The organism is Leptolyngbya sp. GGD (assembly GCF_026735145.1).
GTDB lineage: Bacteria > Cyanobacteriota > Cyanobacteriia > Leptolyngbyales > Leptolyngbyaceae > Leptolyngbya > Leptolyngbya boryana.
This window is the reverse complement of record NZ_JAPQKE010000013.1, coordinates 56,870-114,540: the sequence shown is the minus strand read 5'-3', so window position 1 is coordinate 114,540 and position 57,671 is coordinate 56,870. Positions and strand designations below refer to the sequence as shown.

The following is a 57,671-nucleotide window of genomic DNA, read 5'->3' as shown; positions in this document are numbered from 1 at the left end:
TGATATCTTTGTCAATGGGGACAGTTTAGTTATCTCCGGTGGCGCTTCATTGACTTCAGCGACCTTAGCTAGTGGCGCAAGTGGTCAAGTCACAATCCACAATCATCAAACCACGATAACGGGCGGCAATCCCTTCGGGTTATCTAGCTCTATTAGCTCATTTACGTTTGCAACCGGAAACGCTAAGACCTTAACCCTGAATACAAACCGGCTAAAAATTCTCAATGGAGGAACCGTTGCATCAGCAACATTCTTTACAGGGAATGGTGGTGATCTCAAGATCAATGCGACGGAATCCATAGAGATCAGTGGCTACAGCCAAATCAATAACAGCAGCATCTCTTCTGCTCTACTCTTAGATCCGCGTGTACCACAGCTATTTGATCTACCTGTCCTCTTAGCAGCTAAGGCAGGAAATGTGAGCATTTCCACACCCAAGCTGATTCTGGCAGACCGTGGAACAGTGAGTGTAACGAATCAAGGAAGTGGTGACGGTGGCATGTTGAGCATCAAAGCCGATACGATTCAACTCAACCATCAAGCCAGCATTCAGGCAGAAACAGCGTCAGGCAATGGTGGGAATATTGCTTTAGACGTTAGCAAACTGTTACTGCTACGGAGCAATAGTGCGATCACGGCAACTTCGGATGGAAATGGTAACGGTGGGAATATTACGCTCAATTCACCCGTGATCGTGGGATTAGAAAATAGTGATATTGTCGCCAATGCAGCGCAAGGTAAAGGCGGAAATATCCAAATTACGACTCAAGGCATTATTGGATTGCAGTACCGCGATCTCCAAACACCAGAAAACGACATCACGGCTAGTTCCGGCATCGGCGTGAATGGCAATGTTGAAGTCAACAATGTGGGAGTCGATCCGAACTCTGGCTTAGTCCAGCTCTCTACCACGCTCATCGATTCTAACCAACAAGTCGCAGCAGGTTGTTCTAGCACTCAAGGCAGTAGTTTTGTGATCACAGGACGAGGTGGGATTCCTCAAGATCCGACTCGGAACGTAAGCCACGATCGTGCTTGGAACGATATGCGTGATCTTTCGGCTTTTCACAAAACCGCGATCGCGCCAGTTCCAACTCAGACTGCCATGCTCGTAGAAGCAACAACTTGGTATCGCCATCCCCAAACCGGGAAGGTCGAATTAGTTGCAGCCCAACCGGCAAAGACTTCTTCAACAGTGACTTGTGCTGCAAAATATTGAATCAAGCGCGATCTCAGATGAGCTCATAGCCTAAAACGAGCAGCGCATTGCCCGTTTAGAATTCCCTACACTCAGCGATCGCACTCGGAGCCATAGAGGACTTTTCCTGATTCATCTGGAGAAAATCTTACGCACCATTCCCCATCCGCCAGCCAGATACGCAACGGATGGTGAACAAACTTACCGTAGATGAAGGCGAGAACCACGATAACCAGGGATGAAATCACGACCCCTTGAACCACTTTCAACGGGCGGGCTGTCCATTGATTTTCCATTGGCGCAAATCTTGAGGGACGGGCTTAGGATTCCCAGACGTGGAGTTCGTCGAGTGAGGACTTCTAATCTCTAATCAAGTGCATGTTAGAACCACGCTATAAGACTTCCAGCTATTAAAATCAGCTTCTAACACACAAAGAGACATGGTATCAAATCGGTATTCATAACTTTTTACTGGGATTTCTTCCCTTAAGAAGCTGTGAATACGCTTTGATATCGCGTTCCATCCTATTCAGTTGTGTTTCGGTTTTAGGGGTAATTTGGGGTAATGTTTTTCCCTGACCTTTGAAACCTATGGCTCAGGCGAGATTTGAACTTGCGACCTTGGGCTTATGAGTCCTCAAAAGAAGCTAATAAATATAAGGCTTTCAGCATTTATTAAATTTTATTACCCTCAATTTACCCCCGACTACTTTATTCATAGGGTTAAATTTTAAAGAGAAAAAACGTCATTCCGTCATCTCGAATTGGCAACCCATAATTGCATCAGTATTTTTAGCCATTGACAGTGCATGTCAAATGAACATCAATTGTCAGTTGATTCAGAGATTTGCTAACTTCTGATTTTCTGGATCGCAGCCAACACGGCAGTTTCGCGGAAGACCCTTGAGGCACTGAGTCATCTGTTGTTTCTGAAGCCTTGGCTGTGGACCAAGAGTATCGTGGATTATTGCTTACAAAAGAAGATTGGCAGCAATTGCGACACTCTTCTTCACAAGACCAAAGTGACCGTGAATAGGCATTTCTTACTTAATTGTAGGTAAGAGATTGGGTGCTTGCGTTACGACACTTTAGGTATGAGAGAATTGCACTTTTCTGCAATCTAAACTGTTGATTCATCCGAGAGAATTAGCACAAAGCGGTAGCGAGATCATAAGCGATCGCGCTTATCGTTAAATGTAATCTTCTAAAACAACTTGTGAATCAAGCCGTTTTAGATCTCTCAACTTGTAAACTCATCGTGTTTGAGATTGTTTGTGTTTTGGCTTTAGTCGGCTTGAGCGTCTCCTATTTCAGGATGCGTCATGCTTGGCTATGGTGGTCGCAGCGACAATTTCTGAGATCGCATGAAGAAGCTGAAATCATTCGAGATCGCTTATTACAGCAGTCATTCACGATGCGACGAGGCCTAGAGAGTGCACTGATTGATACTCATGATTCATCGCTCAAAGCTTGTCTAGAGCAATTTAATCTGTTTCATCAATCGCTGAATGCACTTAGCGATCGCTTGTCTCCGCCTTATCTTGAGGACAATCTGACCTTAGCGATTGAACATTTGCTGAATTCCTGGAAATCTGAACAGGCTCATTTGACAATTGATTTTAAGCATCCGTCTGTTTGGGAGCATGCTCCTCATCCCAGTGATGCATTGATTCTAGATGCGTTAGATGAAGTATTACGAATCGTGAGTACTCACTTATTGACACCCATAACAATCTTTGTCAGTCTCAATTATGTCCGGAGTCAAATTAATCTCGACATCCATATCCCTGATGCAGAGGATTTGAACATTCATTCGGATCTAAAGCGTCTTTCTCAAGTGGTGCGTTTCCTGACTGGAGGATACTGTTCTTTCTCCTATCAACAGCAGGCGCTCACTTGGCATTATCGACAGCATCGCTCTGATGCAATCGCAAAACCGACCTGCAAGGACTGAGTTATGCCCCACCCTCGAATTCTGGTCGTTGATGACCATCCCCTTGTGTTAGATGCAACTGTCAATTCACTACGACGAAGTTATCCAGAGTCAGATGTGATTGTGGCGCAAGCAATTCACGAAGCGCTAGAAAAAACTGCGAGTCTCAAACCTGATTTAGTCATTGTTGATTTGTCAATGCCGATAGGCGTTGGAGAAAAGCCACAACCGGAGACTGGATTACAGTTGCTCAAAGCACTCATGCAGCAAAATCGTACACTCAATATTGTGGTTCAAAGTGCTGATCCAAAGCCTCTGATTCGCTTGAAATCGATGATTAATGAGCATGAAGGAGGATTTACGATCGCAGATAAGCACCTCTCAACAGATGCAATGTTGCGACAAGTCGAATTAGCGCTGCAAGGGATATCTGTGACTCCACGAGAAATGCGGATCGGATTAGAAATGAAGGCAGATTGGTTAACGCTGTTGCAACTTGCCTTTGTAGAAGGCTTGACCGATAGTGCAATTTCAGAACGCATGAATGTTGCAGAACGGACTGTGCGGCACTATTGGACGAAAATTCAAGATGCCTTAGAAGTCTATCCAGAAAAAGGTAAAAACATTCGGATTCAAACTGAGATGCGTGCAAGAGAAGCGGGGTTACTCGATTGATGGCATTTTCACTGCGACAATGGCTGTTGAGTGAACTGAAAGCTTGGAAGTCGGCGCTGATCCCTGGCATTTTGGTAATTGCGGTGATCCTGATCATGAGAGCTTTCGGATGGTTACAGCCTCTAGAATGGATGGCACTCGATGGATTGATGCGACATCGTCCCCCTGAACCGATGGATGAACGAGTCGTGATCATTGCGATAGATGACGAAGATATCGCGCAGTTGAAAACCTATCCTATTCCTGATCGAGAACTCGCTGCCACGATCTCAAAGTTACAAAGCTATCAGCCGAATGTGATCGCGCTCGATCTCTATCGAGACTTGCCCATTGAACCGGGGCATCAAGAGTTACTCCAAGCCTTTCAAACCCATCGCAATCTATTTGCGATCGAACAATTGCCATTTGGCAATAGCTCTGCGATTTTGCCGCCAAAAGGAGTGCCTGAGGAGCAAGTTGGCTTTGCGAGTATGCCGTTAGATGACGATGGACATTCACGGCGACATCTGATTGGAGCAACTGATCCGAGATATGCAAACAGTCCTGAAGCAGCTAATCACTATAAATTCTCGATCGCGACTCAGCTGGCAATCTATTTTCTCAAAACTAAAGGGTATAAAGACGAAGCAGGAGTGTCTGATCCAGAAACGCTCCGCTTGGGAACTGTTGAATTACCGAGAGTGCATCCCAACACTGGCGCATACATTGGACTCGACTCTGGTGGCACGCAGGTCTTAATCAACTATCGTAGTGGCATAACTCCGTTTCGGGTGCTCTCCCTGCGCCAAGTGCGACAAAATCAGTTTCAACCCGATTGGATTCGGGACAAGGTGATTTTGATTGGAGTCAATGCCAGTGGAGTGAAGGATTTTGTTAACGTGGCTGCGATTCCATTTCAGAACTCAGCTTTGTATCCCGGCGTGAAAGTTCACGCACATTCAGTCAGTCAAATCTTAGCAGCAGTTTTAGATGGACGACCCTTGTTACACGCTTGGAATGACTGGGCAGAGTCTCTCTGGATCATCGGTTGGGGAATCTTTGGGATTGGAATTGGGCGAAAACTGCAAGCGCCCTGGCAGATTGTACTGGCAGTTGTGATGTTTGGCTGTCTCCTGATTGGCATGAGCTATCTATTGCTGTTCATCGGGGTATGGATTCCTTTAGTTCCAGTCCTGATCGTGTTTTTCTTCAATGGAGCCGGACTGGCGGCCGGATTGCTATACCGCACGAAGCAAGAATTAGAAACGCAAGATGCGATTCGGCAAGCGGCTTTAGAACAGGTCTTTAATTCGATTCACAACCGCCCGCTTCAGCAGTTAAGTTTTATGATGAGACGGCTAAAAGATCAGCCGATGCCCACAGATGAATTGATTCAGAACTTAGAGCAGATTGATAAAGAGTTGCGATCGCTGCGGCACGATATTGGGCGAATTGCTCAAAGACAAGGTGATCAAATTCGAGTTGGGGATGAGTTACTCGATTTGCACCTGCCCCTGAATGAGCTATTACAGATTGTCTGTAGCACGACATTGCAGCGCTTTGAAGAGTTTCCAACGTTTAAGAATTTGAAGGTGCGCTTGATTGATATTCCATCCAGTGCAACACAGATGATTCAAGATCAAGGACTCTCGATCGCTCAAAAAGATTGGCTCTGTCGATTTCTAGAAGAAGCCATTTGTAATGTTGGTAAACATGGCATCAATGTGACGAGAATTGAAGTGTTTTGCGGTAAAGAGTATAAATACCAAGTGATTCGAGTTGCAGATAATGGGATCAATCAGCCCAAACCGAGGCAATTGAAATCCCGCGATCGCAATCGTATTAGTGGTACGCAGACAGCGAAAAAGTTAGAAAGACAACTCCGAGGCGTATTTAGACGGGCACAGAATCAGCCTCAAGGCATGATTTGTGAATTGAGGTGGAAAGCGAAGCGCGAATGAATCTGTGAAGTCAGCTTGACAGATTTCGGCATTCAATTTGACTTTTATTGACCTGTCTCCTGCGTATCAATTCTCATATAGTTAGGGTGAATCATTCGCAAGGTGTAAATTATGACAAGCTTAAAATCACGTCATCACATTTTAGGGTTAGCAGTGTGTTTTTCCCTGTTTACTGCAACGGCAGCATGGGCGAGATTTAATCCAAAACCAACCACACCTGTTGGTCCGATGACGACAGGTGGAGTGCGTGGCTGTGCGACTGAAACGCCGCTTGCGTTTACTGCTCTAGCACCCGTGAGTACCATCACTGAACTCACTGCAAATCAAGCGCTCGTGGCATGGTATTCTCCCGATCGTGCGGCTTATCAAATTACTCTAAACCTGTATGAAGTGGTTGCACCGGGAACGGCTCCGACTCCCTGGAAACTGGTCAAACAGGTGGACAAGTTTGAGAACAAGGAAGGCGTGAAGTTTTATCGATTGCCTGCGGAATTATTACAAGAAGGGAAGGTCTATGCTTGGCAAGCTGTGCTCGAATGTGTTCCGGGCTATCCTTCTGCAGATATTGTTGTCGAATCTCAGTTTCAGGTCGTTTCTACACCGATTGATTTACAGAAGCAACTGAATAAAGCCATGGATGCTCGTTCTAGAGCAAAACTCTATGCTGCTGCGGGTTTATGGTACAGTGCTCTCACTGAGGCAGAGCCATCTAGAGCAATTCAGTTAGAGCTACTTCAGGATTTAATCATGTATGAGCAAACTCAAAATGCTCCTTCTCCCTGGCTGGAGCTAGGACGCAAACATAGTGAATCACTGACCAAGATTGTAGAAACATTGAGTCAGTGATCAAGCCTATAGCCAATTCCCGACAAGAATTAGAGCTGACCAATATCCAGGATGCACCGATTTATCGATTAAATCAATCTGTGCCTTCTGGATTGCTTTCGCTTTACTCACCCCTGGCTTTCTAAGATTGTGATAGAACTGTTGAACAATGGCGGCGGCTTGTTCGTCATTGATAAACCAGAGGGATGCTAATGCACTTTTCACTCCTGCTTGAATCGCAACACCTGCGAGTCCTAAAATCGCGCGATCGTCTCCGGTTCCAGTTTGGCAGGCAGTGAGCATGAGTAGCTCGATCGGGGTACGAGTGTCTGAACGTTCTCGTAAGATCTGCTCAAAATCGACGATCGTCAACCGTTGCCCATCTCCTGTGACGAGAAAAGTATCTTTGGGATCAGCTCCAAACTGTCCGTGGGTGGTGAAGTGGATAATGGGATAGGGATAAGCTTTGATTAGATTTCTGAGGTTATCTTTGCGGAGGTCAAATCGTTGACTTCCGGGAAGTTCGGCTAGAACTGATTTCAACTCAGAATCCGCAGAGTCTAATTTTCGATAAATTTGCTTTGTGTCTTGGAGCGTGACGGATTCTGTTACTCCTAATGCTAGAGCCCGAAGATTGGAACGATCGAAAGGTGTGACATCAATTGAACTGAGACTCGGCGCAGTGACGACCATGTATTTCTGAATTAAATATTGCTGTCCATCATGTAAGGCAGCCATTGGAATACTTCTTAAGAGTCCATCCTGAACAAACAGCAGTGTATCAATATTGTCTTTGAGGTAAGAAGCAACAGGTTGAATCAAATCTTGATACAGCGACTTAGCTAGCGTTTGATCGAATCCTTCTTTGGCGCTAACTCGTTCTAATCCTTGTCGAAATTTAGTGATCTTGTCTCTCATGTCTTCTTCTTCCATGGAAACAGAAATGGTGTGCTGTTCCTGAGCTGGCAGACTGAGAACAACAATCAGTTGCTTCGGCAGAAGAATGTGATGGAAAATCGCGGTTTTCCGGTTTTGTGTTGAATTTGCGACGACTTGTTGAATCAGATCGATTCTGCCTGCTTCGGTTGTGACGTTATTGGGAGAGCGTCTGATTTCTGCAATCACACAGTCGTTTCCGAAGTAGTTTTGTAGTTCTGCTAGTCTGAGCGATTCGATCGTAGTCAAAACTCGTGCAATATTTTCTCTCGATTGTACAGGTTGAGAAGGTTCCGTTTTTTGCTGTTTCAGTTGGCTGCTGGTTGATTCAGGTCTGACTCTTAAGGCAATCAGTTCTCGGTAGACAGGCTCTACGGTTTTGCGAAAGTCAAATTGTAAATCTGCATTGGTGCTAAGAATGTCACTGCGAATTTCTTCTAGAGTTTGGACTGCTCTTTCATAGGCTGCGATCGCAGCTTTCGTATTTTTGATTTCTCTTGCAAGCAGCCGTCCAATCTGCCATTCCCAGAGATATAAACTATCTTTTGCATCCTGTATTTTTGCTGCTGCAAAGACAGCTTCTCGAGTCCATTTGAGTGCGTCTTCAAATTTCTCCTGCTTTTCGTAGAGCATTCCAAGTTCGCCTAACGCGAAGGATTTTGCGCGATTGTCTTGTAGTTGGGTGGAGAGGTCGATCGCGGTTTTCAAGAGAGTTTCTGCTTGAACAGGATCTTCAGAGTACCTTGCGAGATCAATAGTTGCGTAGATGCGTGCTCGATCTTGTGGCACTTTATCGAGGAGTTCGATCGCTGGTTGCAGCAGGGATGATGCAAGGGGATCTTTATCTCGGATGTAAATAGGGATCAAGCTCAATAGAGAGCGAACTTCTCCGGAGTAATCTTGTTGAGATTGGGCGAGGGTTCGGCTTTCTTCTAGTTTTTTTATGGCTTGCTTCTCATCTGCTTTTGCAGCTTGAGTCAGTCGCGCTGCTTCACCTTGGGGTGTGAATTCGCCAGTTGAGACGCGAGGGGCACGAGCTTCGGCGGATTCTGCCCGTCGAGAAAAGAGTCTGGCGCGGCTGAGATAGGCATTTGCTAGCCCATTGAGGGCTGAGATGCGGTAAGGGGGATTGTTTTGTGTTAGTGCTAAGGCTTGGTTCAGGTAGTCGATCGCTTGTTCAGAGTCTCCAGTTAAGCGATACGCATCTCCTAAGCTGCCGAATGCTGCTGCTAGACTTTTGTCTTCTTTGATCTGCTGCGCCAGTTGGACGGCGCTAGTATTCGTACATTTTTCTCGGATTTCTGGGGCGCAGAGCAGTGCGATCGCTTGTCTGGGTTGCCCAATGCTGCTGTAGAGTTGGGCTTGTTCGATCAAGGCTCGGCTGAGCTTCGGGAGATTGCTATCGCGTCTATAGTGTGCAATCAATTGTTTCCAAGTGTTGATTGCTTCACCGTTTTGATTAGCTTGCTGGTAGGCTCTAGCGATGTTTTCGAGGACGATCGCTTGATTGGTGGGGTCTTTGCTGTATGCGGGTAATGCAGCTTGCCAGGTTTTGATTGCTTCTGCGTAGTTTTTGGCTTCATACCGGGCGATCCCCTGTTGGACAAGTTGGGCAGGATCGAGCGAGTGTGCGACTTGTCCGAGAAACATGGCACTGATGAGACTGCCAGTAAACAAGAGAACGAGCCAACGATGCAGTCGAAAATGGGGGCGAAACTTCATTCGATGCACTCCACAGCATTAATATATACTTAGCTTTCTAAAGAAAATATTACTGGGTTCGGCTTGTACTGTCAGCTTCTTTCACATTATTGTTTGAATTAAATTATTTCAGAGGTGCGATCGATGCTAAAGGTCATCGGGTTACTTGGAATTGTTAGCACGCTAATGACTACGATTCCTGCGATCGCTGAATTGACGAGTGATGGTTCGACGGATACGGTCGTGACTCCGAGTGGAGCAGTTTTTAATATTACTGGTGGGACGACAGTTGGGGGTCGGAATCTATTTCATAGTTTCGATCGCTTTGATGTTCCAACTCTAGGCGCGGCAAATTTTCTCAATGATCCTGGGATTGTTAATATCTTTTCGCGGGTGACGGGTGGAAAGGTTTCGGAAATTGATGGAGTTCTGCGATCGCGAGGTGCTGCCAATCTTTTCTTGATGAATCCGAGCGGGATTGTGTTTGGTCAGAATGCGAGTTTGGATATTGGGGGATCGTTTGTTGCGACGACAGCAAATGGGATTCGGTTTCAAAACAACGGAGAATTCTCTCAGACTTCAGTCATTGATTCTCAGAATCCATTACTCTCTATTGATCCTTCTGCTTTCTTTTTCAATCGGATTCCAAGTGAACAGATCGAGAATCGCTCTAAAGTCAATGCAGGACTTTATCCATCAAACCCTTTCAACCTATCAGGATTGAGGGTAAAACAGGGTAGGAGCCTGATCTTACTTGGCGGCAATCTATCAATTGATGGAGGTGGATTAGTTGCACTAGAGGGGCACCTTGAGTTAGGAGCAGCAGGCATTGGGGAAATTGGGTTGCTCAAAGATAACACGATTTTTCGCCTAGATTTTCCAAAGAAGCTGGCACAAACAGACATAACCTTGTCAAATCAGGCAAGTCTAATTGTTGCAGGTAATCAGCGAGGGAGTATTGCTATTAATGCTCGAAATATTCGGCTTGCGGACTCTAGCACAATTGAGGCAGGAATCGGCCCTAGATTAGGCACAGTAGGTAATCAATCAGGCGATATCGCAATCCGCGCCAACGGAGAATTGTCTCTTAGAGGCAATAGCTCTATCCGAAATCAAGTTTACTCTGAAGCAACAGGAAACAGCGGTAACATTAGTGTTCAAGCACAATCAATGACTTTTCGAGAAGCAAGTCAGATTTTAGCAGGTACACTGGGAAGAGGAAACTCAGGCAATGTGATAATTGAAGTTGAAGGGAAAATAGACCTGATTGGAGTCATTCTTGGACAAGGCACAAGTTTCACATCAAGCGGTCTATTCGCTCGTGTTGAGCCTGGTGCCCGAGGAAATGCAGGGGATATCACAGTCAATGCCAACCAGATTCTTGTCCAAGACGGAGCGCAAATATCAACTCGATCACGGGGCGAAGGTCGAGCAGGAAACTTAACTCTCAATGCGGGCGAAAGTGTAGAACTTATTGGGGCACGACCTGGAACCGCAATACGTAGTCGACTGATTACAGCAGGTTTTTCAAGTTCTGAAAGGGGAGGTGATATTACGATCAATACTATGAACTTTGCTGTCAAAGATGGCGCAATCGCAGTAGCTTCCACATTTGGTAACGGACAAGCAGGAAACTTAACTGTCAATGCAACTCAGTCCGTGGAACTCAGCGGAGCAGTAAACAATAACAGAAGCTCTCTTTTTTCTCAGACTAGTGGCTCTGGTCAAGCGGGTAATCTATTAATTAATACTAATCGATTGACAATTCAAGATGGAGCGATCGTATCTACTTCTACGTCCGGAGAAGGACAAGCAGGTAATTTAGTTGTAAACGCTGAAACAGTAAAACTAAGGAGTATCTCATTAGATGGAAGATTTAGAAGCGCCTTGGCTGCTGAGACAAGTGGGGAAGGCAATGCTGCAAATCTAGTTATTCAGGCTAAAAGGCTCTCAATCGAGGATGGAGCCGTAATCTCAACTGTAACAACCAGAGGGGGGTTGGGTGGTAACATAAGAATCATAGCAGATGAAGTAGAACTCATTGGGGTTGCTTCAAACGGTTTTCGTAGCGGTATATCAAGCGAATCTGGAGATATTGAAAAAGGGAGAAATGCAGGTAATATAAAACTAGAATCTGGACTGTTAAGTATCAAAAATGGAGCAATTATCTCATCTTCTACGTTTGGCAAAGGACAAGGAGGAAATGTCGAAGTCATTGCAGATACTATTGAACTAATTGGTATCTCAGAAAGTAATCAATTCCGCAGTGCGATCGCTAGCGAAACATTGGGTGATGCAGCTCAAGGAAATGCAGGTAAGATTTCAATCAACAGTGAGAAGTTTCGCGTAATTGATCAAGGAATTGTATCTACTGCCACCTCCAGCCAAGGTTATGGAGGAGACTTAAGTATTACCTCTAGATCTATTGTGCTAGTCAATGATGCACGCATTGTCGCAACAAGTCTGGGCGAAGGCAAAGCGGGAAACATTGCAATTAAGGTCAAGCGAGATATAAATGTTATAAATAGCCAGATCGCTGCAGAATCACAAAAAACTGAAGGTGGTGACATTAATATTGCTAGCAGATATATCATTCTGCGAGGTGACAGTCGTATCAGAACAGATTTAACCACTGGACAAGCAAAAGGAGGAGATATCAATCTGACAACGGATGCAATTGTTGCTCTCGAAAATGGTGATATTCTTGCGTTTGCACCTGAAGGCACAGGTGGCAACATTATTCTCAATACTCGCGCTTTTCTGAGTGCTCCCCTCTATCGTTCAATGCCTTTTAGACTTGAGCGCTCTGCTCTAGAAGCGTTACTTAACAATGATCAAGCTGATATTAACGCCACTGGTACTATTAGTGGTGAGATCGTTGGTATTCCTAATATTACCTTTCTCCAAAATAGTCTTACTCAACTTTCACAGAATGCAATCAACACTAACACTCTTCTCACTAATAGCTGCATCATCCGCAACCAGAAGAACGGTGCATTCTACATCGTAGGTAGAGGCGGACTCATCCCAAAGCCTAGTGAACTCTCAAACTACTCAACTGGAACGATTCAGGCAACCTCATCAAGTGAGAAGCGGGGACAAGCGATCGTTGAACCGCAAGCAGTCTATCCACTCCCCGATGGTCGCTTGATCCTGAGCCGAGAATGTTCATAACCTAGCGATTCTGGGCGGATTGTTGCGATCGCGCAGTGACATTATGAAGCGAGAAAAAGAACGTTCCTCGTTCTCCTGGATTTACAGTACTGACAATCAGCGAATACTCACCATCTTTAGGCAATTGAATCTGTACCGTATCCTGCCGACCTGCTTTGCCACTGGCAACTAATTTCCCTGATGGATCATATACTGCCAGATAAGGCTCAAAATCAAACTGATGTAACGCAACCGCGATCGCTCGTCCTGCTTTGCCAGGAAACATATAACGCCGATAGAAAGAGCCATCTGATAAGCGTGGATCGCTCGGCGTGAGTTTTGCCTGTTCAACCAGCACAGGCAGAGAAGTCTGTAACCGATATCGCCCAAGCTGTCCGGGATTCGCAGAATTTGCAATCACCGTATAAGTTCCACGTTGGGGCAAACTTACCAAAAACTGCGCTGCTTCACCCTGCTTGCTTTGCGCTTGACGAATCAACTCTCCATTCGTTCCTAACAACATCAAGTAAGACCCAATCTCAGCACTCGTCATGCTGAGCATCACAGGTTGATCCGCCTCTCCTTCAAACTTATAAATATCTGCTCGGCTCCCATCACAGTAAAGATGACTCGATACTTGTAAATTCCCCTGCTGCGTTCCGCCCAAAGGTAACTGAGATGCTAACAATGCTGACGTTCCAACGGGGATTAGGTATTTTCCCAAAACCGGAGAAAGATTCTCTTTCATCGCTTGTATCAGTGCGTGTACTCGATCCACTGAAATTGCCAGATTAATTCCCACGTTTTCGTTCAGTCCCTTCAGAGTATTAATTGCTAAAAGCTCGCCGCGATGATTTAATAATGCGCCTCCAGAATTCCCAGGACTAATTGAAGCATCCGTTTGTACAAAACCGCGATCGCTATCGAGATTACTGACAATTCCTTGTGTAATCGAAGAAGGTTTAATTCCTCTCGGATAACCGATCGCATAAACTCGCTGCCCCCGCTGAATCGAGTGTGGTGTTGCAAACTTGATTGTAGGTAAATTCGCCGTTTCGATTTTTAGCATCGCCAGATCGAGACAATCTGGGCTGCCCATTGATACAACTGTCGCCGCAAATTTCCGCCCATTTTGTAGTTCAACCTCGATTTGCCGCGCACCTGCTACAACATGAGCATTCGTCACAATTAAGCCATTCGCATCGACAATTACACCACTTCCCCGTCCTTCTTCAGTCGAGATATATACGACAGAGGGAGCTGCTTTACGATAAACATCTTCAGCCGAAGCATTACTCTCCTGCGCTTGCACTACACGAGAAGAATCTAACCCTGGAATAGTCAAAGCAAATTCGCTGACCGTGGCAGCGACGATCGCAGTTTGAGCAGCAATCAGTCCAGAAGCAACGAAGCGAGTGAGATGGAAAGAAGGCTTGCGAATCATCCAGAAAGCTCCTTAATTTTTATGCCCATGTCTAGACAATACAGCCCGCATTTCGTCAAAACACCGCAACTTTTTGCCAAAACGATCGCCGATTTCTGCACTCAAACCTTCCAGATTTCAACATCACATCCACAGATAAATACAGCGCTTTTCATGCAAACGATTTCTAGTATATCGGTATCCTTTTCGAGCTAATTATGCAACTCAAATTCTCGTTTATCTCGTCTATGCTCACCGCTGCGATGCTGTTCACATCGATCGCGCCTGCAACCGCGCATTCTACTTGCGATCGCAATGCTGATCCGAATCAGACACCAGCTTGCACAGATTCGGATCGACAGAAATATCTCGCTCAAGCTATCGCTCAAGTCGTCTATCTCTACTATCAGCACACCGGACAGGCCATCCCAGTGACCAGCCAAACTGTAGTAGAAGTGATGCGAATCGTTGGAGCATCCAGATCAGAGGCGGCATTTGTCGTCGATCAAATGGTTGCGAATGTGCGTGCCCTCTTCGCACCACTTTAGCCGAGCATAGGTTCAGCCCACTTAATAATTGCAATTTTCGGCAATGATGTGTTCTCAAATTCTGTCACTGTAAGAGTAAAGTTTCTTCTTAATGCGCTAGTGTTCGGAGAAGTAGAGAATGCTAGAAACTAAAACGGCTGAATCAGTCTGGCTTTTGTTCGATCGCGCTTGTCTATAGGTTTGCTTGAAGCCGCTTGGCAGGAGATTTTTTTAGTGATAGATTAGCCTTGACCACGTTTGCGTAAAATTACGTAAGGTGTTAATTGCTTTACGCTGTGTGCAAGCATTAGAGGCATCACCGTGACGAATTTAGGTTGGCTGAGCCATCGAATTTGGCAGATTGGAGCGACAATCGCGATATTCGGAGCAATGATTGTGCCTACTGGGGCACAGATTGTTCCAGATAGTACGTTGGGCAATGAGCGATCGCAATTCAATCCTTTCGATCCTCAAACTGATGTGATCGAAGGCGGAGCTATCCGAGGAGCAAACCTATTCCATAGTTTTCGAGAGTTCAATGTTGCAGCAGGGCGAAGTGTTTACTTTCTGAGTCCTAGCGCAGGAATTCAAAACATTTTGGCTCGGGTGACAGGCAGCAATCCATCCCAGATTTTAGGGCAACTCGGAACAGCAGGTCTTGATGGAAATCTTTTAACTGTTGCAAATGCCAATCTATTTCTAATGAACCCGAATGGGATTGTGTTCGGGAAAGATGCCTCCTTAGATGTCGATCGCTCTTTTTTCGCAACAACCGCAGATGGAATTCAATTTAGCGATCGTGGAACATTCAGCGCGAGTCGTCCTGAAGGGGTTGTTGATGTTTTAACGATCAATCCTTCTGCCTTTCTGTTTAACCGAGCTGCTGTAGGCGATATCACAGTCAGAGCCAGTGCTCCGATCAGGACTGGTAGCTCTCTTTTAGGATTACGCGTTCCAAATGGACAGAATCTTACACTACTAGGTGGCAATGTGAATATTGAGGGAGGGCAGTTAAATGCTTTTGAGGGACGGGTGGAGATTGGGGCAGTTTCAGGGACAGGCGCGATTGGAGTCAATGAAAATGGTAGCTTGAGGTTTCTAGAGAGTGTCGATCGAGCAGATGTTATATTGAACGATCTTGCGAGAGTTGATGTGGCACTCTCGGACAAAGGCAGCATTGGAATTACAGCTAAAAATATAGTTTTAGAACGCAGTAGTCTTTTGGCTGGTATTGACTCATCAAGGAGTACAGCCAAAAGTCAAGCTGGAAATATTATTCTTAACGCAACTGAAGATGTGCACCTAAGAGAAGCAAGTCGCATTCAAAACGATGTCAATGGAGGAACTAGCGGGAACGGAGGGAAATTAGATATTACTGCAAATTCCTTAGCGATAAATGAAGGCTCTCAAATCAGCGCGAGTGTCTTTGGTACAGGAAATGCAGGCAACGTGATCATACAAATCAGGGATCGTATCGAAATAAGCGGCACCACTGCAAACGGACAGAGCGTGAGTACGATTTTCAGCACTGTTGAACCAGAGGGAGAGGGCAGCGGTGGAAATATAGAGATCTCTGCTAACACGCTCGAACTCAGCAATGGTGGACAAATTGCTGCGGGTACGAGAGGTAAAGGTGCTGCAGGGAATATAATCATTAAGGTACAAGAGCGCTTAACTTTGACAGCAATAGATGGACAGATTGGCAGTGGTCTGCTTAGTCTTGTTGCACCAGGGGGAGAGGGCAACGGTGGAAATATAGACATCTCTGCTAACATGCTCGAACTCAGCAATGGATCGCAACTCACTACAATTACAAGCGGCAAAGGCAATGCGGGTAATATCTTGTTAGGTAAGGCAGCGCAGCCGATTCGCGTCATCTCAATCTCTGGAGCGAATGTTACTAATGGTCTGTCAAGTGCGCTTTTAACTTCAACAAACAATGCTAATCTAGGCGGCAATATCCAAATTTTTGCAGACACATTCCGGATCTCGGATGGTGCTGTCACAGATGCTCGAACTTATGCAACTGGTAATAGCGGTACAGTTCATATCAATGCTCGTACGATCGAACTGCTGAGCGGCGCTCAGCTTTTAGCCATCACTGAAGGCAGTGGCTCAGCAAACACAATTACCCTAAACGCAACTGATCAGCTTTTTATCTCTGGCATCGATCCAACCTATAACGATCGCTTAGCTCGATTTGGATCTAGAGTTGCACCGATCAGCCCTGAAAGTGGAATTTATACTCGCTCACGCGCCTCTGGAAACGCAGGTCAAGCGGGCAACATCAACATTATAGCCCCCCGGATTCAACTCGATGATCGAGCCAGAATCGATGCCCAATCCGCAACTGTCAATGGAGGCAACATCAACATCCAATCTACCAACCGTCTAATTCTGCGTAACAGGAGCCAAATCTCTGCGAGTGCAGACACAGGAGGAAATGGCGGCAACTTGAATATCAATGCAGGATTTCTCATTGCGATTCCCAAAGAGGATAGTGATATTAGCGCGAATGCACTGCGTGGCAGCGGTGGTAGGGTAACTATCTCAACATCAGGTGGCATTTTAGGGATTGAATCTCGTCCTGAAGCGACTGAACTGAGTGATATTACTGCGAGTTCTGGTGTTGGCTTCAGTGGTACAGTTACTTTGGCGAGTCCAGATGTTAGCAATCTCCAAAACAATCTGACACAACTCCCTCAAACCGCGATCGACACAAACAGCCTCGTATCAAATAGTTGCATTGTTCGCGATCGCCAAAATGGCACCTTCTATATTACAGGCAGAAGTGGATTCCCGACCAATCCTGGCGAACTCTCGACTTATTCAACCGGAACCATTCAGCCTGTAAATCCCACCTCAACCTGGAACAAAGGAGATGCGATCGTTGAACCTCAAGGAGTCTATCCTCTTGCAGATGGTCAACTTGTCATGAGTCGAGAATGCTCTTCATCGATCTCCTCAAAAAGCAATTCTAAAAAGTAATCTGAATGAATGGGACTAGAATCTTATCTGCCTCTGTCGATCGACGAACCATTTGAATGCGATCGGTCATCTGCTTTGACAGTTCATCCAAGTCCTGTTGATCAGGAAACGGATTGATACCCGTCGGGCATTTATCAGTTGGAAAGGGAAAGGGTTGATTATTTGGACAGAACGGTGTAACAACTCCGCCCAAAGGTGCTGCTGATCGGCTAGAGGCAGAGGTTTCAGGAACAGAAGCAGCGTATCCTGTAGGCATGACTGCGATTGAGCTAACCGTCGCGATCGCAGTTCCCATCATCAATGCTTTGAAGCTTGCTAGTTGCTTAGACATCATACTTTCCTCAAAATAGAACGCTCCATCAGAAACGCTTTTTGTGGCTCTCAAGCATTCAGCTTATTTCAACCGTTTTGGTGTGTTTCTGACTTGACTGCAAGCATAAAATGGCAATCGCAGCCAATCATATGAGATTTCTGTCAGTTTCATGGCTGAAAGTGGCGGACTACTATGCAGAAATCTGCAAAGAAGTAATTGGCACCTAATTAATTAAAGCGCGAATCAATGGGATGCGAATTGTGTGATCCCTAAATTACGTGGAGACTTTCTATCCTGTCGTCTACAGAATGATCACAGGATGCTGAGTTATTTTAAGTCTTTCATGGTAACTTATTGGAGTGTTCCTCTAACACACTTCCTGCGCTAACTGCTTGGGAGCATGGAGAAGCAAGTCGGTCGTTGATTCACTTTTGCCTTTGCAAAAGTGAGCAAATTGAGAAATGAGTACTAATATCAACTTAATATTGAAGCAATTCCGAATGAAAGCAAGCCATTTGAATGCTACCTTGTGCATCAGCGGGGTTATGTTTGTATGTGCTACAGACCTGGTTTTACGGGGTGCGATCGTAGTTGCTCAACTTCCTCCCGATGGCGTTCGTGTTCCTTCTAGTATTCAAGAACGCATCGATCAAACTACCCCAACGCCTAACGAAACGCCGCTCCCACAACCAAACTCACCTGCACCGATCTCAGATCCACTGCCTAAGCCAGCACAGCCTACTCCAGCCGATCCATCGCCTCTATCTAACGTTAAATTTCCAGTTAAGCAAATCAAGATAGTTGGTAACACTGTATTAACGGATGAGATTAACAAACTCAGAGATCAGTTTTTAGCAGATCATCGGCAAGGTGCAGTTTTTGAGGATTTGATTGAACTGCGATCGCGAATTACTGAGCTTTACATTAAAGAGGGCTACATTACATCGGGTGCTTTCCTTGCCAATAACCAATTTCTTAGTGATGGGATTGTCGAAATTCGAGTGGTCGAAGGAACGTTAGAGCAGCTTGAAGTTGTCGGCGCAAAACTTCGGGTGAATCAAGGATATGTGGAAAGCCGTTTAGCCCAAGCAACTCAAACTCCCCTCAATCAGAATCAACTAAGAACGGCTCTACAGCTCTTGCAACTGAACCCACTGTTTGAGCAGGTGAATGCGACTTTAACCGCAGGCAGTGCGCCAGGACAAAGCCGTTTGCGAGTCGAACTGAAAGAGGCTCCGCCGATCAGTGCAGGTTTAGTTTTCAATAACTATCAATCTCCGAGTGTTGGCTCTTATCAAGGCAGTGTTTTTGTTCAACACAATAATCTACTAGGTTTGGGAGATCGCTTTAAGGCAGAATATGGGCGAACTGGGGGGTTGAATCTCTACAGTTTTGATTATGCGATTCCGCTCAGTCCCAGTGATACGACGCTCAACCTGCGTTACAGCAATAACAATAGCAACATTACTGAGTCTCCTTTTGATGATTTAGGCATTCGCAGTCGAGCGGAGACAATCAGTATGGCAATCCGTCAGCCGATTGTGCGATCGCCACAAACTGAGTTTGCTGTTTCATTGGGACTTGATTTGCGCCGGAGCCGGACTTTTCTGTTGGATAATATTCCCTTTTCATTTTCAGAAGGGCCAGAGGATGGGCGATCGAAGGTGTCAGTGATTCGATTTGCGCAGGATTGGCTAAATCGTGGGGCGAATCGAGTGTTAGCTGCGCGATCGCAGTTTAGTGTTGGGATTGATGCGTTTGATGCCACGATCAATGATTCGGGGACAGATGGGCAGTTCTTTGCTTGGTTGGGTCAGTTTCAATGGGTGCAGCGGTTGGGCAATCAGCCGGGTAGCCCGGTGTTGGTAAATCGTATTAATGCTCAATTGACTCCTGATTCTCTATTGTCACTGGAGCGATTTAGCTTGGGGGGAGTAGATACGGTGCGGGGCTATCGCCAGAATCAGGTTGTGACGGACAATGGGGTGACAGGCTCGATCGAGTTGCGGGTTCCGGTAACTCGAAATCCAGAGATACTGCAATTGACTCCATTTTTTGAGATTGGGGGCGGCTGGAATAATCGCACTGAGGATCCTGATCCGCAGTTACTTGCGAGTTTGGGTTTAGGTATACAGTGGCGGATTAATCCCAGGTTAGATTTTCAGTTTGATTATGGGGTTCCGTTGATCTTTGCCAAGGATGAGGGGAATACGCTACAGGATAAAGGGTTTACATTTTCGATTCAGTATCAACTTTTTTAGCTGCTACTGGCATTCACGACTCATGATGTAGCGACCATCTGCGAGTTGATAGATTCCTTGGGGTTCCACGATCTCACTGTTTGATCGTTCTGTTGGCTGAATGGTTCCCGTTGGGAAAGGAGCGAGTGCAAGATCACCGGGTCGAATAGGCAATCCACTAGAGCCTTTGATGAAAAATGCGCCAGTAGTGCGATCACGGACGATACAGCTATTGGCAAGGAGAGTGTTAGTGTCGATCGAGTTCTGTATAAGTTGTGCCAAGCCATTTTGTAAAGCGCCGTTATCCGGCGCATTAATCGCGATGGTTCCTGTAACACCGAGATTTGAGCTGGCTGTAATGTCACTTAAGGCAGTCGGTTTAGTACGAGATTCTAATCCAAAAATTCCTTGAGAATTAATGACAATTTTGCCGCCTGAGCCTTGAAATGCATTTGCGATAATGTCACTGTTTTCTTTAGGGATTGCCACAATGAACTGCGCATTGATATTGATGTTTCCACCATTTCCTGCACCTGCTGCAAGCCCCGCAGTTGCAGAAATACTACCCTGACGACGAAGTAGAAGCCAATCGGTACTCAAAGTAACGTTTCCCCCATCTGTTGCCTGAGATTCTGCACTAATAATGGCTTGATCTCGAATCGTAATTCGAGGCGCGTTGAGAATAATATTACCAGCAGAGCCAGTTGCACTAGAGAAAACTGAAAGGCTGCTTTTTTCCGAAGTAGAACCAACTCGTCCTGCCCCAAATTGTTCAACTCGTTTGAAGTAAGTTGAATCAATTCCCGCAATTGTTGCAGCCTCGCTAGCGTTAATAGTAATTGTACCTGCCGAACCGCTTCTAGCACTTGTCGTAAAGATTTGACCCCCGTTCACAATTTCAAGCGTTCCTAAATCGAGGTTAATATTGCCGCCTCGCTTATCATTAAATGTTCGGGCATCAATGATGCCTCCAGCACCCACAATGAGCAATGGAGATTTGATATTAATATTTCCTCCAACTCCAGTTCCAATCCTATCGGTATCCCCAGTTGTTGAGAAAATTGCGCTAGCATAACCTCCATCAAAACGATTCTCTGCTGCCCCAGCAACAAGAACAGATCGAGTTCCCTCAATGGTGATATTTCCTGCATCCCCCTGCCCAAAGGTACTTGCATCAATTTGTGCTCCGTTGCGTAGTTCCAATAATGGAGTAGAAATATAGATATCTCCACCTTGTCCTACTGCATTTTTGCTAGAAACCCTAGTTTTAGCAAAGCTAGAATCGAAAAGGACGCGATCGCTTGTATTGATGACAATATTGCCAGCATTACCAATACCAGAAGTATCACTGAGTAGTTGCGTTTCGTTGAATAACTCTAAGGTGCTTGTTGAGAGTTTCAAGTCTCCAGCATTTCCTCGACCATTTTCGCCAACTCTACTAGAAATCGAATTAAAAAAAACAAAAGAAAAAGATGTGCCATTAGAGGCTGTTGCTGTTCTAAACCCAGTTGTACTTGTAATGCGATCGCGAGCATTAATCACTACATCCCCAGCATCTCCTGTACCAGCATTACTAGCCGTAATTTGTCCTCCGTTCTTTAAATCTAAAGAGCCTGTAGTAATCCGAATATCACCTCCTTGCCCAGCAGCATCTTTCTCCACAGTACTAAAAATGCCATTAAGCAGCAGACCAAAAGGCTTTTGGTCTTTAATTGTGATTTGATCTCGCACTTCGATTTCTATATTTCCTGCACTCCCTTTACCAAAGGTCGCTGAACTGAGCTGAGAACTATTTGAGAGTTCTAAGCCCTTCGCTGAGATCCAAATATCTCCACTTTGTCCAATTGCATCTGTATCGATACTACTGAAAATCAAAGAGTTATCTAACGTAGCTTGATTATCAATTTTGAGAATTATATTGCCTGCATTTCCCTTACTAAGTGTACGAGTAGAAATTCGAGAGTCTTTTAATTCTAAAGTACCAGCGAAAATGTTGATTCCACCCCGTTCTGTACTCTCTTGGTTTTGGCTGCTAACTTGGCTGACTATAAAACTTCGATTCAAAGAGGCACGATCTCGAACATTCAGAATCACCCTACCTGCTGCCCCTTGTCCTCCCGTTGATGAACTCAATCCTGCTCCATTCAGCAATTGTAAAGCCCCAGTCTCAACATTAATATCTCCAGCTTCTCCAATTGAACCCTGTCTCGCATCGTTATTGATCGCTGTGGGAATAAACCCACCATTTGACAGAGCAATTCCGCCTTGCAGAACAATGCGATCGCGAGCATTAATAGTTATATCTCCCCCATTCCCTTCCCCAGAAATTCCCGCTGTTATCAGTCCTCCCCTAGTCATTTCTAGAGAACGAGTTGTAATCTTAATATCCCCACCTGCTCCAATCGCATTTTCTTCTACTGTACTAAATATTCCACTTTGATTAAGACTATTGCCATTTCTTACAAGAACACGATCACGAGCATTAATGAGAATATTGCCTGCATCTCCTTCCCCAAAAGTAGCAGCACTAAGTTGCGAACTATTATTTAGATCTAATGTACTGGTATCGAGAATGATATTTCCAGCCTGTCCGATCGCATTAGTGCCCACACGGCTAAAAATTAATGACTGATTTTCTAGAGAGATGTTCTCCCTAGTTTGAATTGTAATGTTTCCAGCACTACCTTTGCCAAAAGTGCTAGAACTTAAATACGAATTATCAGATAAAGAGAGCGATCTTGCTGTAATATTCAAATCTCCAGCATTGCCACTCTGAGTGTTATAAACATCATTGCGAATAACACTTCTTGCTCTAATATTGACATTATCAGTTGCATTGACTGTAATATTGCCTGCCTTGTGATCAAAAGATTCTTGTTCCTGTAGAGTTCCAGCCAGAATTTGGCTGTTTCCCAAGATATTGACATCGCGAGCATTAATCGCTAAGTTTCCACTGTTTTTAGCTGTTCTAACAGTCGCTATCGACTGATTCTGCAACGTGACATTTCCACGTGTTAAATTCTCCGGAAAACTAAGAGTTATGGCTTTTCCTTCCTGGCTAATCGCTACTTTACCTGATGCTATCAATCCGCCTAATTCAATCTGTCCCCCAAGCGCCGACAAAATTTCTCTATCTAAACTTATATCTCCACCTAGCAAGACTAAGCTTTGACTACTAGGAACTCGTAGAACACCACCTGACGCGGCGATTTGTGCTCCTGCTTGAACCTGAGTAAACAGAAAAGCAGAGGGATCAATTGTTAAAACTGAATTTGGTGGATTAGCCGTGTCGAAAGAACCACGATCACCAAATTGAATTGCATTAGCAGTCGTTGCGACAAATGAACCATTGACATCTAAACTACCAGTCTGACCGAACAAAATGCCATTCGGATTCATCAGAAAGAGATTCGCGTCACCCAATACACCAAGCCGACCGAAAATCTCACTCCCCTCTGCACCCGTCACTCGACTAAAAATATTCTTAATCCCATCTGGGTTTGCAAAGTAAGCCCCTCGTCCCACCGGAATATTAAATCTGAGAAAGCTATGAAACAGATTCGCGCCCTGGCTTGAGCCGCCTTGAATCAGAGTACTCGGCAATCCCCGAATCGTCGTCTCTTGAATCGTCGAGTTACTAGCACCTAATGTACTATCAGGCACGATCGCACTCTGCCCCCAAACCGGAGCCGCGCTCATTCCACAAATGACGATCGCAAAACCAAAGCTCAATCGTTTCATGCCACAACGCACCCTGCAAACTTGATATCTTTTCAAAGAATCACATGAGAGCCATTGAAATGCAAGCTCTGTTTAACTTGACTCATCCGAATGCAAATAAGTCAGCGATCGAAGACGCAGATGAATCAATTGTCGATAAAACGGATTAAACTTGCAAAGGGCAGGAATCTGAATACAGTAACCAAACAGAGAAATTTTACGCTCGAAAGGACAGCGATCGGGAATAATCTGGCAAATCAACTGCGCCATTTTAGGACTTGTAATCTCAATGTTTTCTAAGCGCGATCTTAGTAAATTGAGTAAGTTAAACATGCTCATCAAATCATAAAATTTGAAGTACAAGCCCTGCTCCAAATTGCTCATTCGGAGCAGGACAAAATCGTAGCTTAAAGTCTTGCAAGATGATTATTCAGAACCTTGACTAAAACGGGCTTCGGAACCACACCCGCAATCTGATCAATCACATGACCTGCATTCACAATTAGCAAAGTTGGAAAACAATTAATCCCATAGTGCATCATGATTGCAGGATTTTTCTCAATATCGACCTTGATTACTTTGAACTTGCCAGAAAACTGCTCTGCTAGCTCATTCACAATCGGAGCCATCGCTACGCAAGGCTCACACTTCTCAGCCACAAAATCAACCACAACCGGCAATTCACTCGCTGCAATCTCTTGTTTGAATTTCGAAATCGCTTGAGGATCATCCGCCATCACCTGAAATCCTCCAAGAACAACCCCTAATAGCTCATTCCCAAACTGCACAAAATCCTTTGCAGCACTTCGAGACGACCTTGTAGAACTCACAGCAACAATCCATTCTGTCTCTGCTACTTCAGCAGGTGCAGTCTTAAAAATCAGCTCAGCAAACGTAGCTAGATTCAGTGTTCTCACTAACTTCAATCGCTCGATCGTATCGTGATGTACTTGAAATCCTTTCTGAGTAGCAGACATCGGCACAAAGATAAACCGTTGATCCGTTAAATGGCAAAGATATTGCTGCTCAGAACGCAAGCGATATCCCATTCCTTGCTTTTCAGCCGCAGTGACTTTGAACGAAAAGAAATGCATCTCTTGCGGTTGTAACTCGATCGATTGCGACGCAACAGGTGCATACTCAGAAATTGAATTTGCAAACATGGTTAATTTCTCCAAATTGTGTGAAAAAACTACAGATCAGTCCAGAGCCGTGCTTTCCGAAGTACAAATTGTAGGAAAGTCTCTTCTTTTGAAACAATATTCGCTGTGGCTTCCATCCCCGTTTGAATCCGACATTGCCGTTGCTGATTCGTCAGCATCGTTTGATCCAAACTAATCGTGACAGCAAAAGTACGATCGTTTCCTCCTGCTCCCGTTGCCTGCGTCGCATTAGCAGTCCCACTCCCCGACTGCGATGAACTCGCATCCGGTGCGATCGCACTCACCTTCCCCGGCAACACACCAAACTCAGAGTAAGGACAAGCTTCCACTCGGAGTTGAGCAAGTTGCCCAATCTCCACCTTATCAATGTCCTGATTTGCCACTCTCGCCTTCGCAACAAGAGCCGTATTCGCTGGAGCAATTTGAGCAATACTATCGCCAGGACGCACTACTTGATTCGCATTTAGAAGACTCAACTGAAACACCGTTCCATCACTCGTTGCTCGAATCACGGTCTTCTTTAGGTCACGCTCAATTTGCTGCTGCTCTTTCTGATCCCGAATCAATTGTGCTTTTAGCTCCGCTTGCCGTTGAACGAGTGCTTCTTGATCGCGATTTAACGTGGCGATCGTCGATTCTCCCTTCGCCTTTTGCTGAGCGACATTTTCTTGAGAAATCGCGATTGTTGCCTGAGTCGGATTCGCGGCAGCAGTAGCCCGCTCTAATTTAGCTTGTGCAGTCTGAACAGCAGTTTCTTTCTCCTTAGCTTGTCGCTCTGAAACAGCCCCACTGGTATAAAGCTGCTGATAGCGAACCCATTCATCTTTGGCAAGATCTAAAGTCACTTTGGCATCTTGAACCTCAGCTTGAGAGGATAGAAGCTTTTCTTGATAGTCATTCTGAGCGCGTCGAATCTCTGCTTCAGCAGACGCGATCGAGCGATCGGTAGAATTCGATTCTGCTAGCAACTGACGTTGCACTGAGCGGATCTGAGCGTCCAATTGAGAGAGTTGAACCTGGCTTTGCTGAATGTTACTCCGAAGCTGACTACTTTGCGTTTGTAGCTTAGAATCTTCTAAATAAGCAATCACATCTCCTCGCTTCACAGACTGGTTTTCTTTCACCATAATTTGCTTTACTGTTCCTTCCATTTCTGCTTGCACCACTCGCAACTCTCCAGAAGGGCGCACCGTTGAACTCGCTTTAACGGAAACGTTATATTTCGTGACGGCTGAAAGTGCGATCGCAATGCCAATCGTACTAACTAGAAATATTCCACCTAACGAAGTCCAACGGCTGATTGAGGGTAAAAAATCATCGGTTCGGATTGATTGAATTGAATCAGAAGAAAGACTGTTCATGGCATTATGCTACTTGTGCTTCAGACGTATAGAGATGTTCTAATTGATTGTTTGCCTTCGCTAATATTTCTGCTCGGCTGCCTTGAAGTTTGAGTTGCCCTTGGTCAAGTAATACAATCCAATCTGCGCGGCGGATCACAGAAGGACGATGACTGATAAATAACGTTGTTTTTCCTTGACGCTGCTGAAGAAGTTGATCCATCAAAGCCGCTTCACTTGCCGGATCAAGCCCAGAAGTGGATTCGTCTAGAATTAATACAGGAGGATCTTGAACAATTGCACGAGAGATTGCTAATCTTTGTCGCTGCCCACCCGAAAGATTCGCTGCGAATTCTCCTAAAATCGTCTGATATTTATTCGGCAATTTACTAATAAAATCATCGGCTCCAGTCAGACGGCAGCTTTCAACAATCTCATCAAAAGTTGCATCCGGCGCAGCTAAGCGGAAGTTATCAATAATTGATCGGTTCCAAAAATGCGCGTCTTGAACGACCAGCACAACTTGCTGACGTAAGCTCGATAAGGATAAATCTGCTTGATTATAGTTGCCAATCCGAATATTTCCTGTGCTCAGCGGATAGAGTCCTGCCAGAAGTTTCACAAGAGTACTTTTTCCACAGCCAGATTGCCCAATCAGCGCAGTAACTTGCCCTCCCGGAATCTGAACTGAGAAGTTCTCTAAGATTGGAGTACCATCAGCATAATCGAAACTGACATTATTGAGCGAGATCGCTGCATCAGGTGAAATCGTTGCACTAGGTCGATCAGGATGATTCGCATCTTCAGGAGTCGCTTGTGTCACCTCTGAGAGCCGTTCAGTTGCAGCTTTGACTCGCGTCAGTTCATCGACAAATCCAATCACTGTTGTGATCAAGAGTGTCAAATTATCATTCATGGCTTTGAAGGCAAAGAGTTGTCCAATACTTAACTGCTCCGCTGGCGAGATGACTAATTGCCCACCAAACCACAGCAAGCCAATTCCGCCTGCACTTGCAACGAGTCCAGAAAAGCTATTGTTGAAGATACCAATCTGATTCGTGCGGAGATTCAAAGTAGTTAATCGACTAAAACGATTCTGAAATTCTCCCCAAAATTGTGGAGTTGCAACCAGCGTCTTAACAGTTAATGCCCCCTTGAAAGTTTCAACCAGCACACCTTGGTTTTCTGCTTCTACTGCTAGTGACTGCTGCAGTTTACGCTGTAAGCTCGGTTGAAAGATCACTACAGAAACCGTCATCAGCAACACAACTGCGATCGCGAAAACGCTCAGTTTCCAACTATAAAACAACATTAATCCAAGCGAGATGAGTGCCACGAAGAACCGACTCGGCAAACTCACAATTGTTTGAGAAACGAGATAGTTGAGCTGTTGAATATCTTGCAAGCGACTGAGAACTTCTCCGCTCCGCCTCGATTCGTAGTAACTCAAGGGCAATCGTAGAATTTGCTTGCAAAAATCAAGCACTAACCCCAGTTCTAATCGCTGAGCAAAGTGAGTGATCAAATTAGACTGCACTAGCTCTAGTAAATTATTCACAACCAGAATCGCGATGACCGCGATCGCGATTGTGTTAAGAAGTTTCAAGTCTCCTCGAACTAGCACATCATCTGTGAGGAGCTGCATTAAGATAGGTGACGCAAGTGAAAGAAATCCGACTACAACATTGATCAAAAATGCTTGAGTTAAAATACCACGATAAGCTGAAAGTCTAGACCAGAAATAATTGTAACGCTGGCTCTTAGAATTGCGATCGGGTTGTCCTTGCTCCTCTTTTCCAAAGCGAGTGGGATCAGGTTCAAGCAGCAGCATGACCCAATCATTCCAACCTTCTGCGAGTTCTATAGCAGAGAGATAGCGAATTCCCACTCCTGGATCGGCAACTACAAAATCACGACCTTTTTTTCCATATAGAACAACCCAATGGGTTCCTTGCCAATGCAAAATTGCAGGTAAAGGTGCTTCTAGAATGCGATCGAGCACATTAGGAGCGGCTTTAACCGGACGAGCATTAAAGCCCAATTTTTCAGAGCCTTGCTGAAGTCCCCAGAGGTTTGCCCCAGACTGCCCAGTCCCTACCCAGTCTCGAACCTGTTTCAGATTGACTTTGGAACCATAGTGTTTCGCGATCGTGGTTAGACAAGCGGCTCCGCAGTCAGCTTCACCTTGTTGTCGGATGCAATGGTATCTTTTCATAATTCTCTTGTCATTGCGGGTTTAGGAAAGAGGTGCCTCTTGTCGAAACACCTCTGTTCTCTAACAGCTATCTCTCGAGAGATGATGCGTTTCTATTCGGACAACTACCCAGGATTAGTAGCAGCGAATTGCAGTGTAGGATTGAAAAAAGCAACCGTACCAGTAGCATACTCGCCGCCAAAGCCGAACATAATAGCAATAGCGACCACCATTCAATGTTGCAGCTTCGTCTTCGGTCAATGGAGTAAAGATTGCATCGTTGTTGTTGCTGTTCGTTGCCATGATTGTTTCTCCTATGTTTAGAAGTAGGTTATTCGCAACTTCAGAACCAGGTTTAAGTGATTGCTCGGTTGCTTGATTTATAGATTAGGAGATTCGCAATGCAGATAGATTTGATATTTCTGTCAAGATCGTTGTACTTTTCTGCAATCTCATTCGCTTAAACCAGCCAGCAAGTCTGCAGAAAGCACCGATAGCTTACTTCAGCTATTCCTCTAGCCTTAAAAATAAATCACTTCAAGACTCCTTGGTGATTATCCACATTCTCACATCTGGGTTGAATCGATCATGCAGCGCCTTACTCTGGAATGGCAGGAAGAAAATCGCAACTGTTCACAAACACTCTCATTACAAGATCAAACCAAATTTCCTCGCAGCATCCGAATCGGACGAGATCGAGATCGCTGTGATGTGATCTTGCAGCACCCCGATCCCAACATTGCTAGAACCGTCTCTGGTCTGCATCTCGAACTCTTTTGGAACGATCAAGTCCAGCAATTCTACATTCGTAACCTCACGCGCGATCGCACTCCTCCCAACCCTGCGATCGTCAATGGACAAACTGTAATCACCCAAGAAGTTCCGATTGCAGAAAACTGCCAAATCAAACTCGGAAAACTGACACTTCGGGTCAAAGTACTAGACTTAAACTTACAGAATACTCAGCAGATCGGGATTGCTAACACAACATCGCGGTTTGTCTGCAAATGTACGAATCCCAAAGGAGCGCACCTGCTCCCGGCTGACTATGCCCTCCTGACCTGCCACTGTGGATACCAAGTCCTCGGCGCTAGTGTCATCTATGACGGAAATTAGACATCATTCATCAGGTTTTAGGCGATGCAAATTCAACTCACATGGGACGATCCCATCACTGAAGAACAACAGCAGCACCAATTTGAAACTCCGATCGCGCTGGGTCGAGAACTCGCGCAGCTACCGACAACGAACCATGGACAACCTGTTTCCCAAGTTGTCCTACTTGATGCCAACCAAAAAATCTCACGGTTTCATGCCTGGATTGCCGATCAGAACAATCAACTCATCATTGAGGATCGCAGTGCGAACGGTTCTATTCTAAATGGTCAAAAAATCAAGGGTCAGCAGCATCCCCTCCAGAATGGCGATGTGCTACAAGTTGGTTCGTACAACATTACAATTACTATCCCGCAATCTCTAAGTCAAGCGACGATCGTAGACGCAAGTCTTTCGACAATTGCACAGCCTAGACTTTCAACAATCGTTGCACCTTTGACTGAAATTACCTCTGCGGCGGAAGTTTCAGCCCCTCCTCCATCCACGATCGTCTTTCATCCTGAAACCGATGCGATCGAGACTCAGGAAAATCTTCTTTCACCTTTACATCGCTCATTCTTTCCACCTCCCGCTCTATTTGCAGCCGATCGAGTTTCAGTCTCTGCACTTCATGCATCTGGCTATCCAGTTGATGAAATCGACTATGCAGCGATCGGGGGTGGGATGGGCAGCTTTGTTTGGGTCGATACACTGCGGATTGCAGGTGTGAAACCAGAGCAGATTGCAGTTCTAAGTATTCAAGAAAAGCCTTATAAACGGTACGAAACACTGCTGCGAAACTGTCAAATCCCTCGATATAAGCGCATTCGATCTGGATCTGATTCTTGCCCAGATAACATCTGGGGATGGCCCGGTTATGCTTTGCGCGATGCTTGTCGATCAGTCAGTACTGGACAACTCGGAGCCGCACTTGGATTTCTATGGCAAGTCTTTTCAGAACCCGTGCTAGCAGATACCTATACGCCAAGAGCGAGAGATGTCTTTGACGCAATGGATCGAGAAGCGACTCGAATTAGCTGGGATCGCATGTGGCGCTATGGCAGTGTTCGCAGCATTCGCAAGACCGAAGATGGGCGCTATGTGATTGCTTATTCTGCAACTCGTCCTCCTGGTGCGCCGAACTATCGATTTTTGATCGCACGCTATGTTCATCTCTGTACAGGTTATCCTGCGCTCAAGCTGCTTCCTGACTTACAGAATTATCGTGAAACGACTCAAGACTTAAAATCGGTTGTCCAAGGCTACGAGCCACATGACCATATCTTTGAGCATCTAGAAAAGTATGGAGGAACTGTCCTCGTTCGAGGATTTGGCATTGTTGGATCGCAAATTCTCGATCGCGTCTACGAAGCCCGAAAACAAAATCCTAATATTACTTTAGTTCATTTGAGCCGTTCCCCGAAGCGTGGTAATCAGTTTGGAGTTGCTAAGCGATATGTCGAGAATCAGTGGGAGTTTCAGCCATTCAATTGGCCCAAAGCAACTTGGGGAGGGGATATGAGATCGCGCTTAGAAGCGTCTGATCCTCTGCAACGTCGAGAGCTTTTAGAATCTTGGGGAGGAACAACGACGGCGAGTCGAGGACGTTGGCGACAAATCGTAAAACAAGGCATTCGAGAGGGGTGGTATATCCTCAAGTTTGGTCAAGTTGAGAAAGTAGAACGTAGTGCGAATGGTAAACCGATTACATTCGTCAGAAATCGTGAGTATGCAGGGTTCGACAAGATTGAAGCAGATTTTGTGATTGATTGTACAGGATTAGTCTCGAATCCTAGAGACAACCCACTGCTGAATGATTTGATCACTCACTACAATCTCGATCTCAATCCGCAAGGGCGGTTACACGTTGAGAATAGCTTCGAGATCAAGAAAATGCGAAACGATCGTGCCCGCATGTATGCTGCTGGGATCATCACGCTTGGAGGTCCTTATGCTCCTGTCGATACCTTTTTAGGATTACAGTACGCTGCCCATCGAGCGACCGAGAGTTTAGCTCAATTTCGCGCCCCGAATGTGCATTATATCGAAGGAATGCGATCACTCTGGCAATGGTTCAAGTGGGCAGCAAATCAAGCTCCCTAGTAACAATTATAAATTGAAAAGAGGTAGTAGCAATGACCCCAACTTTAATTGGACGGTGGCAAACTCGAACATTTTTGCTAACAACGATTGGGATTTTCATCAGCTTTCTGTTTAGTCAAGGATACATTGGCCATGCCCCTGGAACTGTCTACTTTTGGGTTGTACTTTACGTTTGGGGATTTGGAGTCGTTTGGGATATTTTATATCATCGTCTCCAGCAATATCTCTGGGATCATGATTGGCCCGGTGTCTTTCAGTTCGCGGCAGCGATCGTGGAAGGGCTATTTCTAGCTGGAGTCATTCGCTGGATTGGGTTACCAGGGACAGCAGATGCGGCTCAACATCTCGATCGCTTTTTCTGGCACTACAGTCTAGTCTGGCTTGCGATTTACATCTCATCTTGGGTGCTGATGCGGCTACTCTTTCCGCGTTGGCGATTTCGGGGCGGAGAATGGGTCGGACGCTGGGCAAGAACGCCTTGATCATTAACGATTCTGGCACTGAGACTGGCAGAAAAATGCAATCTTTGAAAGCTTGATTCGGGTGATGATTGTTCCGTGACCTAAAGCGAAGTAACTATGAGCCAGCTTTTAACACCCACACAGCGCATCTACACCACAACGGGTCTTCCTTGCCAAGTCGAGGAGCTTTTAGGCAGTGGAACTCAAGGTGAAGTCTATCGAACTCAGCTAAGCGATCGACCTGTAGCCCTAAAATGGTTTTACTCTTACTACATTCATCAGGATGTTGGGTTACTAGATCGTCTCAGTGAAGTTGTGCATTTAGGAGCGCCCAACGATCGTTTTCTCTGGCCATTGGCAATCGTCACTTCTCCTGAAATCGCTGGATTTGGCTATATCATGCGGCTGAGAGAAGCAGGCTACCGTAGCATTTCAGATTTAGTCAAGCGAGAAGTAAAACTGAATTTTCGTACACTCGCGACGATTGGGCTAGAACTTGCAGATAGCTTTTTACAACTTCATGCTCATGGCTTGTGTTATCGCGATATTTCATTTAGTAATGTCTTCTTTCATCCGCATACTGGAAAAATCTTAATTAGCGACAACGATAACGTCACGATCGACCAATCGACGAGTGGAGGCATTCTCGGAACGCCGGATTTTATGGCTCCAGAAGTTGTTCGCCGTGAAGCTTTGCCCAGTAAGCGCACTGACTTATATTCGCTTGCAGTCTTACTTTTTTACCTCTTTCATAATCACCATCCCCTCTATGGCAAAAAAGTATTAGACATTCCCTGTCTTGATTTGCCTGCTCGGATGCAGCTTTGTGGTCATGATCCAGTGTTCATCTTTGACCCAGATAACTTATCTAACGCTGCTCTCTCGGAAACTTCTGAATCCGACGATGCAAGTCGTGAAGCGGGGGCGAATGCGATCGCGTTTTGGTCAATCTATCCTGAATTTCTCAAGTCACTCTTTGTGCAATCTTTTACGATTGGGCTGCGCGATCCAGAACAAGGACGAGTGCGAGAAAGTATGTGGCGCTCTGTCATGGTCAAACTTCGAGACTCGATTTTCTACTGCTCACACTGTCAAGCAGAAAATTTCCACGATATCGAATCATTCAGAACAGCAGTTGGGAGTACTAAATCTTGCTGGCATTGTCATGAACCTTTGCAAGTCCCTCCTAGAATCCGGATTGATGCGACAAATATTGTTGTGCTGAATTTTGATACCTTTTTGTATCCGCATCATCTTAAACCCGATCGTCTTTATGATTTTTCTCAGCCCTTAGCACGGGTGCTTCCCCACTTCGATCGTGCTGAACTGATTCTGCAAAACCTTTCTGAAACACCTTGGACAGCAATTTCATCTGATGGAAACGTCCAAGAAATTCAACCTCTGCAAATGCTGCCTTTACACTCAGGACTCAAAATTCTTTTCGGCAGCGCAATGGGCGAAATCCGCATGTAGTCGCCCAACTTTCACAAAAAACTACAAACTTTACGAGAGGAAATGACATCATGGATAGTGCAGCACGGGAAATTTTAAGAAAGTTAGTCGAAGAACTTGGAAGTAACATTCCTGAGCATCCACAAAAATGGCGCGGCTATCTCAACGATCGATTGGCATACTATAAGCTCGAACGACAAGCTTTAACCACCGCATTAAATGATTCGATTCCAGAAGAGCTACTCTCTTCTCAAGTGTCCGTTTCTCCTCAAGTCCAGATCGAGCGCTTAGCACTGCGCTTAGTTGAGCATCATGGACTCCAACCTGAAGTTGCACGTTGGGCAGTCGAATCATGGGCATTGGCGTTAGGCATCTTAGAATTGAGAAAACCGCCTCAGCCTGCTCAATCAGAAGGAGGAACCCAAGGCAGAGGGAGGACTATTATCGACGATAGACCAAAACCGAATTGGAAACGAGGAGGGATAATCCTCGGAGCGATCGCTGCGATCGTAGCATCAGCTTTCTTTGCTCCTAAGTTCATTTCAATTGTTAGATGGGAAGATAAGCCAGCCCAAGCCGGAAAAGTGACTGCTCCAATCAATACTCTAACCGTCGGTGTCTATGTTCCCCCGCCTCCCACTCCAGGACAGAATCCTGCACCTCAAGGTCAATCGAATCAGCCTCCTTTCAATCCAAAAGAAGGCTACGAGAAGCTTGTAGAATACCTAAAAGCTGAACTCCCAAAACGCTTCGGTCGCAACATTGATGTCAAAATCGAATTTATCGAAGCAACCGGGAGAGATTCTTTTGAGCAAGTGAGAGCAAAGCTCAACACTCAAGCTTGGGACATGGTATTTACCTTCAATCCATTACTCTCAGCCAGTGCGATTCAGAATAACTATGAATTTGCTGCGAGAAATCGGAGATCGAACACAGATGACTTCAAGGTTGCACTGGTCACACGAGTAGATAGCCCCATCAGAACCCTTGAAGATCTCAACCGTAATCCTGAAACCACGATCGCACTCGGCAACATCGACAGTCCCTTTTTCTATGTTCCCGTCTATGACTCCTACGGACGAACTTTGCGTGTTGATCCCAATAATGCCACACCTGTTGCGTCAAGCAACAAAGTCTTAGAAGGTAAAGCGGATGTGGGTGTGATCTTCTCAGAATGGATCACAGACGAACCACCGACAGATCTTCCAGAACGGTTCAGAGCACTACGTCAACGTTTCCGGAGTGGACTCCGATTGATCAGTGCCAGTCGTGCTATCCCGACCGCAGGCGTATATCTTTCTCCCAAGATCGCTCAGCCAGAGCGAGAGCAACTGCGTAAAGCACTGTTAGAAGCTCCAGAAGAGACTCGCAGAGCGGCTCGTTACAGTGAAGGAACACCGGGAGACTACGCTGAACTGCTCAAGATTGCTCAGCGAGTCGATGAATTTCTAGCTTGTACTGATCCAACTCGCTGGACAGCAGGAGAGCAAATTCAATTTAGCTGTACCAATGCTCTAACGGGTCGAGTCAACGGATTTGGTCATGCAGATGAAGAAACAGAATACTTGAACCTCCAGCTTGACAACGGCAAAATGCATCGCGTGATCATACCGAAGAGTGTTTTGGCAAATGCAGGTGTCACAGAACTTGCAAAACTCGATCGGATTGCAATCAATGGTGTGAAGCCGAATGACCAAACAGGAGAGGTACGGATCACGGCAGCAAGTCAGATCAAACCAATTTCTGCACAGTAGTACTCTGCCTCAATTTAGACCAACATTCCCCTTAAACAAATGATTTCGCCATGAAAGCAGAAATTCCTGCCGGAACGATCATTCACTATCGCTATCGCATTCATTCTGTACTCGGACAAGGTGGACTTGGACGCACTTATCTCACGTTCGACATGGAGCGATTCGAGGAACCCTGTGTCTTGAAAGAGTTTGCACCCAATGGGATCAGTCATCAAAGCCTGCGAAAAGCACGAGACTTATTCTACAGAGAAGCGCAGATTCTACATCAAATTGAACACCCGCAAATCCCCAAATTCTTTGCTTACTTTGAGGAAGATGAACGGTTATTTTTGGTGCAAGAATTCATCGAAGGTGAAACCTATGCAGCGATGCTCCATCATCGCCTTGCCCACAATCAGGTCTTTTCAGAAGCAGAAGTCATTCAATTACTCAAAGCACTTTTGCCTGTCTTTAGTACCGTTCATGCTCAAGGGATTTTGCATCGCGATGTTTCGATCGACAATATGATGCAATCAAAACATACCCCCGTGTTGATTGACTTTGGAGTCGGAACGCAAGCACTTTTGCACAATGACGATCGCGCAATGATGTATGGCATTCCCTCATCATTTGTCGGCAAAGTTGGCTACGCTCCATTCGAGCAACTGAGCCAAGGACACTGTTATCCAAGTAGCGATCTCTATGCCCTAGCAATGAGTGCCATCGTCCTCCTCACCGGACGACAACCCATTCATATCCTTACCCATCCTATCGAAACAGGACGATGGCGATCCTACACCCAGGTGAGTGACGCTTTTGCTCGGATTCTAACCCGAATGCTGGCAGAGCGTCCTCAAGATCGCTATAACTCTGCACTAGAAGTTCTAACCGCACTGCAAGACATTGAATCGCCATCTACACTTGATGCTTTTACAAGTTCTCAACCTCACCAAAAAGCAGATCTCTTTACAGCGATGCCTGATCTACCGGGCGGGAAAATGGCAACTCGTCCATTGCACTTTATCTGGATTTGTGACTGTTCAGAATCGATGGCAGTTGACGGTAAAATTCAATCGCTCAATACTGCGATCGAGGAAGTCATTCCCCATATGAAAGCAGCGGCAGCAGGTAATCCTAACGCACAAGTCTTAGTTCGAGCCATTCAGTTCTCAACGGGTGCAAACTGGCTCATTTCAGACCCCACTCCACTCCAGTCTTTTCACTGGAATCCTCTTGTCGCAAATGGACTGACTGATTTAGGCTCTGCGTTACATGAAGTTGCAACCCATCTCAAATCGTCCCAGATGAGTAATCGAGCACTTCCGCCTGTATTAGTTCTGGTTTCAGATGGACAACCAACCGATAACTATCTCAAAGGATTAAATGCTCTACTCAATGAACCGTGGGGAAGAAAAGCGATTCGCGTTGCGATCGCAATCGGGCGAGATGCGGATTATGAAGTGCTTCAGCAGTTTATTGGTCATGTAGACCTTAAACCACTTCGAGCAAACAATCCTGAAGCTTTGGTACGGCAGATTAAATGGGCTTCTACTGCTGTTCTCAAAGCAGCTTCTGCACCTGCTAGTTTATCCCAAAATCATTCGATCGGCAGCCTACCCATTCCATTATCGACCCCAGTTCCAGTAGCTACGCTTGATGATGTTTGGTGAGTTAAGTTGATCAAGATCCATCCGAATAAAGATAGTTATGAATAATCTTTACTGGTGCTGCGATGGTAAATCGATTCAAGGCGCTGCTCATCAACGAACCGGATTAGTGAATCAAGATGCCATTCACTGTGAAACCATAGAATTTGAACAGCAGCGAATGTTGTTAACGGCGATATCAGACGGCCATGGGGGACAGTCTTATTTCCGCAGTCACGTCGGGGCAGACTATGCTGTTCGAGTCAGTACAAGTCTGATCAAACAGACGATCTCAGCCTGGGGGCATGATCCGATTAAATTATGCCAGAGGGTTCAAGACCTGCCTCAGCAAATTGTAGGACAATGGCGTAGAAGTGTGATTGAGCATTCGCAGCAATATCCATTTACTTCAGCAGAATGGAGCAAATTACAGACTCAAGAGCTTTTGCAGCAAGAAATTTCGCGATCGCAACTCGAAGATGATCCAAGCATTGCTTATGGTGCAACGCTATTACTTATTTTCATTACAGAAGCATTTGCTCTCTATTTTCAGGTAGGAGATGGTGATATCTTATGTGTGCAGCCAGATGGAACGACTGAGCATCCGTTACCGATCGATGCTCGGTTAATTGCTAATCGCACTATTTCTCTCTGTACTCCACAGGCTTGGGAAGAAGGACGACTTCGAGTTTGCTCTGTGCAAGAGGTACCTTTACCTGCAATGATTTTAGCTTCGACAGATGGATATGCAAATTCTTATGCAACAGATGAGGATTTTTTCAGAATCGGGATAGATTACTTACAATCAGTTCGCACAGAGGGTTTCGATCGCGTGATTGCCAATCTACCGATGATTCTAAGAGAGACTTCATATCGAGGCAGCGGGGACGATATTACACTAGGCATGATGTATCTTGAGAATGGATCGACAGTTCGTTCTGCCACCTCTTTACACTCTCCCATCATTCAGCATCCCACTACAAGACAATCACTCTTACGAATCGTGAGTCCATCCCATGGCATTCATCACGCTAAAGAACGCTTATCGTGGATTTGGCTTCCGCCTCTACTGCTCCTGATTATTGGAGCAAGCTTGCTCGCGTTCAAACGGCTCTCATCACAATTACCAGCTAGCCTTATCTATCCCATTCATCCTTCAATTCCTCAAAGTTCAATTCGACAGAATCCGATTCCACAGCGCCCTAATCAACTTCTTCCAAGACCTGTCTCCACTCCATCGAATCCGAAGAAAAATCTCTGAATTTCATAGCGAACGCATCTTATGGCAGCAGAATCTTGAGCAAATACCCTTCACCTACACGATTTGGATAGTTACGCGAGAGTAGCTATCCAAATCGTGATCTCAACTTCAAGGGGTGATAATGAGATTGAAATGTAGAAGCAATGCCCCAGCCTGCGAATGGTGGCGATGTTGACTAATTTTCCCGAGTCTCAGTCCCGCCGCCGGAATTAAATGCGCTGATCGGTGGAGCTAGCCACCAACTGACGAACTTGAACAGGTTTCAGTCCCGTTGCCGGGATTAAGTGCGCTGATCGTCAATTTGGGAGGGGCACTAAGCACTGCCTGAAAGGTTGTTTCAGTCCCGTTGCCGGGATTAAGTGCGCTGATCGTTTCCACCCGTAGCCGACCAAATCCCAGAAATCAGTTTCAGTCCCGTTGCCGGGATTAAGTGCGCTGATCGTGATCGTCAACACTAGAACGCATCCCAGGAATAATTCGTTTCAGTCCCGTTGCCGGGATTAAGTGCGCTGATCGCTGACCTAACTCAGACCCTTGCCGCAAAGTATCGTCTAGTTTCAGTCCCGTTGCCGGGATTAAGTGCGCTGATCGCATTTATGCGACCGGGCAAGTAACGAACATTGAGTTGTTTCAGTCCCGTTGCCGGGATTAAGTGCGCTGATCGACAGGGGGGATATTCTAGAAGCTCAATGATTGTTGCGGTTTCAGTCCCGTTGCCGGGATTAAGTGCGCTGATCGGTCAATCAGAAACAGATCGACTTTGCGCGCGGCTAGTTTCAGTCCCGTTGCCGGGATTAAGTGCGCTGATCGTTTTGTCGCCATCGATATACCAGAACGATTCGGGATAGTTTCAGTCCCGTTGCCGGGATTAAGTGCGCTGATCGTAGTAGATTTTTCAATGGCTGCTTAACTATGGATTGGTTTCAGTCCCGTTGCCGGGATTAAGTGCGCTGATCGCCTCTAGGCATAAATTTAGTCCACAAAATTAAATAAGTTTCAGTCCCGTTGCCGGGATTAAGTGCGCTGATCGAGGGCAAGACTTTACGCCTTCTTGGGAGGATGAAGGTTTCAGTCCCGTTGCCGGGATTAAGTGCGCTGATCGCCTGAGCACCATCTGTATTGTTGATTGAAGAATCCCTTGTTTCAGTCCCGTTGCCGGGATTAAGTGCGCTGATCGCAGAAGCCCGTAGCAGGACTGTCTTAATCGGGAACTCTGGTTTCAGTCCCGTTGCCGGGATTAAGTGCGCTGATCGTGCTCAATCCCCTTATTGTCCTGCTCCATCCGCAGGTTTCAGTCCCGTTGCCGGGATTAAGTGCGCTGATCGCGCCTTTTCGGTCAAGAACTGCTCAATTTTTGGGAGTTTCAGTCCCGTTGCCGGGATTAAGTGCGCTGATCGTTCGTGTGAGCAGCATTACAATCGCCATCAAATCTTTGTTTCAGTCCCGTTGCCGGGATTAAGTGCGCTGATCGAGTAAAACTCTTACCAGACCCAATCTGACCAGCAAGTTTCAGTCCCGTTGCCGGGATTAAGTGCGCTGATCGGTCGAGTCGAGCTAATTCGAGAATCGGTGCGTGAAGTTTCAGTCCCGTTGCCGGGATTAAGTGCGCTGATCGCTACGCATTGCACGGTCATTGGAAGTCATGGTACGGTTTCAGTCCCGTTGCCGGGATTAAGTGCGCTGATCGCTGGGGTTCGATGGCGTTGAAATTGGAATGAGCGTGTTTCAGTCCCGTTGCCGGGATTAAGTGCGCTGATCGGACCCCGTTTACTTCGTCAATACGTGGTGCTGGACATATGTTTCAGTCCCGTTGCCGGGATTAAGTGCGCTGATCGCTGATTAAACTCTTCGAGGTTTTTCGGTCGTGTGACGGTATGGTTTCAGTCCCGTTGCCGGGATTAAGTGCGCTGATCGGATAAGCCAGCCCATAGACGACACGTTCACGACGGTTTCAGTCCCGTTGCCGGGATTAAGTGCGCTGATCGCCGTTCCTAATCCCGTTCCCGTTCCTAATCCTAATAAGTTTCAGTCCCGTTGCCGGGATTAAGTGCGCTGATCGATCGTTAGGGTAGACCGGATACATGCGATACGGCTGTTTCAGTCCCGTTGCCGGGATTAAGTGCGCTGATCGATGGAAAAATACTACACGGCAATTAACTCATGAGTCGTTTCAGTCCCGTTGCCGGGATTAAGTGCGCTGATCGGCTTACTTGTGGTCAATGTTCGCTGACGAGCTAAACATGTTTCAGTCCCGTTGCCGGGATTAAGTGCGCTGATCGTTCTTGGCAATTTCACTCAGACGGACACGTTTCATAGAAGTTTCAGTCCCGTTGCCGGGATTAAGTGCGCTGATCGAGCAACTTGGTGCATCAAGTCAGAAGGGAAAAAGACGTTTCAGTCCCGTTGCCGGGATTAAGTGCGCTGATCGCTGGCATCCTCTTTCTCGAAGTTGCCGAATGCCAGTTTCAGTCCCGTTGCCGGGATTAAGTGCGCTGATCGTCAGGACATTAATGTACGCCTCAAACAGTTTTGCCTGTTTCAGTCCCGTTGCCGGGATTAAGTGCGCTGATCGGTTCTAACGGGCAGATGCTAACAGTCACGTCGGGATGTTTCAGTCCCGTTGCCGGGATTAAGTGCGCTGATCGCAAAATAATATAAGAATCTACGAAGTTTTACGATTAGTTTCAGTCCCGTTGCCGGGATTAAGTGCGCTGATCGACCTACGCATCCTGTCGATCTCGCTCCCCTATAGCAAGAGTTTCAGTCCCGTTGCCGGGATTAAGTGCGCTGATCGCAATACTCAGTTCATTGACGATGGAAAGACGGTTGTTTCAGTCCCGTTGCCGGGATTAAGTGCGCTGATCGCTTGTGTAAGCGTAGTAACGACGCGAACCCAACAAATGTTTCAGTCCCGTTGCCGGGATTAAGTGCGCTGATCGGAACCCAAGGCAACCGAATCCGCGCCCCTGGCAGGGTTTCAGTCCCGTTGCCGGGATTAAGTGCGCTGATCGGTCCTAGCCCTTCACCTAGTCCTAGTCCTAGCCCTTGTTTCAGTCCCGTTGCCGGGATTAAGTGCGCTGATCGACCGATCCGCACGATCCGCCGTAAACGTCAGCAAGTGTTTCAGTCCCGTTGCCGGGATTAAGTGCGCTGATCGAACATTGTGATTCAGTCTCTCGGTTTTTCCATCTTCTGTTTCAGTCCCGTTGCCGGGATTAAGTGCGCTGATCGGTTGGTGAAGTTTGGAGCAAGTTAGACCAAAACTGAAGTTTCAGTCCCGTTGCCGGGATTAAGTGCGCTGATCGTCAGCCTCAGCTTTCTTTCGACCCTTGCCAAGGAATCGTTTCAGTCCCGTTGCCGGGATTAAGTGCGCTGATCGTTCTTTACAACCAAGCATCGGGGGTATTTTCGCTAGAGTTTCAGTCCCGTTGCCGGGATTAAGTGCGCTGATCGGGAACGATCCAAGTCCTGAGTTCCAAGCGAAGGTTGTTTCAGTCCCGTTGCCGGGATTAAGTGCGCTGATCGATCATGGGCTTGTTTCTTTGGAGTCTTCAGTTAAGACGTTTCAGTCCCGTTGCCGGGATTAAGTGCGCTGATCGGAAGCTGCGGTTACTTTCAATTCTGGTGCTACAGGTTTCAGTCCCGTTGCCGGGATTAAGTGCGCTGATCGTCAGCCATCTGGAACCCTTACTGAACAAGGGCTGTAGAACCGATTTTGGCAAAGGTCGTCTGAAACATTGATCCCAGCCTTTATTCTACAGTGATGGCGATTTTCTGAATTGTTAAAACTATTGATTTGTCTTGGTTCTAGCGATTTGGCGAACCCCCCAGGGTTTTCGACCCCGCTTCGGTTTGTCAAAATCTCGTTCAATCATAAATCGATCGACTAATTCTGTCGAGTCTTTACTCAAGACTGAATTCCATAGCGATCGCACATCCCTAAAATCTCCTGTTTCATCAACTCCCGCACACTTTCTGGTGCAACCACTTCACAATCTTGCCCATATCGCAAAATCTCCCGAATCAACCAAAACGTACTCGACACCTGCCGCACCACCCGCCGCACTCGGGGTAACTCTTCATGCCACTCGTTCACAATATCGATCGCGCTTTTACTCCGATACGCAAACGCCAATCCCCGAAACAAATGCAACTCCACTAAAATCGTCGCTAATCCGGACGATCTCCACTGTCCATCTGCTCGACTAATCGCCGCATCTGTAATGCGATCGAGCCTGAGCGATCGATTATGCTGCAACTCCCCCAGTCCTTGCGCTTCTTCCGTCTCCTCACACCAACAATCGAGATACTGCCGATCCTCATGAGACGCGATTACCGCATACCGAATCGTGAATTGCCAAACTCGCTCCGCTGCATCTTGATACGACAACTGAAACGGCTGCTGTTGCCGAATGTATCGCTCTAGCTGCAAGCGCCAAGGCTGAACAGGCTTCGCAATGAATTGTTCTAACTCAACTCTCAATGGAATCGTCAACTCACTGCGCTCAATCAAAAGTTGCGCGATTGCAACTGCATCCTCAATCTTGCCTGCATCGACTAAAGCCGAGCGTGCTTGATTCAACGCATTGATTCGCTCAATTTTCCAATCGTGATTCGGCGCAATCGTCAATTGGCGACGTGCGATCGCTTCTACCAGTTTGGAAATATTTGCGCGATCGCCCCAAGTCATTCCCAGTTCGAGCGCCAACCTTTCTAGCTCAGCTTTATTGCGATCGGAGATCGCTAACGTGATTGATTGACCTTTACGCGCCATATGTACGTACACTTTGAACTTGCACTTTTTTATTATGCCGATATGATAGACCTATAGCAACTCGTTACGTACACTTCGATGAGTATCTACTCTGTTACACTCCAGTCAGTTTATTCTTGTCCTGCGCTAGAAGCTTCGGAGGAAGTGCAGCTTCCGGATCAATGGGTACTTTCTTGGCATCAGGCAGAAACTCTAAAAGCACTACAAGATCCAGAAATTGATGTCGTTTTTAATACAGCAATGACAGGAGATGGAAAGAGTTTGGCAGCGTATTTGAGAGTGCTTCAAGGAGACTGTTGCGCGATCGGGTTATATCCCACTAACGAGCTTGCAAGAGATCAAGAAACTCAAATTAAAAATTACATTCAACAGTTCCAGCCAGAAAATGAGCCGCGAGTTGTGAGATTGAGCGGAGCAACCTTAGAGAACTATGCAGAAAATGAAGACCTGCGGAAAAGTGCTGCGATCGCAACTCGAACTGAACAAACAGAAGTGTTACTCACCAATCCGGATCTCTTTCATTACTTACATCGAGGGGCTTATCTCATGCCCGATGATAGTCCCGATAAACTGTGGGGACGGATTGATAAAGTCTTCGAGCTATTCATTTTTGATGAGTTTCATGTATTTGCTGCCCCTCAGATTTCGAGCGTGATCAACACAATGCTATTGATCCGATCGACGAGTCGGCGCAGGAAGTTCTTATTTCTTTCCGCAACACCGAATGAACAGTTAATTCAGCGCCTGAGAAAAGCAGGGTTTCGCTGTAAAGTCATTAACCCGATTGCAGAAAATAAGTATCAATTTCCTACTTCAGTTGAGCAACAAAAGCAGCTTACATCAGAGAATTGGCGGCAAGTTGCACGATCAATTACGCTCAACTTTGTGGCGTTAGAATCCGCTGCAAAAGCATCAGAAATGTGGTTAAGAGATAATGCAGCATTAATTCTAGAACAGTTTCAGCAACATCCTGGCAGTAAAGGGGCAATCATTCTGAATTCTATCGCAGCAGTCAAGCGACTGAAGCCCTTCTTTCAAGAGCACCTCTTGCCCTACGGTTTAACAGTAAATGAGAACACGGGACTATCTGGAACGACAGAGCGAGAACGGTCTTTGTCTGCTGATCTGATCTTGGGAACCAGTACGATCGATGTCGGAGTTGACTTTAAGATCAACTTTCTCCTTTTTGAATCGTCTGATGCAGGTAATTTTATCCAGCGACTTGGACGATTAGGGCGACACGATGGCTATCAACTGAACAATCGAACGATTCAGTTCAAGAACTTTACAGCTTACGCACTTGTTCCGAAGTTTTTTACAGAGCGACTGTTTGAGAAAGACTCGCCTCCGTTGATTCAAGGTAAACAGTACGATCGTCCTTTTCTCAATTCAACAGTTTTGGATGAGTATCGGACTATCAATGATTTTCGGGGTTACTACAAACGATGGGGAGCCTTTCAGTCGCTTCATCTGGGTCGCAAATTAGGGCATAAAACGATTCGAGAACAGTATGCCAGTAGCTTAGAAATATTTCAGACCGCTTGTGAAAGTGTTTTCGATCGCTCTTTTAGAGAACTTGCTGGATTTGTCAAAGGTTGGGCGCAAGATTGGCAGAAGCTTTCGGGGAAGAAAGAGGGGAATCCAATTTATGAGGATGCCTGTAGTTTTAGAGGCTCTAGTCCGTTACAGTGCGGGATCTATGATTTGACCGAAGAGAATGAAAGCGATCGCTTTAAAACTTACGACCTCCCCGGAATTCTCAGCAATCTAGAGATTGAGATGATCAGTGAAGCAGCATTTCTGCGATCGCTCAATGAGACAGTTCAACGCACTCAGCACCCGATTCCAAAAGGTCGATTTTCTCACTGTTTAGCTTTTATGAAACTTCATCGCTATCGAGAAGAGAGAGCGAACTGGAAATTCACCTACTCAGGAGATCTCAGCGCAAAAGCTTGGCAAATCCAAGTTCTCAAAGGGATCGAAGTCTGGCAACCGGATAACTCTTGGGCAAGTGAGATCAATAAACGGCTGAGAATAGAGGGTTTGGTTGCCTATGTGGTAAAGCGTCCTGTGGCTGATGTGCGATTTAGGCTAAAGCTGCCGATGCACTTTCAGATTTATCCGATTAGTGATTCGCGCAGCTTCCATGATGCGATCTCGCCTTACGCGATCGCGTTTGGACAAAGTGCATTACTCCTCGATACCCTCGCCTATCAACTCAAAAGCAAAGGAGACGACCCGTGGATTTTTTAAGATTTCAGTCCCGTTGTCAAGATTTTTCAGCTAGTTTGAGAGAACAAAAAAATCAAATCTTCATCGGCTCCCTAACTCGCTCAGAGAAATGAAAAAAATGAATGAGCAAAATCTTCTGAAACGAATCACAGTCGATCGCAAAATTCTCGATGGCAAACCTGCTATCCGAGAGCGCCTCACTGTTGAGAACGCTTTAGAGCTAATCGCAGCAGGAGAGACATTTGAAACAATGGTAAAAACCTATCCGTGGCTGGAACAGGAAGACATCCAAGCTTGTCTGCTTTATGCTCGTCAGTTGGTGCGTCAGGAACAAGCTAAACTTTCAGATCAGCCTCCACAAACTTTAGAGGAACTGATCGAATTCGTACCGCAGATTCTTGAGCAGGTTCCCTATCTCAAATTATTAGTTCTCTTTGGCTCTAGAGCTAGAGGAGATCATGATGCAAACAGCGACTGGGATTTTGCTTTCTTATGCGATGAAGAACTCCGCAAACAATACGAAAAAGGAGGCTTCGACTTTCTCCGGATCTGGGGAGTTTTGCAGCAGATTTATAAGCTAGGTGATGATCAGATTGATGCGATCGAGATGAAAGAGTGTTCAGATTTGCTAGCACATAATATTGCAAAAGACGGACAGATTCTTTATGAACTTGAACCAGGAGAGTTTGAGCGCTTTCAGCAGCAAAAACTCATGAGTAAAGAGCAACTTAAATTTTTTCGTCAACAGCAACGAGAATCGATTCGATCCACCTTGGAGAAACTTAGACGATGAAGGAATTCACTCCAGTTACGGTTGGCAAAAAACTAGAGGGGATCGGGAGGCGATTACAACGCCTCGATCGCTTTCAATCCCTAACGTTGGATGACTATCTGCAAGATGAGGACATACAGAGCATTATTGAACGTCTACTTGAACAAGTTATTCAATCTGCTCTTGATATCAATCGAGCTTTCCTTAAGCGTGTTGCTGGAATTACTTCAGAAGGCGGAAAAGCTCCAAAAAATGCTGAAACATTCATCTTAGCTGGGCAGTATGGATTGATTTCTCTAGCATTAGGTAAACGTATGGAGAAATCAGGTGGATTTCGGAATGTACTCGCTCACTTATATGACGAAATCATTGCTGAAAAGGTATATGAAGCTCTGCAATATGCTTTGGCTGATTATCCACAGTACGTTGCAGAAGTTGAAACCTACTTAAGTTTACTAGAACAAACAGATGACGAAGAAGATACAGAATAAAGTTGAAGCAGAGCAGTTGTTGCCTGACTTAGAAGAGACGACGGCAGATTTAGATCAATCGGATGATTGGATGGATGGCTCTGAGCTAGAAGGTGAAAGCAGTTCTCGCACAATCGATCCTGGTCAACGCGAATTACTCACTCTCAAACTCCTTCGAGAAGCAATCCAGGCGCAAAATCCGAATGATGCTGTGATGCAAGATTTTGCTGAATACGTTTTACCGAATCTATTGCGAATTGCGATCGGAGTGACAGCAAAAGGCGGTCAATTCTTTGAACAACTCGATCGACAACGCGAAGCAGAAGGAAAAACTAAGGTTCGACGAGATAATGCAGGTGATCAATCACTCAATACGCATTTGTTGAATGGATTATTTCCCGCAAATCTGATTGAGCAGCGCTTGGAAAAAATGGACACAACGATTCGGCGAGTTGTGAAAGAGAAAGAACGAAGACTTGCGATCGCAGGTTTCATTCTGCACGATTTCGAGAAATTTCCAGATGCGCCTGATGACTGTCGCAAATTAGCGATCGCGCAACATCGGCAAATTATTGATCAAAAAGTTCAGCAGCTAGGACTCGATCGATTCATTGATCCGAACAATATTGAAACTTATCGAGATTACATCGATGATTTACTCTGTATTGCGTACAATGCACAGCGACGATGGGATACAAATTGGAACTTTTCTGAATATGGATTAGATCCGATTCTCAACGGTCAGAAGCTTTCAAGCCTTGCAAATCTAGCTTGTCTCGCAGATTCTTTGGCTTCGATCGTTAAACACCCATATGATGCTGAAAGCTCTAGACTCAAAGAGCTAATTCATACACTCAGCAATGGCAAGCTGAAATTTACTTATCACAGCATTTCAGAAAATCGAGGTGCTTTAACAAACGTCGTAAACAATGCTTTAGTGGATGCACATACTAGTCTCAATACAGATGAGTGTATCTATGAGCCATTACTGTACTTACCGACTGGAGTAATCTATCTCGCTATCAAAGATGCACCAGCGATCGATCCTAGCGATCTGCCGGATCGAGTTGTCAATAAAATCAAAGACCTTTGTACCGAGCAATTACGGCTTAGACAAACTGGATTTGGGCGAGATGGTAAAGGGATGAAATATGCAGACTATTACACTCTGTTCTGCGATGACCGGACTCTGATGCAAATCGCGCTAGATGCAACGTTGAGAATTCTGTCATCGACTAAAGCTTCAGTTGCTAAGAGCAGAAATGATAAATTACTAGAATTTCAGCAAAAAGGCGCATTATCAGCCGATTATGATTTCAGTTTTGGAGATGACATTCGCATTGATCAAATTGCAGAATTTGGGGATGTAATCAGTCGTAAAATTTGGGGCGATCGCGTCGAGAAAATTACAACTGCTCGCAAGCAAAATAAGAAACTGCCCGAATTGCCTGAGTTGAATCTAACGCAGAGCGTTGCTGAATCATTGGGATTAGCAGAATACTTGCCGCAGATCCGAGAGATTCAGAAAATTAATGAGACGCTTAAAGAGCAAAAAATCAAAGGCAGCACAGGCGGAATTCCTTACGAATGGTACTATCTTGCAGCAAAGTATCTAGAGCGTCATCCTGGAATTGAGAATGTTCGTGAACTCTGTGAACAGATCATTGCCTGCATTGCTGATCAGATTGAACCAATTGTTAGTCAATATCAACTACAAGATGGCTGGGAAGATCTGCGATCGTGGATTCAATCAGTAGTGATGCTTCCTCAATCGACTCCACCCACTCTGAAAGCTGATCAATTTCTCAAAGAGTTAGCGAACTACAATGCAGCCAAAAAAGTTGGACGCGGAAAGCAGTTGATCTGCTCGATCTCTCATTCTGCCTACACGGTGACTGAACAAATGGAGTCATCCGTTTTATTCACACCACAGGTTTATACCAACAAGCAAATGCTAGGAGGAGGAAACGCAAAGCGAAATATTTCTAGCATTGCTAGCTTAGAAATTATGCTGCGACAAATCTTGATGAATCAAACACAAGCTGTTGGAAAACGATTTGAGGACGGGAAATACCGCTATATCTATTTCTATCCAACTTACTACTTCACACCGGAAACCAATCGTTTTTTGCAAAAAGCATATACCAGCATTGCTCAAACGCGCTTCGATACGACCTTGCGAAATCATTTCATTTCTAAGTCTCTAGAAGCTGACTTTGGGCGAGAACGCTATCAATCAATCGATACGTTTCTAATGGATGAAGAGAAGGAGAATCGGGTCTTCAAGCTGTCTTACCCCGAAGATCAACCTTTAACCTTCTACTTCATGGCTTTGCCTCCTGGGAAAGACCCCAATGACACAGAATCTTGGGTAATGCCTGCCTGGTTAGGCTTTGCATTTCCAATGATTTTAGATGTCAAAACCGTAGTTTCTGAATCACCGATTCCGCCTTTTACAGATGGTGCAGAGTTTGAAGAAAGCGTCTTTTTAGATAGTGCGCCGCAAGCCATTCGGGTTTTAGTCAAGCGTGATCGCTTTCGGTTGGATGCGATTCTAGAAGGCTGGAACGATGCAGATGGAACTTGCTATCCCGCCCCTCTAAATGTTCTGACGGCAGCTTATGCAATTCACCTAGAAGTCAACGCCAAACAAGGCAAGGGCGGCTATGATGCGGACTGGGGAAAATTGACGGAGCTTGCCAAAGATTTTGAAACGAGTCCCCTTTATGTTTTTAACTATCTCAACCGATGGATACGCAAACAGAAAAACGACACTGCCCGAATCGAGAAAATTCGTCTCTATGCTCACCATTTCTATCCTTGCTTTGATCCTTATGTCGAATTTGATCCAACAGCCGATCGAGTAAAGCTAATTTCACCAGAAAAATCGCCCATGAATCATCCTCAAAAGCTAACTGATTTGTATCGAAAATTCTATCGAGCAAACAGACGCTATAATCCCAAAGCAAATGCCGTTCTAAAGCCGATCGATGTAGCAGCAGAAGTCCTTCTCAAAGCCGATTCAATTGTCTTTGATGATGAAACTTTAATCGCTGTTGTTGCATCAGAAGTCTTCAAGCTAATGGATCGCGTCCGAGCTTCACGCGCCGAAGGTTTTAATCAAATCTTCGATCGAGAAGAAGAACGGCAAGCCATTCTAGATTTTGCTCAATACTTTGTTGTCGAAGTTTTTCAGAAAGCCTTTGCTAGCGATCGCGCTCGTCTTGCAGGACGACAACTGAACCTGCTTCGAGATACTTGCGAGTTTCTCTATCGCTTAGAGCAAGACAAAGAAAATCGCGAACTGAAAGCGCAAGGCGAAGCACCAGAAGATGAAGATGCAGTTGTTGAGAACTAACACACAGGAGAAACAAAATGTCACTACTAAAATCAATTGATTCCAAGTTCTTTCACGATGCAATTCCCTACAAGCCAATGGGAAAGTATGCACATTTTCTAACCATTCGAGTGACCGAATCTTATCCACTGTTCCAAACGGATGGAGAACTGAACAAAGCACGAGTACGATCGGGAATCGCAGATGCAACACCGATCAGTCGCTTGACGATGTTTAAGCGCAAGCAATCTACACCGGAACGCTTAGTCGGGCGCGAACTGCTGCGAAGCTATGGCTTGATGACCGCAGAAGACTGCGAGTACAATGTCAAATTCGCGATGGACAATCCAGATTGTATTATTTACGGATTTGCGATCGGGGATTCTGGTTCAGAAAAATCGAAAGTTGTCGTCGATACTGCTTTCTCAATCACCGCATTCGATGGATCGCATGAAACTTTCACATTGAATGCTCCTTTTGAGAATGGCACAATGGCATCAAAAGGCGAAGCAGGTTCAAAACCTGGAGAAGTAACAAGCCGGATCAATCAGCAAGACCATATTCGCCCTCAAGTCTTCTTTCCAAGTATTGTGACACTGAAAGATCCAACTGAAGCAAGTTTCCTCTATGTGTTTAACAACATTCTAAGAACTCGTCACTATGGCGCACAAACCACTCGAACTGGGCGGCTTAGAAACGAATTGATTGGCGTTGTGTTTGCAGATGGAGAAATCACAAGCAATCTGCGCTGGACGCAAGCAATCTATGATCAGATGCAAGCAAAAAACACGTTAAACTCGACTGATCCATTGAATGAAGATGAAGTACTAGAAACTGCGATCGCGACTATTCAAACTCTGATGTCAGAGGAATTCATTGTGCATACTGACTTGATTGGATCTGACTTTGAGGCATTACTGACGGAAGTGAAACAGCTTACAGGTCAAGAAGCAGGAATGCGATCGCTTTTGCAACAAGCTGATGCCGAAGCAAAAGCCTATGCACAGAAACACATCAGCAAGAAATCCACTGCAAAAGCAAAGTAATTTCCAATGCCTACTTTCTACCGATGCACGCTAGAACTTCATGACAGTCTATATTTTGCAACCCGTGAGATCGGGCGACTCTACGAGACAGAACCCGTGCTGCATAACTACGCGCTTGCGTATGCTCTAGGTTTAGTAGATAGCGTGCAGCATAGGACTGTCGTCGCTGAGAAAGACGCTTACAGTTATTTTTGCCCTGAACAAGTGCCGAAATATAAAGAGCATCTTACTCCACTCAATACTCAAGCAATCTATGTGACTCCTGCAAGAGCCATGTCTCACACGACGATCTTGAGTACTTGGAAGTATGCGGACAATCGCTATCATGTAGAAATGCAACCGACAGAGCGCAATATCCCAAGTTTTGGCAGGACAAAGGAGATTGCACCAGAAAGCCGATTTGAGTTTTTCATCATCTCAGAGCGAGCGCTCAAACTGCCTAGATGGATTCGCTTGGGTAAATGGGCAAGTAAAACAGAACTGACGGCCGAAATTCTGACAAACCCGAAGCATCATCAATCGGCAGAGTTCACGATTCCTTATCTTCTCAATCCGTTAGATGTGATGTTTACTAACCAAGTCTTGAGTTATGACACTGTGAATATGCCTCCTGTCAGCTTGATTCGCAATGTCCGAATGCGTGGAGAATTTTACACATTTGAGAATTTTTCTTTGAAGATTCCGGCTCAGATGCACTATCACTTTGGGTAAGCCATGCCGCATAGTTTAGTTCTGAATTTACAACCTCAATCGCCAATTCCAGCGAGTCATTTGAGTGGGCGACATCTTCATGCACTGTTTTTGGATTTGGTACGATCGCAAAATCCAACCCTCAGCGAAACCTTGCACAAACAAACCTCTGAGAAGTCCTTTACGCTCAGTTCTTTGCAAACTCGATCGCATCAGTCGCTGCTGCAATATCAGCATGATCATGCGATCGCAGTTCCCTGCTGGTGGCGCATTTCTCTGTTAGATGATTCTTTGTTTAGTCAGTTAGCACAGTTGTGGCTGAATCTGAGTCCGAAGCAGTCTTGGCATTTAGGAGCCGCAGAACTTACAGTCACTAGCATTTTAGGAACGGCGCAGCCGAAGCAGCCTTGGGCAGGATTTAGTTCGTATGCTCAACTGTACGAGCAAGCCTCAGATCGAGATCGACAAATTAAACTTCAGTTCTGTACTCCAACCACCTTTCGTCAGACTCGGTACGATAGTGCTTTACCGACGAAAGAGTTGGTTTTTCAGAGTCTATTGCGACGATGGAATCAGTACAGTGGGATTCCATTTTCTGAAGCAGTGATTGAGCCACTTTTTCCCAGTTACTTTGACATTCGGACTGAGATCGTGATGGACAGTCGGAGTAAGTTGATTGGCTGTGTGGGTGAGGTAACATTTGCAATTTTAGGCGAAGTGGATGTGGAGACCATTCGGCAGATTAATACCTTGGCGGATTTTGCGATGTATGCCGGAGTGGGACGAAAGACACCGACGGGAATGGGAATGGTAAGGCGAAAGTAAGTGATGAACCCTGAAAATTATTTGCCTCTCTCGTATTTGAATGCTTGGGAGTACTGTTCGCGGCGGTTTTACTTTGAGTATGTGCTGGGGGAAATGGTTGAGAATGAGCATATTGTTCTCGGCACTCATCTGCATCGCAATATCAATGAGGCGGGAGTGATACAGGAGGGCGATACTATTGTTCACCAACAGCAGTGGGTGTGGTCAGATCGATTGCAAGTTTCAGGTGTAATCGATGCGGTAGAAGAGCGCGATCGACAACTCATTCCCTTGGAGTACAAGAAGGGAAAAATGGGTCGGCACTTGAGCGATCACTTTCAACTCTGTGCAGCAGCACTGTGTCTGGAAGAGCGGACGGGAAAGACGATCGCGTATGGTGAGATTTTTTATCATGCGAATCGAAGGCGGCAACGGGTGGAGTTCTCACCTCAGTTACGACAGATGACAGAAGATGCAATTCGGGCAGCTCAGATGGCTGAAGCTCGTGCGATGCCACCGCCGATCAACCATAAAACCAAGTGTCAGGCGTGCAGTTTGCAGAGCATTTGTTTACCGATGGAAGTCAAACAATTAAGGAGTTAGCATGTCAGTTCTGTATGTGACTCAGCCAGATGCGATTTTGAACAAGTCGTATGAGGCATTTATTGTCAAGTTGAAGCAAGCGGATGGGTCTTGGAAGAAGCAAACTATTCCGGCGCAGACGGTCGAGCAGGTTGTATTGATGGGTAATCCGCAAGTGACGGGCGATGCTTTGATGTATGCGCTAGAACTAGGAATGCCTGTGCATTATCTGTCTGGATTTGGCAAGCACTTGGGATCGGCGTTGCCTGCTTACTCGCGCAATGGGCAACTTCGATTGGCGCAGTATCGGCGGTATGAGGATCAGGCGCAGAAGTTGGAATTGGTGAAAGCGATCGTCACGACTAAAATCCACAATCAAGCGACGGTCTTGTATCGGCATGGAGTGAAAGAGCATCCGTTAAAGCAGCGAAAAGCGAGTGTGGCTGCTCAAAAGACGATCGATCAAGTGCGGGGGATGGAAGGGTTGGCAGCGCGGGAGTATTTTGGTTATTGGTCGCAGATGTTGAAAGGGAATTGGCAGTTTTCAGGGCGAAATCGTCGTCCGCCGAGTGATCCAGTGAATGCGTTGCTGAGTTTTGCTTATGGATTGTTGCGATCGCAGGTGACAGCAGCGGTACATTTGGCAGGGCTTGATCCGTATATTGGCTATTTGCATGAGGTGACGCGGGGACAGCCTGCTTTGGTGCTGGATTTGATGGAGGAATTTCGCGCTTTGATTGCGGATAATGTGGTGTTGACGGTACTCAATAATCGGGAGATTCAGCAGAAAGATTTTGCGGAAAGTTTAGGGGCATATCGCTTGTCAGATTCGGGCAGAAAAGCTTTTTTGCAGGGGTTTGAGCGGAAGTTGAGTGATGAGTTTACGCATCCGGTGTTTGAGTATCGCTGTAGTTATCGGAAAGCGATCGAGCTTCAGGCAAGGTTATTAGCTCGGCATTTGCAGGAGGATGTGCCTTACAAGCCTTTAGCGGTGCGGTAGATGACGACGCTGTTTTATTTGATCATTTATGATTTGCCGGATAGTAAGGCGGCGAATAAGCGACGGACTCGGTTGCATAAGTTGTTGTCGGGGTATGGGACTTGGACACAATACAGTGTGTTTGAGTGTTTTCTGACGGCGGTGCAGTTTGCGAAGCTTCAGGTTCAGATTGAGCGGTTGATCAAGTCGGAGGAGGATGCGGTGCGGATTTATGTGTTGGATGCAGGGGCAGTGAAAAGAACGCTAGCTTATGGGTCGGAGAAACCGCGCCAAGTTTCGGCGATCGTTCTATAATGGCAGCAAGTTTTGGCAAACCGAAGCGGGGTCGAAAACCCTGGGGGGTTCGCCAAATTGCTAGAACCAAGACAAATCAATAGTTTTAACGATTCAAAAAATCGCCATCACTGTAGAATAAAGGCTGGGATCAATGTTTCAGATGACCTTTGCCAAAATCGGTTCTACAGCCCTTGTTCAGTAAGGGTTCCAGATGGCGGGCGATCAAAACCTCTAATCCCGGCAACGGGACTGAAACTATAGACAGCGCATTCTCTGAACTCATGATCAAGTTCGATCAAAACCTCTAATCCCGGCAACGGGACTGAAACTTGAACAGAGGAAATCGACTACTGACACTCAACCTGACGATCAAAACCTCTAATCCCGGCAACGGGACTGAAACCCACTCAAGGATCTCCCCCCGTTCCTAGTCGGCTGCGCGATCAAAACCTCTAATCCCGGCAACGGGACTGAAACTCGCATTAATTATGTCAACGCTACTGCTATTCAATGCGATCAAAACCTCTAATCCCGGCAACGGGACTGAAACAATAATGTTAGTCCTACTCGAAATCTCGTAGTTATTCGATCAAAACCTCTAATCCCGGCAACGGGACTGAAACCCTGCACATCTTGCCTGTGCTCATTGCGTACCCAGTGCCGATCAAAACCTCTAATCCCGGCAACGGGACTGAAACTAGGCTACGAGCGTGCGGCTGTGTTCAAGTATGGCCGATCAAAACCTCTAATCCCGGCAACGGGACTGAAACATACTGCCAGCGATCGCGAAAGGCTGAGTTGATACGATCAAAACCTCTAATCCCGGCAACGGGACTGAAACTCGATGAGCGGAAAAGTAAAGCCAACGGGCAGACTGCGATCAAAACCTCTAATCCCGGCAACGGGACTGAAACGCCAATCATTTTCAGGAAGTCCATGAATCCGCTACCGATCAAAACCTCTAATCCCGGCAACGGGACTGAAACGAAACCGGGACAGATGGGACGCAAGATGGGTTCTACCGATCAAAACCTCTAATCCCGGCAACGGGACTGAAACTCACTTCCCTCACTCGCTTCGTAGCTGACCTCATCCGATCAAAACCTCTAATCCCGGCAACGGGACTGAAACATAAAATTCTTTGGCCTGATTTTACCGCGAATCCGTTCGATCAAAACCTCTAATCCCGGCAACGGGACTGAAACATGTGCAATTGGCGGAGTATGTACAAAATGGGCAGACGATCAAAACCTCTAATCCCGGCAACGGGACTGAAACCCTGCCATGGGCGCGGGTTAGGCTGTCTTGGATTCGGGCGCGATCAAAACCTCTAATCCCGGCAACGGGACTGAAACTTGAGCTTTCTTACCTGTCTCAAGTCCCCTCAGCCGATCAAAACCTCTAATCCCGGCAACGGGACTGAAACGTAACTGGGGGATTTACATAGCTCTCAATTAACTGACGATCAAAACCTCTAATCCCGGCAACGGGACTGAAACAAAACGGGATGAACTTGGGAGCCACCTCTAAGTTTTACGATCAAAACCTCTAATCCCGGCAACGGGACTGAAACGCAACGCTGTTCCGATCTTGACTTTATTAGTTCCGCGATCAAAACCTCTAATCCCGGCAACGGGACTGAAACTTACTGTGGGCGGTACTGCTACTACCGTAACGGCGGCGATCAAAACCTCTAATCCCGGCAACGGGACTGAAACCATGTCCCTTGCAGGAGATGCACTCACCATTGTTTCGATCAAAACCTCTAATCCCGGCAACGGGACTGAAACCATCTCTTCTTATTCTGGCTCCCTTTCTGGGAGGGGTCGTCGATCAAAACCTCTAATCCCGGCAACGGGACTGAAACCTGCCACAATAAACTTTCGGAAGATCTGATTGGATTGCGATCAAAACCTCTAATCCCGGCAACGGGACTGAAACGCGCGCTTTAGGTGGGGCCTTAGTCGAGACGTTCATCGCGATCAAAACCTCTAATCCCGGCAACGGGACTGAAACCGATCGATAAATTTGACCCCGATCCGTCGCACGGAGTCTTTCCGATCAAAACCTCTAATCCCGGCAACGGGACTGAAACTCAAGGGGGGTTGTTTGTCTCATGAGTCTCATGACGATCAAAACCTCTAATCCCGGCAACGGGACTGAAACTAGTCCGCATTGCATCCCTGCTCACAAGCATGAGCACGATCAAAACCTCTAATCCCGGCAACGGGACTGAAACGTTTGACCTACCATCTTTTGCAAAAAATCCATCGCGATCAAAACCTCTAATCCCGGCAACGGGACTGAAACCGGTTATGACAAATCACCGGGCGGAAGACTAACGATCGGCCGATCAAAACCTCTAATCCCGGCAACGGGACTGAAACAGATTTTGCTGAAATCGATCCTGAAAAATCAGCAGACGATCAAAACCTCTAATCCCGGCAACGGGACTGAAACACAATTGCTCAGACTATTGTGCGAGACTTTTAGGGCGATCAAAACCTCTAATCCCGGCAACGGGACTGAAACACTGAATGGGCGGGGCGACGGGCGCGGGGGTGGGACGATCAAAACCTCTAATCCCGGCAACGGGACTGAAACATCGTGAGCGTCGTTTCTCCTGCTTCGGACGTTGATCCGATCAAAACCTCTAATCCCGGCAACGGGACTGAAACATCAGTGCGCGCCTCGGATTCGGAGTAGTAGCCCGACGATCAAAACCTCTAATCCCGGCAACGGGACTGAAACTGCGGTGCGCCCATTGACTAAGGTTGAACGCAAGCGATCAAAACCTCTAATCCCGGCAACGGGACTGAAACCCGAAAGAAGCGATCGCTTGCTTGCAGTTATACGAACGATCAAAACCTCTAATCCCGGCAACGGGACTGAAACCAGGCATTGGCAGAACTCCTATATCTGTGAGCCTTTCGATCAAAACCTCTAATCCCGGCAACGGGACTGAAACCTCGGCGCTATTACGCTTACACGAGCGACACAGGCGCCGATCAAAACCTCTAATCCCGGCAACGGGACTGAAACAAGCCAGGGCAATTGAACTATCTCGATGAAATTAACGCTCAAACCCTCTAATCCCGGCAACGGGACTGAAACTTTTAGATGTATCGGCATCTTTTCGCCACGGACAGCGCTCAAACCCTCTAATCCCGGCAACGGGACTGAAACATTTTGTACAAAACCGAGCCAGCGACTGCTCTGTCTCTGCGCTCAAACCCTCTAATCCCGGCAACGGGACTGAAACATTCAAGCTCAAGCCGCTGAGCTTGAACGCCGCGCGCTCAAACCCTCTAATCCCGGCAACGGGACTGAAACGCGTGCTAATTTAATTGTCAACATTAGTTGGATACCGCTCAAACCCTCTAATCCCGGCAACGGGACTGAAACACGCGAGCGCTCCAGCAATCAATCCAAAGCCCGGTGACGCTCAAACCCTCTAATCCCGGCAACGGGACTGAAACCTTCCCATAGTCCTGTCCTTGGATTTTTATAGGCGTAGCGCTCAAACCCTCTAATCCCGGCAACGGGACTGAAACCGCTCTTTTTGGCGTTGACCTCCCGAACCAAAGCGCGCTCAAACCCTCTAATCCCGGCAACGGGACTGAAACCGTCTTCATTGAGGCTGGATTCAAAATCAGGAAGGGACGCTC

37 protein-coding genes and 2 CRISPR repeat arrays (2 of these 39 running past the window's edge) are annotated in these 57,671 nt (G+C 46.1%); of the genes, 26 read left to right on the top strand and 11 right to left on the bottom strand.

The genetic code is table 11. The features are described from left to right. Positions 1–1,219: the end of a beta strand repeat-containing protein gene (locus OU814_RS30320; RefSeq protein WP_268243179.1), read on the top strand. The gene continues 1,241 nt to the left of window position 1, outside the view; only the last 1,219 of its 2,460 coding nucleotides appear in the window; its start codon lies beyond the left edge, outside the window; it ends in the stop codon at positions 1,217–1,219. A 71-nt stretch (positions 1,220–1,290) separates the two neighbouring features. Here the strand turns inward: OU814_RS30320 and OU814_RS30315 are convergent, their stop codons facing one another. After that, the gene (locus OU814_RS30315) at positions 1,291–1,494 is read right to left on the bottom strand and encodes a hypothetical protein (RefSeq protein ID WP_268243178.1); all 204 of its coding nucleotides are present in this window, start codon (positions 1,492–1,494) and stop codon (positions 1,291–1,293) included. Positions 1,495–2,414: 920 nt separating this feature from the next. Between OU814_RS30315 and OU814_RS30310 the strand changes: the two genes are divergently transcribed. From OU814_RS30310 to OU814_RS30295, 4 genes are all read left to right on the top strand, one after another. Continuing rightward, entirely contained in the window at positions 2,415–3,152 is a 738-nt protein-coding gene (locus OU814_RS30310) for a hypothetical protein (RefSeq protein ID WP_268243177.1), read from the top strand. Between the two features lie 3 nt (positions 3,153–3,155). Next, positions 3,156–3,806 (top strand): response regulator transcription factor, encoded by a 651-nt coding sequence (locus OU814_RS30305; RefSeq protein WP_268243176.1) that lies wholly within the window; start codon positions 3,156–3,158, stop codon positions 3,804–3,806. Beyond that, positions 3,806–5,746, top strand: a complete 1,941-nt coding sequence (locus tag OU814_RS30300; protein ID WP_268243175.1) for a CHASE2 domain-containing protein — start codon at positions 3,806–3,808, stop codon at positions 5,744–5,746. Before OU814_RS30305 ends, OU814_RS30300 begins: the two co-directional genes overlap by 1 nt. 111 nt (positions 5,747–5,857) lie before the next feature. Beyond that, a complete protein-coding gene (locus OU814_RS30295; protein ID WP_268243174.1) occupies positions 5,858–6,592 on the top strand; it encodes a DUF928 domain-containing protein in 735 nt (244 codons plus the stop codon). A 6-nt stretch (positions 6,593–6,598) separates the two neighbouring features. Here the strand turns inward: OU814_RS30295 and OU814_RS30290 are convergent, their stop codons facing one another. Further along, positions 6,599–9,229 (bottom strand): CHAT domain-containing protein, encoded by a 2,631-nt coding sequence (locus OU814_RS30290; RefSeq protein ID WP_268243173.1) that lies wholly within the window; start codon positions 9,227–9,229, stop codon positions 6,599–6,601. A 123-nt stretch (positions 9,230–9,352) separates the two neighbouring features. Between OU814_RS30290 and OU814_RS30285 the strand changes: the two genes are divergently transcribed. Beyond that, a complete protein-coding gene (locus OU814_RS30285; protein WP_268243172.1) occupies positions 9,353–12,382 on the top strand; it encodes a two-partner secretion domain-containing protein in 3,030 nt (1,009 codons plus the stop codon). Position 12,383: 1 nt separating this feature from the next. On the opposite strand, the gene OU814_RS30280 is transcribed toward OU814_RS30285, so the two are convergent. After that, positions 12,384–13,805 carry a S1C family serine protease gene (locus OU814_RS30280; RefSeq protein ID WP_268243171.1) on the bottom strand — a complete coding sequence of 474 codons (1,422 nt, stop codon included), beginning with the start codon at positions 13,803–13,805 and terminating at the stop codon, positions 12,384–12,386. 197 nt (positions 13,806–14,002) lie between these two features. Here OU814_RS30280 and OU814_RS30275 point away from each other — a divergent pair, with 197 nt between their 5' ends. Both OU814_RS30275 and OU814_RS30270 read left to right on the top strand, forming a co-directional pair. Beyond that, positions 14,003–14,332, top strand: a complete 330-nt coding sequence (locus tag OU814_RS30275; protein ID WP_268243170.1) for a hypothetical protein — start codon at positions 14,003–14,005, stop codon at positions 14,330–14,332. 300 nt (positions 14,333–14,632) lie between these two features. Continuing rightward, positions 14,633–17,299 (top strand): two-partner secretion domain-containing protein, encoded by a 2,667-nt coding sequence (locus tag OU814_RS30270; RefSeq protein WP_268243169.1) that lies wholly within the window; start codon positions 14,633–14,635, stop codon positions 17,297–17,299. On the opposite strand, the gene OU814_RS30265 is transcribed toward OU814_RS30270, so the two are convergent. Then, positions 17,289–17,630 (bottom strand): hypothetical protein, encoded by a 342-nt coding sequence (locus tag OU814_RS30265; protein ID WP_268243168.1) that lies wholly within the window; start codon positions 17,628–17,630, stop codon positions 17,289–17,291. The genes OU814_RS30270 and OU814_RS30265 overlap by 11 nt on opposite strands. A 527-nt stretch (positions 17,631–18,157) precedes the next feature. Between OU814_RS30265 and OU814_RS30260 the strand changes: the two genes are divergently transcribed. After that, the gene (locus OU814_RS30260) at positions 18,158–19,873 is read left to right on the top strand and encodes a ShlB/FhaC/HecB family hemolysin secretion/activation protein (RefSeq protein WP_268243167.1); all 1,716 of its coding nucleotides are present in this window, start codon (positions 18,158–18,160) and stop codon (positions 19,871–19,873) included. Positions 19,874–19,876: 3 nt separating this feature from the next. On the opposite strand, the gene OU814_RS30255 is transcribed toward OU814_RS30260, so the two are convergent. The 6 genes from OU814_RS30255 to OU814_RS30230 form a co-directional block, all read right to left on the bottom strand. After that, positions 19,877–23,593: a two-partner secretion domain-containing protein gene (locus tag OU814_RS30255; protein WP_268243166.1), complete on the bottom strand. Its 3,717-nt coding sequence runs from the start codon at positions 23,591–23,593 to the stop codon at positions 19,877–19,879. A 72-nt stretch (positions 23,594–23,665) separates the two neighbouring features. Next, positions 23,666–23,956 (bottom strand): Mo-dependent nitrogenase C-terminal domain-containing protein, encoded by a 291-nt coding sequence (locus tag OU814_RS30250; RefSeq protein ID WP_268243165.1) that lies wholly within the window; start codon positions 23,954–23,956, stop codon positions 23,666–23,668. Between the two features lie 23 nt (positions 23,957–23,979). Further along, positions 23,980–24,735, bottom strand: a complete 756-nt coding sequence (locus tag OU814_RS30245) for a thioredoxin family protein (RefSeq protein ID WP_268243164.1) — start codon at positions 24,733–24,735, stop codon at positions 23,980–23,982. 29 nt (positions 24,736–24,764) lie between these two features. Next, positions 24,765–26,096 carry an HlyD family secretion protein gene (locus OU814_RS30240; protein WP_268243163.1) on the bottom strand — a complete coding sequence of 444 codons (1,332 nt, stop codon included), beginning with the start codon at positions 26,094–26,096 and terminating at the stop codon, positions 24,765–24,767. Positions 26,097–26,100: 4 nt separating this feature from the next. Next, positions 26,101–28,290 carry a peptidase domain-containing ABC transporter gene (locus tag OU814_RS30235; protein WP_268243162.1) on the bottom strand — a complete coding sequence of 730 codons (2,190 nt, stop codon included), beginning with the start codon at positions 28,288–28,290 and terminating at the stop codon, positions 26,101–26,103. A 114-nt stretch (positions 28,291–28,404) separates the two neighbouring features. After that, a complete protein-coding gene (locus tag OU814_RS30230) occupies positions 28,405–28,572 on the bottom strand; it encodes a hypothetical protein (protein ID WP_268243161.1) in 168 nt (55 codons plus the stop codon). A 285-nt stretch (positions 28,573–28,857) separates the two neighbouring features. Here OU814_RS30230 and OU814_RS30225 point away from each other — a divergent pair, with 285 nt between their 5' ends. From OU814_RS30225 to OU814_RS30195, 7 genes are all read left to right on the top strand, one after another. Then, a complete protein-coding gene (locus OU814_RS30225) occupies positions 28,858–29,385 on the top strand; it encodes an FHA domain-containing protein (RefSeq protein ID WP_268243160.1) in 528 nt (175 codons plus the stop codon). Positions 29,386–29,409: 24 nt separating this feature from the next. Continuing rightward, positions 29,410–31,467 carry an FHA domain-containing protein gene (locus OU814_RS30220; RefSeq protein WP_268243159.1) on the top strand — a complete coding sequence of 686 codons (2,058 nt, stop codon included), beginning with the start codon at positions 29,410–29,412 and terminating at the stop codon, positions 31,465–31,467. Between the two features lie 32 nt (positions 31,468–31,499). Next, complete coding sequence (locus OU814_RS30215; RefSeq protein ID WP_268243158.1) at positions 31,500–31,949, top strand: hypothetical protein; 450 nt, start codon at positions 31,500–31,502, stop codon at positions 31,947–31,949. A 96-nt stretch (positions 31,950–32,045) separates the two neighbouring features. Further along, positions 32,046–33,401 (top strand): protein kinase domain-containing protein, encoded by a 1,356-nt coding sequence (locus OU814_RS30210; RefSeq protein ID WP_268243157.1) that lies wholly within the window; start codon positions 32,046–32,048, stop codon positions 33,399–33,401. A gap of 50 nt (positions 33,402–33,451) precedes the next feature. Beyond that, positions 33,452–35,134 (top strand): phosphate/phosphite/phosphonate ABC transporter substrate-binding protein, encoded by a 1,683-nt coding sequence (locus OU814_RS30205; RefSeq protein WP_268243156.1) that lies wholly within the window; start codon positions 33,452–33,454, stop codon positions 35,132–35,134. A gap of 50 nt (positions 35,135–35,184) precedes the next feature. Next, positions 35,185–36,783 (top strand): protein kinase domain-containing protein, encoded by a 1,599-nt coding sequence (locus tag OU814_RS30200; protein WP_268243155.1) that lies wholly within the window; start codon positions 35,185–35,187, stop codon positions 36,781–36,783. 37 nt (positions 36,784–36,820) lie between these two features. After that, positions 36,821–38,020 (top strand): PP2C family serine/threonine-protein phosphatase, encoded by a 1,200-nt coding sequence (locus OU814_RS30195; protein ID WP_268243154.1) that lies wholly within the window; start codon positions 36,821–36,823, stop codon positions 38,018–38,020. Between the two features lie 188 nt (positions 38,021–38,208). After that, positions 38,209–41,690: a CRISPR direct-repeat array (repeat unit 37 nt; unit sequence GTTTCAGTCCCGTTGCCGGGATTAAGTGCGCTGATCG). A 237-nt stretch (positions 41,691–41,927) separates the two neighbouring features. On the opposite strand, the gene OU814_RS30190 is transcribed toward OU814_RS30195, so the two are convergent. Continuing rightward, complete coding sequence (locus OU814_RS30190) at positions 41,928–42,794, bottom strand: helix-turn-helix transcriptional regulator (protein ID WP_268243153.1); 867 nt, start codon at positions 42,792–42,794, stop codon at positions 41,928–41,930. 78 nt (positions 42,795–42,872) lie between these two features. Between OU814_RS30190 and cas3 the strand changes: the two genes are divergently transcribed. From cas3 to cas2, 10 genes are all read left to right on the top strand, one after another. Beyond that, positions 42,873–45,047, top strand: a complete 2,175-nt coding sequence (cas3, locus tag OU814_RS30185) for a type I-D CRISPR-associated helicase Cas3' (protein ID WP_268243152.1) — start codon at positions 42,873–42,875, stop codon at positions 45,045–45,047. Between the two features lie 97 nt (positions 45,048–45,144). Continuing rightward, positions 45,145–45,819, top strand: a complete 675-nt coding sequence (gene mntA / locus OU814_RS30180; protein ID WP_268243151.1) for a type VII toxin-antitoxin system MntA family adenylyltransferase antitoxin — start codon at positions 45,145–45,147, stop codon at positions 45,817–45,819. Further along, positions 45,816–46,289: a type VII toxin-antitoxin system HepT family RNase toxin gene (gene hepT / locus OU814_RS30175; RefSeq protein WP_268243150.1), complete on the top strand. Its 474-nt coding sequence runs from the start codon at positions 45,816–45,818 to the stop codon at positions 46,287–46,289. Before mntA ends, hepT begins: the two co-directional genes overlap by 4 nt. Beyond that, positions 46,267–49,626, top strand: coding sequence for a type I-D CRISPR-associated protein Cas10d/Csc3 (gene cas10d, locus OU814_RS30170; protein WP_268243149.1), 3,360 nt, complete (start codon positions 46,267–46,269; stop codon positions 49,624–49,626). Before hepT ends, cas10d begins: the two co-directional genes overlap by 23 nt. Positions 49,627–49,643: 17 nt before the next feature. After that, entirely contained in the window at positions 49,644–50,651 is a 1,008-nt protein-coding gene (gene cas7d, locus OU814_RS30165) for a type I-D CRISPR-associated protein Cas7/Csc2 (protein WP_268243148.1), read from the top strand. Positions 50,652–50,657: 6 nt separating this feature from the next. Further along, positions 50,658–51,362, top strand: a complete 705-nt coding sequence (gene cas5d / locus OU814_RS30160; protein WP_268243147.1) for a type I-D CRISPR-associated protein Cas5/Csc1 — start codon at positions 50,658–50,660, stop codon at positions 51,360–51,362. Positions 51,363–51,365: 3 nt separating this feature from the next. Continuing rightward, the gene (gene cas6 / locus OU814_RS30155; protein WP_268243146.1) at positions 51,366–52,166 is read left to right on the top strand and encodes a CRISPR-associated endoribonuclease Cas6; all 801 of its coding nucleotides are present in this window, start codon (positions 51,366–51,368) and stop codon (positions 52,164–52,166) included. A 3-nt stretch (positions 52,167–52,169) separates the two neighbouring features. After that, complete coding sequence (gene cas4, locus OU814_RS30150; RefSeq protein WP_268243145.1) at positions 52,170–52,748, top strand: CRISPR-associated protein Cas4; 579 nt, start codon at positions 52,170–52,172, stop codon at positions 52,746–52,748. A gap of 1 nt (position 52,749) precedes the next feature. Continuing rightward, positions 52,750–53,727 carry a type I-D CRISPR-associated endonuclease Cas1d gene (cas1d, locus tag OU814_RS30145; protein WP_268243144.1) on the top strand — a complete coding sequence of 326 codons (978 nt, stop codon included), beginning with the start codon at positions 52,750–52,752 and terminating at the stop codon, positions 53,725–53,727. Further along, positions 53,728–54,021 (top strand): CRISPR-associated endonuclease Cas2, encoded by a 294-nt coding sequence (gene cas2 / locus OU814_RS30140; protein ID WP_268243143.1) that lies wholly within the window; start codon positions 53,728–53,730, stop codon positions 54,019–54,021. A gap of 201 nt (positions 54,022–54,222) precedes the next feature. Then, positions 54,223–57,671: a CRISPR direct-repeat array (repeat unit 37 nt; unit sequence CGATCAAAACCTCTAATCCCGGCAACGGGACTGAAAC) (it continues 32 nt past the right edge of the window).

Coding starts and splice junctions, on each gene's coding strand:
- OU814_RS30315 (WP_268243178.1), bottom strand. CDS start 1,494: ATGGAAAATCAATGGACAGCCCGCCCGTTGAAAGTGGTTCAAGGGGTC.
- OU814_RS30305 (WP_268243176.1), top strand. CDS start 3,156: ATGCCCCACCCTCGAATTCTGGTCGTTGATGACCATCCCCTTGTGTTA.
- OU814_RS30300 (WP_268243175.1), top strand. CDS start 3,806: ATGGCATTTTCACTGCGACAATGGCTGTTGAGTGAACTGAAAGCTTGG.
- OU814_RS30295 (WP_268243174.1), top strand. CDS start 5,858: ATGACAAGCTTAAAATCACGTCATCACATTTTAGGGTTAGCAGTGTGT.
- OU814_RS30290 (WP_268243173.1), bottom strand. CDS start 9,229: ATGAAGTTTCGCCCCCATTTTCGACTGCATCGTTGGCTCGTTCTCTTG.
- OU814_RS30285 (WP_268243172.1), top strand. CDS start 9,353: ATGCTAAAGGTCATCGGGTTACTTGGAATTGTTAGCACGCTAATGACT.
- OU814_RS30280 (WP_268243171.1), bottom strand. CDS start 13,805: ATGATTCGCAAGCCTTCTTTCCATCTCACTCGCTTCGTTGCTTCTGGA.
- OU814_RS30275 (WP_268243170.1), top strand. CDS start 14,003: ATGCAACTCAAATTCTCGTTTATCTCGTCTATGCTCACCGCTGCGATG.
- OU814_RS30265 (WP_268243168.1), bottom strand. CDS start 17,630: ATGTCTAAGCAACTAGCAAGCTTCAAAGCATTGATGATGGGAACTGCG.
- OU814_RS30260 (WP_268243167.1), top strand. CDS start 18,158: ATGTTTGTATGTGCTACAGACCTGGTTTTACGGGGTGCGATCGTAGTT.
- OU814_RS30255 (WP_268243166.1), bottom strand. CDS start 23,593: ATGAAACGATTGAGCTTTGGTTTTGCGATCGTCATTTGTGGAATGAGC.
- OU814_RS30250 (WP_268243165.1), bottom strand. CDS start 23,956: ATGAGCAATTTGGAGCAGGGCTTGTACTTCAAATTTTATGATTTGATG.
- OU814_RS30245 (WP_268243164.1), bottom strand. CDS start 24,735: ATGTTTGCAAATTCAATTTCTGAGTATGCACCTGTTGCGTCGCAATCG.
- OU814_RS30240 (WP_268243163.1), bottom strand. CDS start 26,096: ATGAACAGTCTTTCTTCTGATTCAATTCAATCAATCCGAACCGATGAT.
- OU814_RS30235 (WP_268243162.1), bottom strand. CDS start 28,290: ATGAAAAGATACCATTGCATCCGACAACAAGGTGAAGCTGACTGCGGA.
- OU814_RS30230 (WP_268243161.1), bottom strand. CDS start 28,572: ATGGCAACGAACAGCAACAACAACGATGCAATCTTTACTCCATTGACC.
- OU814_RS30225 (WP_268243160.1), top strand. CDS start 28,858: ATGCAGCGCCTTACTCTGGAATGGCAGGAAGAAAATCGCAACTGTTCA.
- OU814_RS30220 (WP_268243159.1), top strand. CDS start 29,410: ATGCAAATTCAACTCACATGGGACGATCCCATCACTGAAGAACAACAG.
- OU814_RS30215 (WP_268243158.1), top strand. CDS start 31,500: ATGACCCCAACTTTAATTGGACGGTGGCAAACTCGAACATTTTTGCTA.
- OU814_RS30210 (WP_268243157.1), top strand. CDS start 32,046: ATGAGCCAGCTTTTAACACCCACACAGCGCATCTACACCACAACGGGT.
- OU814_RS30205 (WP_268243156.1), top strand. CDS start 33,452: ATGGATAGTGCAGCACGGGAAATTTTAAGAAAGTTAGTCGAAGAACTT.
- OU814_RS30200 (WP_268243155.1), top strand. CDS start 35,185: ATGAAAGCAGAAATTCCTGCCGGAACGATCATTCACTATCGCTATCGC.
- OU814_RS30195 (WP_268243154.1), top strand. CDS start 36,821: ATGAATAATCTTTACTGGTGCTGCGATGGTAAATCGATTCAAGGCGCT.
- OU814_RS30190 (WP_268243153.1), bottom strand. CDS start 42,794: ATGGCGCGTAAAGGTCAATCAATCACGTTAGCGATCTCCGATCGCAAT.
- cas3 (WP_268243152.1), top strand. CDS start 42,873: ATGAGTATCTACTCTGTTACACTCCAGTCAGTTTATTCTTGTCCTGCG.
- mntA (WP_268243151.1), top strand. CDS start 45,145: ATGAATGAGCAAAATCTTCTGAAACGAATCACAGTCGATCGCAAAATT.
- hepT (WP_268243150.1), top strand. CDS start 45,816: ATGAAGGAATTCACTCCAGTTACGGTTGGCAAAAAACTAGAGGGGATC.
- cas10d (WP_268243149.1), top strand. CDS start 46,267: ATGACGAAGAAGATACAGAATAAAGTTGAAGCAGAGCAGTTGTTGCCT.
- cas7d (WP_268243148.1), top strand. CDS start 49,644: ATGTCACTACTAAAATCAATTGATTCCAAGTTCTTTCACGATGCAATT.
- cas5d (WP_268243147.1), top strand. CDS start 50,658: ATGCCTACTTTCTACCGATGCACGCTAGAACTTCATGACAGTCTATAT.
- cas6 (WP_268243146.1), top strand. CDS start 51,366: ATGCCGCATAGTTTAGTTCTGAATTTACAACCTCAATCGCCAATTCCA.
- cas4 (WP_268243145.1), top strand. CDS start 52,170: ATGAACCCTGAAAATTATTTGCCTCTCTCGTATTTGAATGCTTGGGAG.
- cas1d (WP_268243144.1), top strand. CDS start 52,750: ATGTCAGTTCTGTATGTGACTCAGCCAGATGCGATTTTGAACAAGTCG.
- cas2 (WP_268243143.1), top strand. CDS start 53,728: ATGACGACGCTGTTTTATTTGATCATTTATGATTTGCCGGATAGTAAG.